This is a genomic window from Paraburkholderia sp. (assembly GCF_050742655.1).
In the GTDB taxonomy this organism is placed as follows: Bacteria; Pseudomonadota; Gammaproteobacteria; order Burkholderiales; family Burkholderiaceae; genus Paraburkholderia.
Genome location: NZ_JBOIGG010000025.1, coordinates 1 through 57671, shown reverse-complemented (window position 1 = coordinate 57671; position 57671 = coordinate 1). Strand labels below are relative to the sequence as shown.

Below are 57671 nucleotides of genomic sequence, written 5' to 3'. Positions count from 1 at the left end.
CCGAGGTTGCGCTTGATGAGGCGACGCTCGTCTTCGGTCAGCCCGTTCGGGTCTTTCCACAGGGCGATGTCGCGGGACATGTTGATTTCCTGCGGCATCCAGTGGTTCGCGCAACCCGACAGATACTTCTCCCATGCCCACTTGTACTTGAACGGCACGAGCTGATTGACGTCGGTCTTGCCGTTGATGATGCGCTTGTCGGCAACATTCACGCGCGCTTCGGAGGCGGCAGCCGGTGCGGCAGAGGCGGTGTTCTGAGCGGCGTACGGAGCGACAGCGATGTCGTTCGCGAAAATATCCTGCGCCGAGGGAGCCTGATGAGCGGGACGCGCAACAGCTTGCGTACCGACGGCCGTCGCCGCGGAGTGACGCAACGCATTCTGTTGCGCACCGCTCGCGGGAGTTACGGCAGTGATCTCGTCATCCCAGTTGAGCATAAATGTCACCATCAATTTAGAACGGTTTGTACCATCTTTTCACGAGCGTTAAAAGAGTTCGCTCACGAAAGTTCCTGTTTTCGATTCGCGTTGCGACCTTCATACAACACTTTGTTCGATCGACTGTGTCGCGCGCTTCGCGCGATGCAATCGCAAGAGGTGTCGATGACGCGCTTCGCGTGATCGAATTGCGTCGAACGAAGACCGCTCGACGCGTTGAAAATTTCTGCTGCCGGATCGTTCACATCGCCTGCATCGCAGACGATGCTACGGGTTGTCCCTTGCTCGTTCACACTCATCTGCGAGTCAGCTGCAACGTGCGATTCGAATCGAAACAAGCGCGGAACAAGCGCAAAGCAAGCGCGAAACAAGCGGATCGAAGTGAGGATCGAACGCGATGCGCTCTTCGATCCGTCGGGCGGCGCAAACGCTGTGCCGCCCGATCCGCGCGAGAGCATGGCCGACTCATCGCCGGCGCTGCTCTCTATATATAGAGCGTTACTGGCAGGCCTCGCACTCGTCGAAGCCCGGATCGCCCGGACGCATCACGCACACGGGACCATCCGCTTCGAGTGCGGCGACCGGCGCTGCAGCTACGGCTGCAACCGCTGCCGCATTCAGCGTGCCCGACGACGCAGCGCCGCCCTTCACACCGAATCCACCCGCGTTGCCGAGTCCACCGCCTGCCGCGCCACCACCGGAAGAACCGCCGGACGAATCGCCGCCGTCGCCCGACGACACCGCATTCAGCGCGCCGTGCGCGACCGTCGACTTCTCGACGTGCGTCGCCGCCATCGTGCGCAGGTAGTAGGTCGTCTTCAGACCGCGCAGCCACGCGAGCTTGTAGACCTCGTCGAGCTTCTTGCCCGACACGCCGCCCATGTAGATGTTCAGCGACTGCGCCTGGTCGATCCACTTCTGCCGGCGCGACGCCGCTTCGACGAGCCACGTCGGGTCGACTTCGAACGCGGTCGCGTAGATCGCGCGGAGGTCGGCCGGGATACGGTCGATGCGCGACAGCGTGCCGTCGAAGTACTTCAGGTCGGCGATCATCACCTCGTCCCACAGGCCGCGCACCTTCAGGTCGCGCACCAGGTAGTCGTTCACCACCGTGAATTCGCCCGACAGGTTCGACTTCACGTACAGGTTCTGGAAGGTCGGTTCGATGCAGGCCGACACGCCGATGATGTTCGAGATCGTCGCCGTCGGCGCAATCGCGATGCAGTTCGAGTTGCGCATCCCGTACGTCGCGATGCGGGAGCGCAGTTCGGTCCAGTCCATCGACTCGCTCGAGTCGACCTCGACGTAGCCGCCGCGCGCGTCGGCGAGCAGCTTCAGCGTGTCCTGCGGGAGGATGCCGCGATCCCACAGCGAGCCGCGGTAGCTCGAGTAGCGGCCACGTTCCTGGGCCAGCTCGGTCGACGCGTAGTACGCGTAGTAGCAGACCGCTTCCATCGACGTGTCGGCGAACGCCACCGCTTCCTGCGACGCGTACGGCGTGCGCAGCACGTGCAGGCAGTCCTGGAAGCCCATGATGCCCATGCCGACCGGACGGTGCTTCAGGTTCGAGTTACGCGCCTTGGCGACCGCGTAGTAGTTGATGTCGATCACGTTGTCGAGCATCCGCATCGCGACGCTGATCGTGCGCTTCAGCTTGTCGTGGTCGAGCACGTACGAGCCGTCCGCCTGCTTCGCCAGGTGGGCGACCAGGTTCACCGAGCCGAGGTTGCAGACGGCGATTTCGGTGTCGCTGGTGTTCAGCGTGATTTCCGTGCAGAGGTTCGACGAGTGGACCACACCGACGTGCTGCTGCGGGCTGCGGATGTTGCACGGATCCTTGAACGTGATCCACGGGTGGCCGGTTTCGAACAGCATCCCGAGCATCTTGCGCCACAGTTGCGCCGCCGGAATCTTCTTGAACAGCTTCAGCTCGCCGCGGGCGGCCTTGGCTTCGTAAGCGGTGTAAGCCGTTTCGAACTCGGCGCCGAACTTGTCGTGCAGGTCCGGGCAGTTGGACGGCGAGAACAGCGTCCAGTCGCCGCCTTCCATTACACGCTTCATGAACAGGTCGGGAATCCAGTTCGCCGTGTTCATGTCGTGGGTACGGCGGCGATCGTCGCCGGTGTTCTTGCGCAGCTCGAGGAATTCCTCGATGTCGAGGTGCCACGATTCGAGGTACGCGCAGACCGCGCCCTTGCGCTTGCCGCCCTGGTTCACCGCGACCGCGGTGTCGTTGACGACCTTCAGGAAGGGAACGACGCCCTGCGACTTGCCGTTGGTCCCCTTGATGTGCGAGCCGAGCGCGCGCACGCGGGTCCAGTCATTGCCGAGGCCGCCGGCGAACTTCGACAGCAGCGCGTTTTCCTTCAGTGCTTCGTAAATGCCGTCGAGGTCGTCGTCGACGGTAGTCAGGTAGCACGACGACAGCTGCGAGCGGCGCGTGCCCGAATTGAACAGCGTCGGGGTCGAGCTCATGAAGTCGAAGCTGGACAGCACGTTGTAGAACTCGATTGCCCGTGCTTCGCGGTCGACTTCGTTCAGCGCGAGGCCCATCGCGACACGCATGAAGAATGCCTGCGGCATTTCGATCCGCACGCCGTCGTTATGCAGGAAGTAGCGGTCGTACAGCGTCTGCAGGCCCAGGTAGCCGAACTGCAGGTCGCGGGTCGCGTCGAGCGCGGCGCCGAGACGCTTCATGTCGTACTGCAGCAGTTTGTCGTCGAGCAGTTCGGCCTGCACGCCGCGCTTGATGAACTGCGGGAAGTATTCGATGTAACGCTCGTCCATTTCGGCCTGCGTCACTTCGCCGCCGAGAATCTCGCGGCGGATCGTGTGCAGCAGGATGCGGGCGGTGGCCTGGCTGTACGCCGGGTCCTTCTCGATCATCGTGCGCGCTGCGAGGATCGCCGAGTCGTAGACCTGACTCATCGGCACGCCGTCGTACAGGTTCTTCACCGTTTCCGCGACGATCGGCGCCGCGCTGACGGCGTCGCCCAGGTTCTCGCACGCCGACTCGATCAGTGCCTGCAGCGCCTGCAGGTCGAGCGGACGCGTGATGCCGTTGTCGGTCACGTTCAGGCCGGACGCAGCCGGCGCATCGGCCGCTTCGTTCGCGACGCCGCGCTCCTGATTACGCTTCTCGCGGTACAGCACGTACGCGCGCGCGACGTTGTGTTCGCCCTCGCGCATCAGCGCGAGTTCGACCTGATCCTGGATGTCTTCGATATGGAACGTGCCGCCGTTCGGGCGGCTGCGCAGCAGCGCGCGCACGACGCTCTGCGTCAACTGCTCCACCAGCTCGCGCACGCGCGCCGACGCCGCGCCCTGGCCGCCGTTCACGGCGAGGAAAGCCTTGGTCACCGCAATCGCGATCTTCGACGGTTCGAACGACACCACGCTGCCGTTGCGGCGGATCACCTTGTAGTCGGCGAAAGTCGCCTGCGGCGCGAGCGCCTGTGCGCCCGCCTGCCCACCGAAGGGACGGCCCGCAGGGGCGTCCTCATACCGGGTCGTCACGTTGTCGGTCGTTTGCATGTGCAAAGCTCCTGATTCTGGAATGTGCGGAGAAACCGCGGATTAAGACGGACGCTGCGCCGCCGCGAGCGCAAGCGATGAAGCGGAAGAGGAGGACCAGCGAGGCCAGGTGGCCGGATGCGACAGTGCTGAATAGACCGGGGTCTGCATCATGAATGTCGCGATCACTTGCTGCTCTCCCCTCTTCGATGTGTCGGATGCCGCGGGACCCTGAACCCGCTGCGCCGCACGAATTTTCTGGACGCTGGAAGTGCTCGCGGCGCCATGCTCGAGGAGCGGGGCGCCGCCAATCTACTTGCTCACCACCTACTCACATACACAAGATGTAGTGGAAAACCGAGCGTCTGGCACCAAGTATAGTGAACTTTCCTACCATCTCAAATTATTTTATTTGCCTTCCCGTGCTTGACTTTTGAAGCCCCGCGCAACGACGGGGGGCTGCCCGGAAAGCAAGCGCCCATCACGTTTCGCGCGCGTCGCGCGAGGTGGCTACGACGGCTGTTATTGAGCGGTTACGAAGCCGCGGAGAGATTCAGGTAGGGGAAATACCGAGCGGCGAGCGAGGTGTCGCGCTGCAGTCGGGCCCACTCGAAATGAGGCCCTGGATCGGTCTTGCGATCGGGTGCGATGTCGGCGTGGCCGGCGAGCGCTTCGATCGGATAGTGCGCGACGAGCGCGGTAACGAGCGCGGCGAGCGTCCGGTATTGCGCCGCTTCGAACGCGGTCGCGTCGCTGCCTTCGAGTTCGATGCCGATCGAGAAATCGTTGCAACGTTCCCGGCCGAAGAAGTTCGATGCGCCCGCGTGCCACGCGCGCTCGTCGCACGACACGTACTGTTCGAGCGCGCCGTCGCGGTGGATCACAAAGTGCGCGGAGACCTGCACGCCACGCAGATGCGTGTCGTAGTACGGATGCGCGTCGCAGTCGAGCCGGTTCAGGAACAGATCGGCGATCGCGCTGCCGCCGAACTCGCCGGGCGGCAGGCTGATGTTATGCACGACGATCAACGTCGGAGGCGCACTACCGTCGGGACGCGCCGCGAAATTCGGCGAAGGCAGCCGCGTCGCGCCGGCTACCCAGCCGTCGGCGGCGACGGCGAAGCGCGCGGTCATCGCGCGTCGGGACCCGTCCGCGCGGCGTGACGGCGCGCGTGATCGGCGCAGCAGAAAGCCTGCTCCGCGACGACGACGGAGTCGCTCTTCGGCGCGTGAACGCCGCACTCGACGCAGCGGATCATCGGCTCGGCGAGCTGCGCGGGGGCGTGCGGTGCGCCCGCACCGGAACCTGCACCGGCCGTCTGGCCACTACCCGGATTACCGGCGCTGCCGGAGCCACCCGAACGTTGCGCCGTGCGCGCGTCCGCGCGGCGCAGCGCCTTGACCAGCCATTGGCCGACGAAGAACAGTACGATCAGCAGAAAAAGTTGTCGCATGGAAGACTCAGACCACAGGACGGTGCAGCAGCACCTCGAAGACGAAACGGCTGCCGACGTACGCGAGCAGCAGCGCCACGAACGACGCCAGCACCCAGCGCAACGCCGCGCGGCCGCGCCAGCCGGAAACCTTGCGGGCGATCAGCAGCGCGCCGAACATCAGCCACGAAAGAATCGCGAACACGGTTTTGTGATCGAGCCGCAGCGCGCGGTCGATCAGCTGTTCGCTGAAGAGAATGCCGGAGAGCAGCGTGAGCGTCAGCAGCACGAAGCCGGCGGCGATCAGACGGAACAGCAGCTTTTCGAGCGTGAGGAGCGGCGGCAGCGTATCGAGCCAGCCCGACAGCCAGTCGCCGTCCGCCGCGGCGGAACGCTGCTGCGCGGTGCCACGCATCTTGTGCAGACGGCGCTCGACGAGCAGCATCAGCACCGCGTGCAGCGCCGCGATCGCGAACAGCCCGTAGGCAATGTTGGCGATCAGAAAATGCAGTTTGAAGAGCGGATCCGCCGCATACGACAGCACGCGCACGCCGCCGAACGCGAGCGGCAGCAGCGACGCGACGCAGGCGAGCGGCAGCACCAGCAGCCGCAGACCGTCGAGCGGGAAAAACAGGCTCTCGATCCAGTAGATGCCGACGCCGAGCCAGAACATCGCGGACAGCGCGAACGCGAAACCGAACACCATCGCGTTCTGCGGGAAGATCGTGGTGTGCAGCAGCGCGCCGTGCGCGAGCAGCGCCACCACCATCAGCGCGCGGCCCGGCGTGCTCAACCCCACCGACGCCACCGCGCGCGCGCCGGCCGGTACGGCGGGAACGCTCTCGAGCAGCGGACGCGTCGCCGTCTGCCGGTGCGTGCGCCAGCCCGCGACGGCGAGGCCGCCGTAGAGGAGCGCAGTGAGGGCATACAGTACAATATCCATGTTCGAAGTTTACACTAGGGTCCCGGTCCGCGACGGCTTAGTCGCCGCGCGCCGCACCGACCGCACTGCTCATCGTTCCCCATGCTCGACAATCTGACTCAACGGATGGCGCGCGTCGTCAAGACGCTGCGCGGCGAGGCCCGGCTTACCGAGGCCAACACCCAGGAAATGCTGCGCGAAGTGCGCCTCGCACTGCTCGAGGCGGACGTCGCGCTGCCCGTCGTGCGCGAGTTCATCGCGCGGGTGAAGGAAAAGGCGCTCGGCGAAGAAGTGATTTCGAGCCTGTCGCCTGGCCAGGCGCTCGTCGGTGTCGTGCAGCGCGAACTGACCGCGGTGATCGGCGGTGACTACGAAGGCAAGGCCGCCGAACTGAACCTCGCGGTGACGCCGCCGGCCGTCGTGCTGATGGCGGGCCTGCAGGGCGCCGGCAAGACCACGACCGTCGGCAAGCTCGCGAAGCTGCTGCGCGAGAAGTACAAGAAGAAGGTACTGACCGTCTCGTGCGACGTCTACCGCCCCGCCGCGATCGCGCAGCTGAAGACGGTGACCGAGCAGGTGGGCGCCGATTTCTTCCCGTCCGAGCCGGACCAGAAGCCGGTCGACATCGCGCGCGCCGCCGTCGACTGGGCGAAGCGCCACTATCACGACGTGCTGCTCGTCGATACCGCCGGGCGTCTCGGCATCGACGAAGCGATGATGCAGGAAATCACCGCGCTGCACACCGAGCTGAAGCCAGCGGAAACGCTGTTCGTCGTCGACGCGATGCTGGGCCAGGACGCGGTCAACACGGCGAAAGCGTTCAACGACGCGCTGCCGCTCACCGGTGTCGTACTGACGAAGCTCGACGGCGACTCGCGCGGCGGCGCGGCGCTTTCGGTGCGCCACATCACCGGCAAGCCGATCAAGTTCGTCGGCGTCGCCGAAAAGCTCGACGGCCTCGAGATCTTCTATCCGGACCGGATGGCCAACCGGATTCTCGGCATGGGCGACATTCTCGCCCTCGTCGAGGAAGCGCAGCGCGGCGTCGACGTCGAGGCCGCGCAGAAGCTCGCCAACAAGGTCAAGAAAGGCGGCGACTTCGATCTGAACGATTTCCGCGCGCAGCTCTCGCAGATGAAGAACATGGGCGGCCTGTCGTCGCTGATGGACAAGTTGCCGGCGCAGTTCCAGCAGGCCGCGTCGGGCGCCAACATGGGCCAGGCGGAAAAGCAGATGCGTCGCATGGAGGGCATCATCAATTCGATGACCCCGCTCGAACGCGCGAAGCCCGATCTGATCAAGGCCACGCGCAAGCGCCGCATCGCGGCCGGGGCCGGCGTGCAGGTGCAGGAAGTCAACCGCATGCTGAACCAGTACGACCAGATGCGCACGATGATGAAGAAGCTGAAAGGCGGCAACATGCAGAAGATGATGCGCGGCATGAAGGGTATGCTACCGGGCATGCGCTGATTTCCGGCCGCGCTTCAGGCCATGCTTCCGGTCACACCCTGGAGCATGGCCGCCGGGTTTATGCGGTAGCGCACCGCCCCGCTTTCTCTCACACTATGTCTATCGTTATCGCCCGTCAGACGTCATGAACCGCGAAGAAGCCCTCCATATATTCCGTCACTCCGAAGAAATCGTTTCGGCCAGCGACGTCAATGCGTCGATCAGCGGCATGGCCGCCGCCATCAGTGCCGAAATGAGCGAGGACTTCCCGCTCGTGCTGTCGGTGATGGGCGGCGCGGCGGTGTTCACCGGCATGCTGCTGCCGCACCTCGATTTCCCGCTCGAGTTCGACTACATCCACCTCACGCGCTACCGCAACACGACCAAGGGTGGCGCCGAGATGCAATGGCGCGTCGCGCCGGCCGAATCGGTGAAGGATCGCGTCGTGCTCGTGCTCGACGACATCCTCGACGAAGGCGAAACGATGGCCGCGATCCGCGACCGCATCGTCGACATGGGCGCGAAGCGTTTCCTGAGCGCGGTGCTGTGCGAGAAGACCATCCCGAAAGCGAAGCCGCTGCGGCCGGACTTCTGCGGGTTCGATGTGCCGGACCGCTACGTGTTCGGCTGCGGGATGGACGCCAAAGGCTACTGGCGCAATCTGCCGACGATCCGCGCGCTGACCGACGGCGCCTGAACACCCGTCGGGCTCTCTCTTTTCCGAGACGACAAAAAAGCGGCCCGCGGGCCGCTTTTGTTTTGCTGTTTTGCCGCTTCCCTGCTTCCCCGCTCACAGCTGGTGAACGAAACTCCGGATCCCGCCGAGAATCATCTCGACCGAAATCGCGACGAGCACGAGCCCCATCAGACGCTCGAACGCCGTGACCGTGCGCTCGCCGAGCCATACCTGAATCCGTTCGGCCAGCACGAGCACGATCGCGCACACGATCATCGTGACGGTCAGAGCGCCGACCCATTCGAGCATCTTGCCGGGCGCCTGCGACGTCAGCAGCATCACCGTCGCGAGCGCCGACGGACCTGCAAGCGCAGGGATCGCGAGCGGCACGATCAACGGCTCGCCGCCGCGCGTGTCGCCACCGAATGGACCGTCCGGATGCGGAAAAATCATCCGCAGCGCGATCAGAAACAGCACGATGCCGCCGCCGATGCGCAGCGACTGGTCGGTGAGGCTCATCATCCGCAGGAAGCGGTCGCCGAACACCATGAACAGCAGCAGGATGACGAACGCGATCCCCACTTCGCGCAGGATCACGACGACGCGCCGGTGAGGCGCGACGCCGCGCAGGCAGTTGATGAAAATCGGAATGTTGCCGAGCGGATCGGTGATCAGCAGCAGCAGGATCGTCGCGGACAGGAAGGTGTATTCCACGTCCGCCCCGGTCAGCCAGCCAGCGCCGCGCGGATTTTCTCCGCGACGGTCTGTGCCGCGCTGTCCACCGGCAGCAGCGTCGCCTCGGCGTCGCGCCGGCCCTGGTACTCGATCTTGCCGTCCTTCAGCCCGCGCTCGCCGATCACCAGACGATGCGGCACGCCGATCAGTTCCCAGTCGGCGAACATCACGCCCGGACGCTCGCCGCGATCGTCGAGGATCGCATCGATGCCGGCTTCGACGAGCGCCGCGTACAGCGTGTCCGCATGCTCGCGCACCGCGTCGCTGCGGTCATAGCCCATCGGACACAGCACGACCTGGAACGGCGCGATCGACTCGGGCCAGATGATGCCCTTGTCGTCGAAATTCTGTTCGATTGCCGCACCCAGAATGCGCGTGATGCCGATGCCGTAGCAACCCATCTGCATCGACTGCGGCTTGCCGGATTCGTCGAGGTAGGTCGCGTTCATTGCGTCCGAGTACTTGCTGCCGAGCTGGAACACGTGGCCGACCTCGATGCCGCGGCAGATGTCGAGTACGCCCTTGCCGTCCGGCGACGGATCACCCTTGCGGACGTTGCGGATGTCGGCGACGACCGGCTCCGGCAGGTCGCGGCCCCAGTTCACGCCGGCGATGTGGAAGTCCACCTCGTTCGCGCCGACGACGAAGTCGCTCATGTTCGCGACCGTGCGGTCAGCGATCACCTTGATCGGCTTCTTCGTGCCAATCGGGCCGAGATAGCCCGGCGGCGTGCCGAACGTCGCGACGATTTCTTCTTCGGTCGCGAAGCGGAGGTCGGCGAGGCCGGGCAGCTTGCTCGCCTTGATTTCGTTCAGGTCGTGATCGCCGCGCAGCATCAGCAGCCAGATGGTCGGCTCGGCGCCTTCGTTTTCGGTGGCGAGGATGATCGACTTGATCGTGCGCTCGAGCGGGATATTCAGCAGTTCCGCGACCGCCTCGCACTTCGCCTTGCCGGGCGTCGCGACCTTCTGCATCGGTTCAGCCGGCGCCGCGCGCGATGCGATCAGCGGCAGTGCTTCGGCCGCCTCGACGTTGGCCGCGAAATCGGAGGTCGGGCAGTAGGCGATCGCGTCTTCGCCGGTGTCGGCGATCACGTGGAATTCGTGCGAGCCGCTGCCGCCGATCGAACCGTTGTCCGCCGCGACCGCGCGGAATTCGAGACCGAGGCGCGTGAAGATCCGCACGTACGCGTCGTACATCTTGCGATACGACTCGCGCAGACCGTCCATGTCCTTATCGAACGAATACGCGTCCTTCATGATGAACTCACGGCCACGCATCACACCGAAACGCGGACGGATTTCGTCGCGGAACTTCGCCTGCACCTGGTAGAAGTTCACCGGCATCTGCCGGTAGCTCTTGATCTGGTTGCGCGCGATGTCGGTGACCACTTCCTCGTGGGTCGGCCCGAGCACGAAATCGCTCTGCCTGCGGTCCTTGAAGCGCAGCAGTTCAGGACCGTATTTTTCCCAGCGACCCGACTCCTGCCAGAGCTCGGCCGGCTGAACAACCGGCATCAGCAACTCGATCGCGCCCGCCCGATTCATTTCCTCGCGCACGATGGCTTCCACCTTGCGGATCGAACGCAAACCGACAGGTAGATAGTTATAAATGCCGCCGGCGACGCGGCGGATCATACCGGCGCGCACCATGAGCTTGTGACTGACGATCTCGGCGTCGGCAGGTGCTTCCTTCAGGGTGCCGATAAAGAAACGGGAGGCTTTCATTCAGAGTTTTCCAAAAGCGGCGGCCCGGACAGGCTGCCCAAAAAGATCAAACGGTATGAATCGGTTGAATCGCGAACCCGGCGCCGACCCGGTTGAAGTGCGTGAACGCAGACCGGGCGGGCCGCGACGGCACATCGATCACGCCCTCTTTACAGGGGTAAGGCGGAGAATCGGTCCATTCGTTCCGATTCGGTGCGTCGGGTCCGTTATCTGTTTATAATCAAAGCAATTTTAAAGGATTCGAAGGTGGTTGTATGCTGGATCGTGAAGGCTTTCGCCCGAACGTCGGCATCATCCTCTTGAACGCGCACAACGAGGTGTTTTGGGGCAAGCGGCTCCGTGAACATTCCTGGCAGTTTCCGCAAGGGGGCATCAAGTACGGTGAGACCCCAGTGCAAGCGATGTATCGGGAGTTACACGAAGAAACCGGCTTGCATCCGGAGCATGTCAAGATCATCGGTCGCACGCGCGACTGGTTGCGCTATGAGGTGCCGGACAAGTTCATCAAGCGTGAGGTCCGCGGTCATTACCGCGGCCAGAAGCAGATCTGGTTCCTGCTTCGGATGGTGGGGCGCGACTGCGATATTTGCCTGCGCGCCTGCGATCATCCGGAGTTCGATGCCTGGCGCTGGAACGAGTACTGGGTGCCCCTCGACTGTGTGATCGAGTTCAAGCGGGATGTATACCAGATGGCGTTGACGGAGTTGTCCCGTTTTTTGCGCCGCGCTGCGCCGCGGACGGAAAAACCGGGCTCGCACCACGGGCCGCGCTACCCGCGCATCGTATCGTCGGCGGACGGAACGATGGTCGAATCGGTCACGGTCGAAGCGACCGTCCGTATGACGATCGAGTCCGACTGCGGGTCTGTCGAAAGCGCGATCGGCCGCGGACCCGGGCTGCACGATTAAAATCCAGGCGGCCGGCTCAACGCTACGCCGCCTTTCTTTTGCCGGTGCGGCACGCACGCTGCCGCGCCGGTGTTTCGAGGAAATCACATTGAAAGCACTTGCTCTCGTCGTGGCGTGCGCCGCCACCGGCGTCTTGCTGGCTGGCTGTTCGAGTTCGCGTCAGCCGACCAACAAGGACGACAGCGCGTTCCATTACCTGCTCGACGAGCCTTCCAACTGGGTGGAAAACAAGGTCGACACGTTGCCGCCACTGCCGCAGTCCGCTGACTTGCTGCCGTTCGAAGTGTCGGGTAATACGCCGCTGCACTTTGCGCTGGACGCGAAATCGGTCACTGTCGGCACCGACGGCGTCGTGCGCTACACGGTCGTGATCACGAGCCCGGCGGGCGCGCGCAACGTGAACTACGAGGGTATCCGCTGCGATACGTACGAGTGGCGCTTGTACGCGGGCCTCGATGCCGACCACAACGGCTGGGACCGCACCGTGGCGAACGACTGGACGCGGATCGAGAACGGCGAACTGAACGCTTACCACGCGGTGCTCTATCAGGATTATTTCTGCGCGAACAAGATGCCGACCGCATCCGCATCGCGGATCGTCGAGAACGTGAAGTACAAGCGCACGGCCACGTCGCTGATTCGCTGATTCATCTGGCCGGCGGCGCGGGTTTTCGCCCGTGCCGCCTGGGCAGCTTCACTCTTGTTAGACGATCACCAGATTGTCGCGGTGAATCAGCTCCGGCTCGAGCATGTAACCGAGCACCGATTCGATCTCGCCGCTCGGGCGACGCTGGATCAGCTTTGCTTCCGCGCTGCTGTAGTTCGTGAGCCCGCGCGCAATCTCGCGCCCGGCCGCGCTGAGACACGCGATGACCTCACCGCGCGCGAACGCACCCTGCACGCCGACCACACCGATCGGCAGCAGACTCTTGCCGCCGGCGGTCAGCTTTTCGACCGCACCGTCGTCGATCACCACGTGGCCGCGCACCTGCAGGTGATCCGCCATCCACTGCTTGCGGGCCGCCATACGGGCGGTACGCGCAATCAACTGCGTACCGATCGCTTCGCCCGACGCGAGCCGCGCGAGCACGTCCGCCTCCCGGCCGCTCGCGATCACGGTATTCGCCCCGCTGTGCGCCGCTCGCTTGGCCGCGAGAATCTTGGTCAGCATGCCGCCGCGGCCGATGTTCGAGCCGGCACCGCCGGCCATCGCCTCGAGTTCCAGTGCACCGGCATCCGCCTGCTCGACCAGCTGTGCAGCGGGGTCCTTGCGCGGATCGGCGGTGTAGAGGCCGCTCTGGTCGGTGAGAATGATCAGCGCGTCGCCTTCGATCAGGTTCGCCACCAGCGCGCCGAGCGTGTCGTTGTCGCCGAACTTGATTTCGTCTGTGACGACCGTGTCGTTCTCGTTGATGATCGGCACGACGCCGAGACGCAGCAGCGTCAGCAGCGTAGACCGCGCGTTCAGATAGCGCTCGCGGTCGGCGAGGTCAGCGTGCGTGAGCAGGATCTGCGCGGTGCGGATGCCGTGCTCGGCAAAGCGGCTTTCGTAGACCTGCGCGAGGCCCATCTGCCCGACCGCCGCGGCGGCCTGCAATTCGTCGATTTCACGCGGACGCTTCGTCCAGCCGAGCCGCTGCATGCCCTCCGCGATCGCGCCCGAGCTGACGAGCACGACTTCCTTGCCCTGCGCGCGTAGCGTGGCAATCTGCGCGGCCCAACGTCCGATCGCCGCATGATCGAGTCCGCGCCCGTCGTTCGTGACGAGGCTGGATCCGACTTTCACTACCAATCGCCTGGAATCTGCGATGACGGAACGCATGATGCGCGGTCTCCCAAGATGACGCGTGATGCCGCGAGCGCGCGATCGCACCGCGGCTCAACCGGATGTTGTTATTCCTGCACCGGCGCTGCACCGCCGTTCGGGCCTTCCCGGAAGCGAACGTCGGCGGCCAGATCTTCCGCCTCGGCGGCACGCTGCGCATCCGAATGCGCGGCGATATGGTCGTACACCGCGTAGCAAAGGCTTTCGCAACCTTGCCCGGTCAGCGCGGAGATTTCGAACACCGGACCGTGCCAGCCGAAGCCCTCGATAAACGCGGCGACACGCGCTGCGCGCTCGTCGTCGGGCACCATATCGAGCTTGTTCAGCACCAGCCAGCGGGTTTTGTCGTATAGCTGCTCGTCGTACTTGCGCAGCTCGTTGACGATCGCCTTCGCCTCGGCGACCGGGTCCACGGTTTCGTCGAACGGCGCGAGGTCGACGATATGCAGCAGCAACCCCGTGCGCTGCAGATGGCGCAGGAACTGATGGCCCAGCCCGGCGCCTTCCGCCGCGCCTTCGATCAGCCCGGGGATGTCCGCAATCACGAAGCTGCGGCTCGGCCCCACGCGCACGACGCCGAGATTCGGTGCAAGCGTCGTGAACGGATAGTCGGCGATCTTCGGCCGCGCATTCGAAACCGACGAAATGAACGTCGACTTCCCGGCATTCGGCATGCCGAGCAGACCGACGTCGGCCAGCACTTTCAGTTCGAGCCGGACCATCCGGCGCTCGCCGGGTTTGCCCTCGGTTTTTTGCCGCGGCGCGCGGTTCGTACTGGATTTGAAATGCAGGTTGCCGAGGCCACCGGCCCCACCCGTCGCGACCTGGATGGTCTGATTGTGGTCGGTCAGATCCGCGATCAGCTCGCCAGTGTCCATGTCCGTGATGATCGTGCCGACCGGCATGCGCAGTGTGATGTCGTCGCCGCCCTTGCCGTAGCAATCCGCGCCGCGGCCGTTCTCGCCGTTGCGCGCCTGGTGCTTTTTCGCGTAGCGGTAGTCGATCAGCGTGTTGATGTTGCGGTCCGCGACCGCGTAGACGCTACCGCCGCGGCCGCCGTCGCCGCCATCCGGACCGCCGAACGGAACGAACTTCTCGCGGCGCATCGACGCGCTGCCATCCCCTCCGTCACCGGCGATGACTTCAATTCTCGCTTCGTCAATGAACTTCATGCGTTGCTCCGTCCCGTGGCTGTTGCCACCGTGGTTGATGCTATTTTGCCGCGCCCGGCGCGCGATGAACATTCGGCCGAACAGCCAGCGGCAATGAAAAAGAAAAAGGCCCCGCTAACTTCGCGGGGCCTTTTTTCCGGTCCTGAAGCCCGTGTCTGATTAAACTCAGACTGCTGCCGGGACGACGTTGACCAGTTGCTTCTTGGCGGCGCCTTTCGTCGTGAACTTGACGTGGCCGTCCGTCAGTGCGAACAGGGTGTGATCCTTGCCGATACCGACGTTGTCGCCCGGGTGCATACGCGTGCCGCGTTGACGCACGATGATGCCGCCAGCGTTGATTGCCTGACCGCCGTACACCTTCACGCCGAGGCGCTTCGACTCGGAATCGCGGCCGTTCCGGGACGATCCGCCTGCCTTTTTGTGTGCCATTTGATTGCTCCTTGACCGGTGCGCTTACGCGTTGATCGCGTCGATGCGCAGTTCGGTGTAGTTCTGGCGATGGCCGCCATGCTTCTGGTAGTGCTTCCGGCGACGCATCTTGAAGATGGTCACTTTGGCGTGACGACCGTGCGACACGACGGTAGCCTTGACGGAAGCCCCACTGACCAGCGGCGTACCGAATTGAATCGATTCGCCTTCGCCTACTGCAAGAACCTGGTCGAGCGTGATTTCAGCGTCAATGTCTGCCGGTATCTGTTCTACTTTCAATTTTTCGCCGACAGCAACCTTATACTGCTTGCCGCCGGTTTTTATGACCGCGTACATTGAGAACCTCACTCTGTATTCATTTTCCCGACGCACCACGCGCGGAAACCCGTGATTATACATAGAGTTAGCTTCGTGGTCAAAACCCGCTGACAACCGGCCAGGGACGGCGGCTCGCCGGGCATTGCGCGGCAGGCGGAAACCCGGAGGAACCGCGATTCGCCTTATAATTCGCGGCACTACCCCTTTTCGCCATCATGTCGTCGACCGCCACCCCCGCCCCCAACGCCGCCACCCTGCTCGCCCCGATCGCCGAAGACATGGACCAGGTGAATCGTGTCATCCGGCATCGGCTGGCGTCCGAGGTGATGCTGATCAACCAGATCTCCGAGTACATCATCAGCGCCGGCGGCAAGAGGCTGCGCCCCGCGCTGCTGCTGCTCGTCGCGGGCGCACTCGGCGAAACCACCGGGTACCGGCATGAACTGGCCGCGGTCGTCGAGTTCATTCATACGGCGACGCTGCTGCATGACGATGTCGTCGACGAATCCGATCTGCGGCGCGGCCGGCAAACGGCGAATGCGCTGTTCGGCAACGCGGCAAGCGTGCTGGTCGGCGACTTCCTGTATTCGCGCTCGTTCCAGATGATGGTCGGGGTCGGCAAGATGCGCGTGATGGAAATTCTCGCCGAGGCGACGAACATCATCTCCGAAGGCGAAGTCCTGCAGTTGCTGAACATGCACGACGCCGATGTCGACGAAGCGCGCTACATGCAGGTGATCCGCTACAAGACCGCCAAGCTCTTCGAAGCCGCCGCGCAACTCGGCGCCGTGCTGGCCGCCACCGACGCAGCAACTGAACAAGCCGCCGCTGAATTCGGCCGCCGCATCGGCACCGCGTTCCAGATCATGGACGACTGGCTGGACTACACCGGCACGCCCGAATCGATGGGCAAGAACGCCGGCGACGACCTGCGCGAAGGCAAGCCCACGCTCCCACTGATCTGGCTGATCGAACATGGGACGCAGGCCGAAGCGTCACTCGCGCGCGAGGCGATCGAACAGGGCGGCACCGACCGCTTCGACGAAATTTTCGCGGCCATTACACGCTCCGGCGCACTCGACCACACACTCGACTGCGCGAAGCACGAAGCACGGGCCGCCGCCGAGGCGATTTCTTCGTTCCCCGATTCCATTTACAAAGAAAGCCTGCTAGAATTATGCTCTTACTCGACGGCAAGACAGTCTTGATTGAGACTAAAACGCCGTTAAAGTCCAGATTCGGGGTGTAGCTTAGCCTGGTAGAGCGCTACGTTCGGGACGTAGAGGCCGGAGGTTCGAATCCTCTCACCCCGACCAGATTCTGAAAAACCGCGTACGAGCTACGCGGTTTTTTTTCGCCTGTTTGTTTTTCACCCTTCGGGCCGGCATCGCTCCACCCGGCCAGGGGTGAGCGCCGCAAGCCCTCTGCTATATTCTCCCCATCCTTTTCTGACTCTTCACTTCACGACGCGTGGAACAACTTCCCTTATGGGCGCAGATCGGCGCCGTCCTTCTGATGCTGGTCTGCTCAAGCTTCTTTTCCATTTCCGAGACGGCAATGATGGCGCTGAACCGCCATCGCCTGAAGCACCTCGCCAATCAGGGCACGCTCGGCGCAAAAACCACCCAGGGCCTGCTGGTACACACCGATCGCCTGCTCAGCGTGATCCTGATCGGCAACAACCTGTTCAACACGATCATCCCGGTACTGACCACGTCGATCGCGCTGCATACGTTTGGCCGGAACAATCTCGTGCTGTCGATCGCGACGGGTATCGTCGCGTTCCTCATCATCGTCTTCGCGGAGATCACGCCGAAGATCGTCGGCGCAACGTATCCGGAAAAGATCGCGCTGCCGGCCAGCCTGCTGATCGCACCGATGATGCGAGTCGCCAGGCCGCTCATCTGGTTCGTGAACCTGTTCGCGAACGGCATCCTGCGGGTCCTGCACATCAACACCAAGGGCAATCGCGAGCAGCGGCTGTCCACTGAAGAACTCCGCACCATCGTGCTCGAATCCGGCAGCTTCATGCCGACGAAGCACCGCAGCATTCTGCTTAATCTGTTCGATCTCGAAAACATCACGGTCGACGACGTGATGATTCCGCGCCGCCGGATCGAGGCGCTCGATTTCGACGCGCCGTTCGAGCAGATCCTGCATCAACTGGAGACCTGCTATCACAACAAGCTGATCGTCTACCAGGGCGACATCGACCGCGTGCTGGGCGTGCTCCATGTGCGCAAGACGCTGGCCGCGCTGCACAACCAGGAACTGGAGCGCGAGACGCTGCGCGAACTGCTTGCCGAGCCGTACTTCGTGCCAACCGGCACCGCCGTGTTCCAGCAGCTTCAGTATTTCCAGGAGAGCCGTCAGCGCACGGCGCTCGTCGTCAACGAATACGGCGAACTGCAGGGGCTGGTCACGCCCGAAGACATTATCGAAGAGCTGATCGGCGAGTTCACCACGTCGATTCCACGTAACGCGGCGTCGCGCGGCGGATGGAACGAGGACGGCGAGTGCATCGTCGCGGGCAGCATGCCGCTGCGCGAACTGAATCGCTGGCTGCATCTCACGCTGCCCACCGACGGTCCGAAGACGCTCAATGGCCTGATCCTCGAGATCCTCGAAGAGATTCCAGAAGGGGACGTGTGCGTGCGCATCGGCGACGTCAAGCTGGAAGTGATGCGCAGCGACGATCAGGCCATCCGTACCGTCAAGCTGTTCCGCCCAGGTCCGGTGCCGAAGAAGATCAAGAAGGCGTCACGCAGCGCCTGACTCGCTAGCGATTAGCCGCTAGCCATCCGGCCGAATGGAGCAGCAACACCCGTTCGCGGAAGATGAAGCCGTCTTGTTCTACAGGCGGCTTCCTGCCGGTCTTCGATGTCCTCGCTTTCTCGCGGCACGCCGCAATCCGCTGCCGGCTCGTCCGACAGCGGCACGCCGACCTCACCAAATCGCCTCCCGTTCCCAGGCGCGACAGCTACCGCCGACGACACCGATAGCGCGCCCGCCGTCCGCCTGCTGACCGACACGCTGCATGAAGCGACGCAACGCGACGCATCCGACATCCACGTCGAACCAGCGGAACGCGGCTGGCGAATCAGGCTGCGAATCGACGGCGTGCTGCACGAAATCGCGCGGCCGCCCGCGCATCTGCGCGATGCGTTCGTGAGCCGCGTGAAGGTGCTCGCGAGGATGGACATCGCCGAGCGGCGCGTGCCGCAGGACGGCCGGCTCCGGCTCGCCGTCGCGAAAGGCGTCTTCGAGGATTACCGCGTCAACTCGCTACCAACGTTGTTCGGCGAAAAGCTCGTGCTACGCCGGCTCGAGGCGTTGCCTGCCCAACTCACACTCGACGCGCTCGGGCTCGACGCGCAACAGCGCGACACGGTCGACGCCGCGATCCGCGCACCGCATGGCCTCGTGCTCGTCACGGGTCCGACCGGCAGCGGTAAGACGCTATCGCTGTACTGCTTCCTGCAGATGCTGAACGCCGAGTCGCGCAACCTGTGCTCGGTCGAAGATCCGGCTGAAATCCAGCTGGCCGGCATCAATCAGGTCGGCGTGCGCGAGAAAGCCGGCTTGACGTTCGCGGTCGCGCTGCGTGCGTTCCTGCGTCAGGACCCGGACGTCATCATGGTCGGCGAGATTCGCGACGAAGAAACCGCCGACGTCGCCGTCAAGGCGGCGCAAACCGGCCATCTCGTGCTCTCCACGTTGCACACCAATGATGCCCCTGCGGCCGTCGCGCGGCTGATCGACATCGGCGTCGAGCCCTACAATCTCGCCGCCGCATTGCGGCTCGTTACGGCGCAACGTCTCGTGCGGCGGCTCTGTCCATCGTGCCGCATGCCCGCACCGGAATCGCCCGCGGCATTGCGCGCCGCCGGCTTCGACGCGACCGATCTCGACGGCTGGCATCCGTATGCCGCAGTCGGCTGCGCGGGGTGTCACGGCATCGGCTACCGCGGACGCGTCGGCATCCATCAGGTCATGCCCGTGACGGAATCGATGCGCGCACTGATCGTCACGCGCGCGGACAGCACGGCAATCTCGGCGCACGCGCAACGCGAACGGGTCGGTACGTTGCGCGATGCGGCACTCGCTCGCGTGCGCGACGGCACCACCAGCCTCGCCGAAGCACTGAGCGCGACGGAGACCCGATGAACCACGCCGCAATCGAAGCAGATCGCGCGGAGACACACGGATCGCACGAATGGCGCTTCGTCTGGCACGCGTTCGCCCCCGATGGCGCGCCACGACGTGGTGCGATCGTCGCGCCCGACGCCGCAGCAGCCCGGACCGCGCTACGACGTGACGGCCTCTTCGCAGTCGAGTTCACCGGGCGCCGCCAGGCACGGAAACCACGGACGCGTGCCGCAGACGTCACGCTGTTCACACGCCAGCTCGCGAACCTGCTGCGAGCCGGTCTGCCGCTTGCACCCGCACTCGACCTGCTCGGCCAGGCCCCAGGCCCGCGCGGGATGCCGCGCATCGTCGCCGCACTCGCACGCGACATCACGGCCGGCCGCGATTTCTCGTCGGCATTGCAACGGCATCCGGCGCAATTCGGCGCGTTGTACTGTCAGTTGGTCGCCGTCGGCGAAACGGCGGGCGCGTTGCCGTCGATTCTCGCGCGCATCGCCGACGACCGCGAACGCGCCGCCGCGCAGCGCGCGAAAGTACGTGCCGCGCTCACCTATCCGGCGGCGATCCTGTTGCTCGCCATGGCGATCACCGCGGCTCTTCTGATCTGGGTCGTCCCGACGTTCGCGCAAATCTTCGACAGCTTCGGCGCGAAGCTGCCCGTGCCCACGCAGATCGTGCTCGCGCTGTCCTCTGCGGCCGCGCGCTGGAGCGGGCCGGTCGCTGCTGCGATCTGCGCGGGCAGCGTCGTCGTCGGCCGGTTGTTGCGGCGCTCGGCGACTGCACGCATCCGGGTCGCGCGGCTGTCGCTGCGCATGCCGCTGTTCGGTCCGTTGCTGCGTACGTTGTGCGCCGCTCGCTGGGCGCGTGCGCTCGGCACACTGTTGTCGGCCGGCACGCCACTCGCCGATGCATTCGATTCGCTCACCCACGCCACCGGCAACGCATACTTCGACCACGCGAGCGCCGGTATCGCGTCCCGGCTGCGACGCGGCGAGCGGCTCGCCGCTGCAATGCGCGCGGCGGGCTGCTTCCCGCAGGAGGTGGTCCAACCGGTCGCGGTAGCGGAGGAATCGGGTGCGCTCGACACAATGCTACTCGACGTCGCCGCGCTCGGCGACCGGCAGGTCGACGAGAAGATCGGCGTGCTCGCGAGCCTGTGCGAACCGCTCGTGATCGCCATCCTCGGAGCGCTGGTCGGCGGCCTCGTAGTCGCGATGTATCTTCCCATCATCCAACTCGGCAACGTGGTGTAGCATCGCAGCCGAATCCACCGTTTCCCCTATGCCGGCGCACTCTCCGTTCGTGACCGAATCCCCGTTCAGCGGCCCGCCCGGCCGCTTCCCCGCCGACGTCGGCATGACGTTCAGCCTGCTGCCGCCCGGCGTCCAGATCGCATTCGCGATCGTGCTCGGGCTCGTCATCGGGAGCTTTCTGAGCGTGGTCGTCCATCGCCTGCCGATCATGCTGGAACGCGCGTGGCGCGACGAGGTTGGCGACGCCACCGGCGAGCAGCCCACCGACGACGGCCTCCCGCCCCGCTACAACCTGTGGCTGCCGCGCAGCGCATGCACGCAGTGCGGCCACACGCTGCGCGCGTGGGAAAACATCCCGGTACTGAGTTACGTCCTGCTGCGCGGGCGCTGCTCCGCGTGCGGCATGCGCGTGAGCTTCCGCTATCCGCTGCTCGAGCTTGCGAGCGCGGCCTGCGCGGTTGGGGCGCTGGTATCGTTCGGTCCTACACTGATGGCGATCGCGGCCTTCGGGCTGTGCGCGACGCTGCTCGCCACCAGTGCGATCGACATCGACACGCATCTGCTGCCCGACTCGATCACGCTGCCGCTGTTGTGGGCCGGGCTGATCGTCAATTTCAACGGACTTTTCACGAACCTGCACGACGCGGTGCTCGGCGCGATCGCCGGCTATCTCACTCTATGGTGCGTGCACTGGATCTTCCGGCTGGTGCGGGGCATCGAAGGCATGGGCTACGGCGACTTCAAGCTGCTCGCTGCGCTGGGTGCGTGGCTCGGCTGGGCCGCGTTGCCGCAGATCGTGCTGATCGCGGCGGTGGCCGGCGCAGTTATCGGGCTCGCGGCAACATGGCGCGGCCGCATGCGCTTCGAGGAGCCACTGCCGTTCGGCCCGTTTCTCGCAGCCGGCGGCGCGGTGACGCTGTTCGTCGGCACGCCGCTCTATCTCGCACTCGGAGGTTGACCATGTTCTCGGTGGGACTGACGGGCGGCATCGGTAGCGGCAAATCGACGGTCGCGAATCTGTTCGGCGCGCTCGGCGTCACGATCGTCGATACGGACGTGATCGCACATCGGATCACCGCGCCGCTCGGCGCCGCGATGCCGCTCATCGCGCAGACGTTCGGACCGTCGTACGTCGCGGCCGACGGCTCGCTCGACCGGGTGCGGATGCGCACGCTGATTTTCAGCGACGACGCCGCGCGTCTGCGGCTCGAAGCGATCACGCACCCGCTGATCCGCTCGGAAACCGACCGCGAGCGGCGCGACGCGAGCGGCCCGTATGTGATCGTCGTCGTGCCGCTGCTCGTCGAATCGGGTAGCTGGAAGACGCGGGTGGACCGCGTGCTGGTCGTCGATTGCAGCGTCGACACGCAGATCGGGCGCGTCATGCGCCGCAACGGATTCACACGCGACCAGGTGCTGGCCATCGTCGCCCGCCAGGCGACGCGCGAACAGCGCCTCGCGGCAGCGGACGACACAATCGTCAACGACGAAGACGCGTCGCTCGACACGCTGCGTGCCGACGTCGACGCGCTGCATCACCGCTATCTGTCTCGCGCCACGCAAAACTAGGCGATACCGCACGTCTTGCGACGCTTTTGCGGGAACTCGGATGGTGCAATCGCAGACAGAACACACAGTGTGAAGACACGCAAAAAGTGTGTGATTGCGGGGGTAGTCTCACGGCATTAGAATGTCCCGCACGATCCTGTCACCGACCACGCCCGAGGCGAGCCCGCTTGATTCTTTACGAGTATCCGTTCAACGAGCGAATCCGGACGCTGCTGCGCCTCGAAGACCTGTTCGAGCGCTTCACGTTCTTCCTGACCCAGGAAGACGCCAGGGAACACCACGTCGCGCTGATCACGCTGTTCGAAATCGCCGAAGTCGCGGGTCGCGCCGACCTCAAATCGGATCTCATGAAAGAACTGGAACGGCAGCGCCAGACGCTCGCGCCGTTCCGCGGCAATCCGGGCATCGAGCAGAATGCGCTCGAGGCCGTGCTGGGAGAAATCGAGCAGACGCTGACGGGCCTGTCGCAGATGCAGGGCAAGACTGGCCAGCATCTTGCAGACAACGAATGGCTCGCGAGCATCCGCAGCCGCGCGATCATCCCGGGCGGCACCTGCAAGTTCGATCTGCCGTCGTACTACGCGTGGCAACAGACCCAGCCCGACCAGCGGCGCCATGACATCGCAAAATGGGTGATGCCGTTGCTGCCGTTACGCGATGCCGCGACGATCGTGCTGCGCCTCGCGCGCGAATCGGGTCAGGCGTCGAAAGTGATGGCGATGCAAGGCAGCTACCAGCAGATGCTGTCGGGCCGCTCGTATCAATTGATGCAGGTGCGCGTCGCGCCGGAGCTGCGGGTGATCCCGGAAGCGAGCGCGAACAAGTACATGCTGTGGGTGCGCTTCACCGTGCAGGACGGCGACCTGCGGCCGCGCGCGGTGGATGTCGACGTGCCGTTCCAGCTGACGCTGTGCAGTCTGTAGCGCGGCGCGAGTCATTGCACCTTTAAAGTCGGGCAGAACGCCCGCACCTACGTTATCCGTTCAGTTTCAATCTGCGTTGTCCGACCGTATGCCTACCATCGTCAAATGCCCCACTTGCGCAAAGGACGTCCGCTGGACCCCTGAGAACCGCTTCCGCCCGTTCTGTTCCGAGCGCTGCAAGCAGATCGACCTCGGCGCCTGGGCCGCCGAAAAATTCCGGATCGGCGGCGCCGACGAGGAGCTGCCGTCGGACGATACGCCGGGCGGCGACCGCCCGCACTAACCGCACCAGGCGCCGACCCGCCAGTTCATTCCGCCGCGAGCCACTCCAGTACCGGAATCGTCGCGGGCAGCAGCGGCTCGACATCTGCGGGCAGCGTCTGCCAGACGAACGCCTGGCCCTCGCGCCCGTGCGGCTCCCCATCCCACTCGGTGACCTTGCAGAAGTACAGCCGCACGTACGCGTGCGGGTAGTCATGCTCGAGCGTGTGCCAGCGATGGCTCGCCTTCACGTCGATGCCAAGCTCCTCGTGCAACTCGCGCGCGAGCGCCGCTTCGACCGTTTCGCCCGGTTCGAGCTTGCCGCCCGGAAACTCCCAGTAGCCCTCGTACGGCTTGCCGGCCGGCCGCTGGGCGAGCAGGTAGCGGCCATCGGGCTTCACCAGTACGCCAACCGCCACTTCGGTAACGGGCCGCGCGACGGATTGCTCAGTACCGGCCGTCATACGGCGGCCCGGCGGCCGGACCAGTCGCGTGCGAACTGCCACGCGACGCGCCCCGACCGCGATCCGCGTTCGAGCGCCCACACCAGTGCGTCGCCGCGCGCCGCCTCGACGCCCACGTCGTCGCAGCCGAAATGGCGCAGCCAGTGCCCGACGATCGACAGGTAGTCGTCCTGCTTGAACGGATAGAAGCTCACCCACAACCCGAAGCGCTCGGACAGCGAGATCTTTTCCTCGATCACCTCGCCGGGATGGATCTCGCCGTCCGACGTGTGCTTGTACGTCTCGTTGTCCCTCATGTACTCGGGCAACAGATGACGGCGGTTCGACGTCGCGTAGATCAGCACGTTGTCCGATTGCGCGGCAATCGAGCCGTCGAGCGCGACCTTCAAGGCCTTGTAGCCCGACTCGCCGTCCTCGAACGACAGATCGTCGCAGAACACGACGAAGCGCTCGGGACGCGCGGAGATCAGGTCGACGATATCGCCGAGGTCATGCAGATCGTCCTTGTCGACTTCGATCAGACGCAGGCCTTCGCTCGCATACGCGTTCAGGCACGCCTTGATCAGCGACGACTTGCCGGTGCCGCGCGCGCCTGTCAGCAGCACGTTGTTCGCGGGCAGATTGCGGACGAACTGGCGCGTGTTCTGTTCGATCAGCGCTTTTTGCCGGTCGATGTTCCGCAGGTCATCGAGCGTGATCGCCGAAATGGTCGGCACGGGCTGCAGATAGCCGCGCCCCTGGCGCGTGCGCCAGCGAAACGCGACGGCCGCGTTCCAGTCGATATCGGGTGCCGCGGGCGGAAGCACCGCCTCCAGACGACCGAGCAACGCCTCGGCGCGGGTCAAAAATTGTTCGAGCTTATCCATGGGAGAAGAAATGCGGATCAGGAGCGGTAGTCGGCATTGATGCTCACGTATTCGTGCGACAGATCGCAAGTCCAGATCGTGGCTTGCGCATCGCCTCGTCCGAGCAGCACGCGAATCGCGATCTCGCTTTTCTTCATCACGCGCTGCCCGTCTTCTTCGCGGTAGTCCGGATTACGGCCGCCCGCTTTTGCAACCAGTACGTCGTCGAGGTATAGATCGATCTTGCCGACGTCGAGATCGGTCACCCCCGCATAGCCGATCGCGGCCAGGATACGGCCGAGATTCGGATCGGACGCATAAAACGCTGTTTTCACGAGCGGCGAATGGCCGATCGCGTAGGCAATCTGCCGGCATTCGGCGACGCTGCTGCCGCCTTCCACCTGCACGGTCATGAATTTCGTCGCGCCTTCGCCGTCGCGCACGATCAGTTGCGCGAGCGTCTGCGCAACCTCGGTCACCGCGTCGCGCAGTGCGGCGTACGCGGGCGCGTCCGTCGACGTGATCGCCGGCAGCGTCGATTTCCCCGACGCGATCAGGATGAACGAGTCGTTCGTCGACGTATCGCCGTCGATCGTGATGCAGTTGAACGAGCGATCCGCCACGTGCTTGACGAGCGCGTCGAGCACCGGCTGCGCGACCGCGGCGTCGAACGCGAGGAAGCCGAGCATCGTCGCCATGTTCGGCTTGATCATCCCGGCGCCCTTGCTGATGCCGGTGAACGTGACCGTGTGGCCGTCGATCGTCACCTGACGCGACACCGCTTTCGGCAGCGTGTCGGTGGTCATGATCGCCTGCGCGGCGTCGTACCAGTGCGCGGCCCGGCGGTTCTCGAGTGCGGCGGGCAAGCCGGCCTTCAGGCGATCCACCGGCAGCGGTTCGAGAATCACGCCGGTCGAGAACGGCAGCACCTGTTGCGGTGCGACGCCCAGGAGTTCCGCGAGCGCATCGCAGGTTTCGCGCGCGAGGGCAAGACCCGGCTCGCCGGTACCCGCATTCGCGTTCCCCGTGTTCACGACCAGCGCACGAATCGCGGGACCGCCCGCTCGCACGCGCTCGAGATGCTCGCGGCACACGATGACCGGCGCCGCACAGAAGCGGTTCGACGTGAACACGCCCGCGACCGTCGCGCCTTCGTCGACGGAAATGACGAGCACGTCCTTGCGGTTCGGCTTGCGGATGTTCGCCTCTGCCCAGCCGAGCGTGACGCCAGCGACGGGATGCAGTTGAGCGGGATCGATCGAGGGGAAATTGACAGCCATGGTCGCGACCTGTCGTAGCGGAAAATGCCGGCAGGAAGCCGGCATGAGGGAATGGAACGATGCGCCGGCGTGACGGCCGGTTCATCGCGAAATCAACGCGCCGTCAACGACGGCCTGTGCAATACCAAAGCGGCGCGCTCATTGCGCGCCGCTTTCGAGATTGATTATGCAATCCTGCCGTGACACTGCTTGTACTTCTTGCCGCTGCCGCACGGGCATGGATCGTTGCGCCCGACCTTCGGCACACTGCCCGCCGGCAGCGGTTCGGCCGCGCCACCGTGGCTCATCGCGTCGCCGATCATCGTCGCGGCCGCATCCATCGCGATCGGCGCGGCAACGGCTGCGCCTGCTTCCGCGAAATCGGCGTGGCGGAACTCCACGTGATCGAGATGGCCGCCTTCTTCTTCGATCTGCTCGGTGGCCTGCTCGAGTTGCTCCGGCGATCCGATCTGCACGTTCATCACGAAACGCGTGACTTCGAGCTTCACCGAATCGAGCATCGCGGCAAACAGTTCGAACGCTTCGCGCTTGTATTCCTGCTTCGGGTTCTTCTGCGCATAGCCGCGCAGGTGGATGCCCTGGCGCAGGTGATCGAGCGCGGCGAGGTGTTCGCGCCAGCTACGGTCGAGCGTCTGCAGCATGATCGAGCGCTCGAACGTGCTGAACGATTCGCGGCCTACCTGCTCGACCTTCGATTCGTACGCTTCGTCGGCGGCGCTGGTCACCGCTTCGAGAATGTCTTCCGCGCTGATCGACTGCGACTCGTTGATCATCTCCTGGATCGCGAGATCGAGCTGCCATTCGTTGCGCAGCACTTCTTCGAGCTCCGGCACGTCCCATTGCTCTTCGATGCTGCCGACCGGCACGAACTGATGAACGATGTCGTTGATCACGCCGTGGCGCATCGCGCCGATCGTTTCGGCGATGTCGTGCGCTTCGAGCAATTCGTTGCGCTGCTGGTAGATCACCTTGCGCTGATCGTTCGACACGTCGTCGTATTCGAGCAGCTGCTTGCGGACGTCGAAATTGCGGGCTTCCACCTTGCGCTGCGCCGATTCGATCGAGCGCGTGACGATGCCCGCTTCGATCGCCTCGCCTTCGGGCATCCGCAGACGGTCCATGATCGAGCGCACGCGGTCGCCGGCGAAAATGCGCAGCAGCGGATCTTCCAGCGACAGGTAGAAGCGCGACGAACCCGGGTCGCCCTGACGGCCTGCGCGACCGCGTAACTGGTTGTCGATCCGGCGCGACTCGTGACGCTCGGTGCCGATGATGTGCAGACCGCCCGCGGTCTTCACCCGGTCGTGCAGCGCCTGCCATTCGTCGTGCAATTGCTGGATGCGGCGCTGCTTTTCATCGGCGGAAAGCGACTCGTCGGCTTCGAGGAACGTGGCCTGCTTCTCGGCGTTGCCGCCGAGCACGATGTCGGTACCGCGACCGGCCATGTTGGTCGCAATCGTCACGCGCTGCGGACGGCCCGCTTCCGCGACAATCTCCGCTTCCCGCGCGTGCTGCTTCGCGTTCAGCACTTCGTGCGGCAAGCCAGCCTTGTTCAGCAGGTTCGACAGCAGCTCGGAGTTCTCGATCGACGTCGTACCGACCAGCACCGGCTGGCCGCGTTCGAAGCACTCGTGGATGTCGCGGATCACCGCGTCGTAGCGTTCCTTCGCGGTCTTGTAGATCTGATCCTGCTTGTCGTTCCGCTTCGGCGGACGGTTGGTCGGGATCACGACCGTTTCAAGACCGTAGATCTCGTTGAATTCGTACGCTTCGGTATCGGCCGTGCCGGTCATGCCGGACAGCTTCGCGTACATGCGGAAGTAGTTCTGGAACGTGATCGATGCGAGCGTCTGGTTCTCGCTCTGGATCTTCACATGCTCCTTCGCCTCGACCGCCTGATGCAGACCGTCCGACCAGCGGCGGCCGGACATCAGCCGGCCGGTGAATTCGTCGACGATCACGACTTCGCTGTTCTGCACGACGTAGTGCTGATCGATGTAGAACAGCGTGTGTGCGCGCAGTGCGGCGTACACGTGGTGCATCAGCGTGATGTTCTGCGGCGCGTAGAGGCTTTCGCCGTCACCGATCAGCCCCCACTCGGCGAGCAGCCGCTCGGCTTTCTCGTGACCCGATTCGGTGAGGAACACCTGACGCGCTTTCTCGTCGAGCGTGTAGTCGCCCGGCTTCTCGACGCCGGTACCGTCGGCTTTTTCTTCACCGATCTGCCGTTCGAGCAGCGGCGGCAGTGCGTTCATCCGGACGTACAGTTCCGTGTGATCTTCGGCCTGGCCGGAGATGATCAGCGGCGTGCGCGCTTCGTCGATCAGGATCGAATCCACTTCGTCGACGATCGCGAAATTCAGTGCGCGCTGTACCCGTGCGTCGGTCTCGTAGACCATGTTGTCGCGCAGGTAGTCGAAGCCGAATTCGTTGTTGGTCCCGTAGGTGATGTCCGCGGCGTAGGCTTCCTGCTTCATGCCGTGGTCCATCTGCGACAGGTTGATGCCGACCGACAGCCCGAGGAAGTTGTACAGCCGACCCATCCATTCGGCGTCGCGCTGCGCGAGGTAGTCGTTGACCGTCACGACGTGCACGCCGCGGCCCGACAGTGCGTTCAGATAGGCGGCGAGCGTGGCGACGAGCGTCTTGCCTTCGCCTGTGCGCATTTCTGCGATCTTGCCGTAGTGCAGCACCATCCCGCCGATCAGCTGGACGTCGAAGTGGCGCATTTTCAGCACGCGTTTGCTCGCTTCGCGGCAGACCGCGAATGCTTCGGGCATCAGCTTGTCGAGCGATTCGCCGCTCGCGACGCGCTGGCGGAATTCACCCGTTTTGGCGCGCAACTGATCGTCCGTCAACTGCTCGATCTGCGGCTCGAGCGCATTGATCGCCAAGACGGTCTTTTGATACTGCTTGACGAGCCGCTGGTTGCGGCTGCCAAAAATCTTCTGGAGAAAACCGGTGGTCATCGGATCGGTGTCTGCGTCGCGGCTTCGGCGAGGCGTCAGGCGCGGTGTTCGCGCGCTGCGCGCCCGGTGTCGGTGGGGCCCCGGCGACTTAGTCCAAGAGTGAATTCGAATCGGGGATTTTAGCACGCGCCCCCGCCAGCGCCTGTGTCATGGAAAAGACCGCGCAACGCCGCCCGCTGGGCACGCCGGCGGGCTCCGCCGGCGCAAAAAAGGCGGTCGTCGTGGTCAACGTCCAACCGGACACAAGGTACAATTTACGGACCGCCGCGCTCGACGCGCAAGCGTGCCCTCACCTTCGCACATGAGCCGTTTCACATCTTTTTCAAGACCATTCAATCCCCGCCGGCCGCAGCCGGTGTCGGAGTTGCTCGGCCGCACCGATGAGTTCGCAGCGCTGCGCGCGGGCGTCGAGCAGATTGCCGCGCTCGAGCGCGATCTGAAAACGATGCTGCCCGATTACCTCGCGACGAGCGTCGAACCGGGGTTCATCAAGGACGGCGTGCTTGCGCTCTTCGCCGCGCATAACGCGCTCGCCGCGCGGCTGCGGCATCTCGAGCCGCGGCTGCTTGCCGATCTGCAACAGCGCGGCTGGGCGGTGAACGCATTGAAGATCCGGGTGCGTCCGCAATCGGTCAAGGAGCCCACGCCACTAAAGCAGGCACGGATGACGGAGGTCGGTGCGGCTGCGCTGCAGGCGCTCAGCGAATCGCTGGAGGCGTCGCCATTGCAGGAGGCGCTTGCCAGAATGGCGAAGCGGCATCTGAGAAAGCAGGGTTAAATGAAAAAGGGCCGGAAATTTTTCCGGCCCTTTTTCATTCGTTCAGCAAAAACTCACGCAAACGCAGTTTGCGCGTCGTATCCAAAGCCGCGGGGCGCTTGCTGCAGGTCGTCGAACGTGACGACTTCGTACGCATCTTCGTGTGCGAGCAGTTCGCGCAGCAGCGCGTTGTTCAGCCCGTGGCCCGACTTGTACGCCTCGTACGACGCCAGCAGCGGATGGCCGACGACATACAGATCACCGATCGCGTCGAGCATCTTGTGCTTCACGAACTCGTCGTCGTAGCGCAGCCCGTCGTTGTTCAGGATGCGGTATTCGTCGAGTGCGATGGCGTTGTCCATACTGGCGCCACGAGCAAGACCCAGTTCGCGCAGCGTTTCCACTTCATGCGCATATCCGAACGTGCGGGCCCGGGCGATCTCACGCACGTAGGAGGTATGCGCAAAGTCCACTTCCAGCGCCTGCCCGGTTTTATCGACCGCCGGGTGACGGAAATCGATCGTGAACTTCAACTTGAAACCGAAAAACGGCTCCAGGCGGGCGAACTTGTCGCCTTCGCGGATTTCGACTGGTTTCTTGACCTTGATGAACTTCTTCGCCGCGTTCTGTTCCTCGACGCCAACCGACTGAATCAGGAACACAAACGTTGCGGCGCTGCCGTCCATGATCGGAATTTCTTCCGCGGTCACATCGACATAGAGGTTATCGATGCCGAGACCCGCGCAGGCCGACATCAAATGCTCGATGGTCGAAACACGCACGCCATCCTTCTGAAGCACGGAGGCGAGACGTGTGTCACCGATCGCCGTCGTGGCCGCAGGAATTTCTACAGGAGTCGGCAAGTCCACTCGCGTGAACACGATACCGGTGTCAGGACCGGCCGGGCGGAGCGTCAACTCGACCTTGCGGCCCGAGTGCACGCCAATGCCGACCGTCTTCACGATCGATTTGATAGTCCGCTGCTTCAACATGATGATCTTTTACTCGATTGAAAATCCCAATCGGGACTTTTTATTCAATAGCCGAGATTATACTCCATTCGTTCAAATCCCGTTTTACACGGAACGTATCAATCTGTTTCGCGGAGTTACCCCATGGCCTCCGGGAAGAAAGCGTGGCGGGCCGATGTCCGGAACGGAGGCGTTTCCGGTCATCGGCCCGCGTAACGGCCTGTCACAACGACGTCATTTTCGCCGTTGCCCTCGAGCAACGCAGGGCTGGCGGACGCCGCTGCGTCTAGCTCAACGTCGCAAGAATACTCTGCGCATCGCTGACTTCGAACTTGCCGGGTGCCTCGACGCGCAGCGTCTTGACCACGCCGTCGTCGACCACCATCGCGTAGCGCAGGGAACGGATCCCCATGCCGCGCGCCGACAAGTCCTGCTCCAGACCAAGCGCCCGCGTGAAAACCGCACTGCCGTCCGCCATCATGCGCACCTTGCCCGAGGTGTGCTGATCGCGTCCCCACGCGCCCATGACGAAAGCGTCGTTAACGGACACGCACCAGATCTCGTCGATGCCGGCAGCGCGCAACTGCCCGGCGTGTTCGACGTAACCTGGCACGTGCTTCGCCGAACAGGTCGGCGTGAACGCGCCCGGCAATCCGAAGATCACCACGCGTTTTCCCGCCGTCTGCCCGTGTACGTCGAAGCTGTTCGGTCCGATCGTGCAGCCCGCGCGGTCGTCTTCGACAAACTCGAAGAGCGTCGCGTCGGGCAGCTTGTCGCCAGTCTGAATCATGCTCAGTCCTTCACATCGATGCACAGCCAGTCCGCACGCAGTCGTGACGCAAATGATGCGATGGTTCGCTTTCCAGCGACACGTGCCCGATCCGCTTCGAAAAACCGAAGAGGGCACCTGTCCTTACCGCGCTCCAGAGAAACGCGGTCTGTCAGCGGCTCCATCCGTCACGCCCGTGCATTCGCGAACGGCGCTGCAATCATGCAGCCGCGCCGCGGCGAAAGCCTGGCCCGTGCGCGTCAGTCCGCCTGCTTGCGCAGGAACGCCGGGATATCGTATGTGTCGACGCCCTTTTCCTGCAACGCCTGCACATGCGATGCCGCTGTATCGCGCGACGTGCGCCACACAGCCGGCGTATCCAGCGCGCCGTAGTCCGCCGTACCCGCGTGCTGCGGCGTGTACGCGTGCTGCATCGCACCGATCGGCTGGTTGTCCGTGCCGGTGCGCAGCAGCGTCATCGGTGCGGACTGCTGCTTCTTCGCTGCGCGGCCGAGGCCGGTTGCAACGACCGTCACGCGCAGCGCGTCGCCCATCGCGTCGTCGTACACCGCACCGAAGATCACCGTCGCATCTTCCGCAGCATAGCTCTTGATGGTGTTCATCACTTCGCGCGTTTCCGACAGACGCAGCGAACGGCTCGACGTGATGTTCACCAGCACGCCGCGCGCGCCCGACAGATCGACACCTTCCAGCAGCGGGCTCGCCACGGCCTGTTCCGCCGCGAGGCGTGCGCGATCGACGCCGGCGACCGTCGCCGTGCCCATCATCGCCTTGCCCTGCTCGCCCATCACCGTCTTCACGTCCTCGAAGTCGACGTTCACCAGACCGTCGACGTTGATGATTTCGGCGATGCCAGCAACTGCGTTGTTCAGAACGTCGTCTGCGCACTGGAAGCACTTGTCCATCTCGGCGTCGTCGCCCATCACCTCGAACAGCTTGTCGTTCAGAACGACGATCAGCGAGTCGACGTGATCCTCCAGTTGCTGCGAGCCTGCTTCGGCGACGCGCATCCGCTTGCCGCCTTCGAATTCGAACGGCTTGCTAACTACGCCGACCGTCAGAATCCCCATCTCCTTCGCGATCTGCGCGACCACCGGTGCCGCGCCCGTACCCGTGCCGCCACCCATGCCTGCGGTGATGAACACCATATGCGCGCCGAGGAGTGCGTCCGCGATGCGCTCGCGCGCTTCTTCCGCGGCCGAACGGCCCATTTCCGGCTTCGCACCCGCGCCCAGACCCGTGTTGCCGAGCTGGATCACCGCGGTCGCGCGCGAACGCGACAGCGCCTGCGCGTCCGTGTTCATCACGATGAAGTCGACGCCCTGTACACCCTTGTTGATCATGTGCTGAACGGCATTGCCGCCAGCGCCACCAACGCCCACCACCTTGATGATGGTGCCGTTGGTTTCCGTTTCCAGCATCTGGAATTCCATGTTGCCTCCGTCAAGAAAAAAAGTACCCACACTCGGCCGTTATCCGGCAGGAGATCGGGCAACCTCCTGTCGCGCGCCGGCCGCCGGCACCAGCGCGTATTGATGAATCTGTCCGTGCCTAGAAGTTGCCGAGGAACCAGTCCTTCATCCGCGTGAAGACCTGTCCCATCGACCCCGACTGCACCGCTACCTTGCGACCGCGCATCCGTTGCGCGCGCCCTTCGACGAGCAATCCCATCGCCGTCGAATAACGCGGATTGCGCACGACGTCCGCGAGACCGCCCGCGTATTCCGGCACGCCGATGCGCACCGGCTTCAGGAAAATGTCCTCGCCCAGCTCGACCATGCCCGGCATCATCGCCGCGCCGCCCGTCAGCACGACACCCGAGCTCAGCAGTTCTTCGTAACCCGACTCGCGCACGACCTGCTGCACGAGCGAAAACAGTTCTTCGACGCGCGGCTCGACGACCGCCGCGAGCGCCTGGCGCGACAGCGTGCGCGGACCGCGCTCGCCGAGCCCCGGCACTTCGATCATTTCATCCGGATCGGCGAGCGCCTGCTTCGCGATGCCGTAGCTCACCTTGATGTCTTCCGCGTCCGGCGTCGGCGTGCGCAGCGCCATCGCGATATCGCTCGTGATCTGGTCGCCGGCGATCGGAATCACCGCCGTGTGACGGATCGCGCCTTCGCTGAAAATCGCGATGTCGGTCGTGCCACCACCGATGTCGACCAGCACCACGCCCAGTTCCTTCTCGTCTTCCGTCAGCACCGCCAGCGACGACGCGAGCGGCTGCAGGATCAGGTCATTCACTTCGAGCCCGCAGCGGCGCACGCACTTCACGATGTTCTGCGCCGCGCTGACCGCGCCCGTCACGATGTGCACCTTCACTTCGAGCCGGATGCCGCTCATCCCGATCGGTTCGCGCACGTCTTCCTGGCCGTCGATGATGAATTCCTGCGTCAGGATGTGCAGCACCTGCTGGTCGGTCGGGATGTTGATCGCCTTCGCCGTTTCGATCACGCGCGCGACGTCCGTCTGCGTGACTTCCTTTTCCTTGATCGCGACCATCCCGCTCGAATTGAAGCTGCGGATGTGGCTGCCCGCGATCCCGGTGAAGACGTTCGTGATCTTGCAGTCGGCCATCAGTTCGGCTTCTTCGAGCGCACGCTGAATGGACTGCACCGTGGCCTCGATGTTCACCACGACGCCTTTCTTGAGCCCCTTCGATTCGCTCTGGCCGAGTCCGATCACCTCGTAGTGACCTTCGCCTTTCAGCTCGGCAACGATGGCCACGACCTTCGCGGTCCCGATGTCGAGGGCAACCAGCAGATCTTTGTAGTCTTTACTCATAGGGTGCTCATTGCGTGTGATGTTTCATGAGAAAACGCCGGGCCGCCCCAAGTTTTCCGCCCCGCAGGAAGTCCCCTTGGGGGATCGCCCCCCTCGGGGGGCTGACGCGAAGCGTCAGATTGGGGGCGCCCATTACTTCTTGCCTTTGTCGGGTTCGCTGAGAAAGCGCATGCCTGCCGCACGAATCGCGAAACCGTTCGGATAGCGCAAGTCCGCATACTCGATATCCTTCCCCCACCGTTGCGTCACCGCCGACCACGCCGCCGTCAGCCGGCGCGAGCGATCGAAAAGCGTGTCCTGATTGCGTTCGCGCCCGAGTTCCACCTGCGTGCCGTTCGACAGCTTGACCGTCCATGCATAGCGCGGCGACAGCGTCACTTCGTCGGGCGTCGCGCCGAGCGGCGCGAACCACTTCGTGAAGTCGCGATAGCGAGCCACCACTTCCTTCGCCGTGCCGTCCGGGCCATCGAACGCGGGCAGATCCTCGTCGAGTTCGCCCTGGTTCGCGGTGAACAGGTCGCCGTCCACGCTGACCAGTTGATCGCTGCCCCACGTTCCCAGCGGTTTGTACTCTTCGAGCGTGACAGCCAGCGCGTTCGGCCAGACGCGCCGCACGCTCGCGTGGCGCACCCACGGCATCTGCTCGAACGCCTGCCGCGCGACGTCCAGATCGACGGTGAAGAAATTGCCCTTCAGCCGCCCGACCACACCCGCGCGCACTGTCGGCGCGTTGATGTGCTCGACGTCGCCGTCGATGAGGATCTCGCGCAGCGCGAAATTCGGCCGCTGGATCGCCCAGTACCCGCCGGCCGCCAGCAGCACGAGCGCCAGCAACGCGTGCAGCGCGTTGGCGGCGAAATTCAGCTGGCGAGCGTTGTTCCACATGGCGGTTCGTTCAATCCTTCAGCGTCAGAGACAACACGTTCACGACGAGATCCTGGTAGCTGATGCCGACCGCGCGCGCCGCTTTCGGCGGCAGCGAGTGATCGGTCATGCCCGGGGCCGTGTTCACTTCGAGGAAATACGGATTGCCGTCCGCGTCCAGCATGAAGTCGGCGCGACCCCAGTCGGTGCAGCCGAGCACGTCGAACGCGCGACGGGCCAGGATCTTCAGGCGCGCTTCGGCGTCCGGCGTCACGCCGCACGGAATCAGGTACTGCGTCGTGTCGACGATGTACTTCGCGTCGTAGTCGTAGAACTCACCGGCCGGCACGATGCGGATCAGCGGCAGATCGAGATCGCCCGCGACGCACGCGGTGTACTCGCCGCCGCCTTCGATGCTCTTCTCCGCCAGCACGATGCGGTCGTACTTCGCCGCTTCAGCGAGCGCCGCCGGCAGCGCGTCCGCGCTCTTCACCTTGATCACCGCGACGCTCGAGCCTTCGCTCGCCGGCTTCACGAACAACGGCAGCCCGAGCTTCGCGACGATCGCCGTCGCGCGCGCCGCATAGTCGTCACCGCGCAGCACCGTTTCGAACGGCGGCGTCGGAATGCCGAGCTGCTGCCACACCAGCTTCGTGCGGAACTTGTCGAGCCCAAGCGCCGAACCGAGCACGCCGCTGCCCGTATAGCGGATGCCGTAGAAATCGAGCGCCCCCTGGATCTGACCGTTTTCGCCGTAGCCGCCATGCAGCGCATTGAACGCGCGCACGAAGCCTTCGTCCTTCAGCGCCGCGAGCGGACGCTCGGCAGGATCGAACGGATGCGCGTCGATGCCCGCGCCGCGCAGCCCCTGCAGCACGAGACGGCCCGAGTTGAGCGACACTTCGCGCTCGGCGGACACGCCGCCGAGCAGCACCGCGACCTTGCCGAATTGCTTCGGATCGATACTGCTCATTTCACACCTTCCGTTTGCGCGAGCCGACCCGGCACGCCGCCGATCGATCCCGCTCCCATCGTGATCACCACATCGCCGTCGCGCACCACCGCGGCGAGCGCATCCTGTACTTCATCGACCGTTTCGACGAACACTGGTTCGACCTTGCCGGCGACGCGGAGCGCCCGTGCGAGCGCGCGGCCATCGGCGGCGATGATCGGCGCTTCGCCCGCGGCATAGACCTCGGTCAGCACCAGCGCATCGACCGTCGACAGCACCTTGACGAAATCCTCGAAGCAGTCGCGCGTGCGCGTAAAGCGGTGCGGCTGGAACGCGAGCACGAGGCGCCGGTCGGGAAACGCACCGCGCGCCGCCGCGACTGTCGCAGCCATCTCGACCGGGTGATGACCGTAGTCGTCGACCAGCGTGTACGTGCCACGGGACGTGTCGTCTGCCGCGACCGGCACCTCGCCGTAGCGCTGGAACCGGCGGCCCACGCCGTTGAAATCCGCGAGCGCCCGCTGGATGTCCGCATCCTTCACTTCGAGTTCAGTCGCGATCGCGATCGCCGCGAGCGCGTTCTGCACGTTGTGCGTACCCGGCAGGTTCAGCACGATGTCGATCGCGGCCGCGTCCTCGCGCATCGCGGTGAAATGCATCTTGCCGTCGCGCGCGACGACGTTCACCGCGCGTACCTGCGCATCCGGTGCAAAGCCGTAGCGGATGATCGGCTTCGACACGAACGGCAGGATTTCCTTCACATTCGGATCGTCGACGCACAGCACCGCGATGCCGTAGAACGGCAGCCGGTGCGTGAACTCGATGAACGCCTGCTTGAGCCGCGCGAAGTCATGGCCGTAGGTGTCCATGTGATCGGCGTCGATGTTGGTAATGACCTCGATCACCGGAAAAAGATTCAGGAACGACGCGTCCGATTCGTCCGCTTCCGCGACGATGAAGTCGCCGGTGCCGAGCCGCGCGTTCGCGCCCGCGCTGATCAGCCGGCCGCCGATCACGAAGGTCGGATCGAGCCCGCCCGCGGCAAGCACGCTCGCGACGAGCGACGTCGTCGTGGTCTTGCCGTGCGTGCCGGCGATCGCGATGCCCTGCTTGAGGCGCATCAGTTCCGCGAGCATCACTGCGCGCGGCACGATCGGAATCCGGCGGTGGCGCGCGGCGAGCACTTCGGGGTTGTCACCGCGCACGGCCGTCGACACGACGACCGCGTTCGCGCCTTCGATGTTCGCGGCGTCGTGGCCGATCGCGATCTTCGCGCCGAGCGCGGCGAGGCGGTCGGTCACCGCGTTGCTGGTGAGATCGGAGCCGCTCACGTGATAGCCGAGGTTCACGAGCACCTCGGCGATGCCGCTCATCCCGGCGCCGCCGATCCCGACGAAGTGAATGTGTTTAACGATGTGTTTCATTGCTGTCCTTCCAGGCTCGTGCTCGGAATCGCGCCGGCGACGGTCGCACAGATCGTCGCGACCTGTTCGGTGGCATCCGGTTTCGCGAGCGAGCGCGAACGCTCCGCCATTGCCGCGAGACTGTCGCGGGTCTGGCTGCGCAACCAGGCGGCGAGACTGTCCGCCGTCAGATCGCGCTGCTGTACGACGAGCGCCGCGCCGGGACCGGCGAGGAACGCTGCGTTAGTGGTTTGATGGTCGTCGACTGCGTACGGGAACGGCACGAAGAACGCCGCCACGCCGACCGCCGCGATCTCCGCAACGGTCATTGCGCCCGAGCGGCAGATCACCAGATCGGCGTTCGCGTATGCAGCCGTCATGTCGTCGATGAACGGGACGAGCTGCACGTCGTCGCCGGGCGCAAGGCCCGCGTCCGCGTAGTTCGCCCGCAGCGCATCGATGTGTTTCGCGCCAGCCTGATGCACGACGCGCGGCCGCTCATCAGGCGCAAGCTGCGCGAGCGCGCGCGGCACGACCTCGTTGAGCGCGGCCGCGCCGAGACTGCCGCCGACCACCAGCACGTTCAGCGGACCGCTGCGTGCCGCGTAGCGCGTCTGCGGCGCCGGCGTGTGCGCGAGTTCGTCGCGGATCGGATTGCCGGTCCATTCGGCATGCGGCAGCGCGCCCGGGAACGCGACGAGCACGCGCTTCGCAAGCTTCGCGAGCACTTTGTTCGCGAGTCCGGCGATCGAATTCTGTTCATGCAGCACGAGCGGTCGGCCGGTCAGCGCCGTCATCAGCCCCGCTGGGAACGTGATGTAGCCGCCCATCCCGAGCACGACGTCCGGCTTCACGCGACGCAGCACCGACAGACTCTGCACGCACGCGCGCAGCAGATTGACCGGCAGCATCAGCCGCGTCGTCAGTCCCTTGCCGCGCAGCCCGTCGAAGCGCACGTATTCCATCGCGATGCCGTGCTTCGGCACGAGCGTCGCTTCCATGCCGGCCGGGTTGCCAAGCCATACGACGCGCCAGCCCCACGCCTGCATCCGGTGCGCGACCGCGAGCCCCGGGAAGACGTGTCCCCCAGTGCCGCCGGCCATCACCATCAGCGTGCGCGCGCTTGCGGTCATACCTTGCCTCCGCGCATCAATACCCGGTTTTCGTAATCGACACGCATCAGCACGGCGAGCGCGACGCAGTTCAGCAGAATGCCGGAGCCGCCGTAGCTGACCAGCGGCAGCGTCAGGCCCTTGGTGGGCAGCAGACCGAGATTCACGCCCATGTTGATGAACGTCTGCGCGCCGAACCACAGGCCGATGCCTTTCGCGACGAGACCGGCGAACGTACGGTCGAGCGCAAGCGCCTGACGACCGATCTCGAACGAGCGCCGCACGATCCAGTAGAACAGCAGGATCACGACGAGCACGCCGACGAAACCCAGTTCCTCGCCGATCACCGCGAGGATGAAGTCGGTGTGCGCTTCCGGCAGATAGTTGAGCTTCTCGACGCTGCCGCCGAGCCCGACGCCGAACCATTCGCCGCGACCGAACGCGATCAGCGAGTGAGTCAGCTGATACGCCTTGCCCTGCGCGTAGCGGTCGTCCCACGGATCGAGGTACGCGAAGATCCGCTCGCGCCGCCACGGCGACGCCCAGACCAGCAGACTGAACGTGCCGACCGCGGTCGCGACGAGTCCGCCGAACAGCTTGCCGTTCACGCCGCCCAGAAACAGCACGCCCATCGCGATCGCCGCGATCACCATGAACGCGCCCATGTCCGGCTCGAGCAGCAGCAGCGCACCGACCACACCGACCGCGACCGCCATCGGCATGAAGCCCTTCGCGAAGCTGTGCATGTATTCCTGCTTGCGGACCGTGTAGTTCGCGGCGTAGATCGTCACCGCGAGCTTCATGATCTCCGACGGCTGCATGTTCGTGATGCCAAGCGGAATCCAGCGCCGCGCGCCGTTCACGCCCTTGCCGATGTGCGGGATCAGCACGACCACCAGCACGAGCAGTGCGAGCAGAAAGAGCTTCGGTGCGTACTTGTCCCACGTCGAGATCGGGATCCGGAACACGACGACCGCCGCGACCGCGCCGATCGTCACCGACACGATGTGGCGCACGAGGAACGCGTAGTCGCGGTAGGCCGCGTACTTCGGCGAATCGGGCATCGCGATCGACGCCGAGTACACCATCACCACGCCGAGCCCGAGCAGCGCGATCACCACCCACAGCAGCGAGTGGTCGTAGTCGAGCATCCGCGACCGGAGCGGCCGCACGCCGTTCACAGCACTCGCGAGACCGCCGGTGCGTGCGCGGCCCGCGGCCATTTCACCGCCGGCGGAACCGCGTTGCTTCGCGAGTCGCGAGCCGAAACGTTCGGACCAGTTCATAGCATCGTCCCCCGTTCTGCGGCGATGTATTCCACCGTGCCGCGGAATACCGCTGCACGATGCGCATAGCCCTTGAACATGTCGAAACTCGCGCACGCCGGTGACAGCAGCACGGCGTCGCCTGGTTGTGCGAGCGCGCTCGCGGCCTGCGTCGCGGCCTCGAGCGTCGGGTGATCGGCGAGCGGAATGCCGGTGTCCGCGAGCGCCGTGCGAATCAGCGGTGCGTCGCGGCCGATTAGCATCACCGCGCGGCACCAGCGCGTGACCGGTGCGGCGAGCGGTTCGAAATCCTGACCCTTGCCGTCGCCGCCCGCGATCAGCACTGTGCGCTGCGCGAGCCCGTCGAGCGCGGCGACCGTCGCACCGACATTGGTGCCCTTGCTGTCGTCGACGTAGTCGACCCCTTCGATCGACGCGATCAGCTCCACACGATGCGGCTCGCCGTGATACTCGCGCAGGCCGTGCAGCAGCGGAGCGCCGGGCAAGCCGATCGCGCGTGCAAGCGCGAGCGCGGCGAGCGCGTTCGCCGCGTTGTGCAGGCCGCGGATGCGCAGCGCGTCGGCGGGCATCAGGCGCTTCAGGCCGATATCCGCAGGCACGGTCGCTTCGCTCTTGCGGCGGCGGGTCGATTGGGCTTCGTCGGTCGCATCGCGGTCGTGCGCCTCGACGAGCCACAACATCCCGTTGTCGCGCAGCATGCCGTAGTCGCCGGCGCGCACCGGTTCGTTCAGGCCGAACGTCACGGTCCGCGCGGTCCTGTCAGCGGCGGGCGCGAGTGCCATCACGCGTGTGTCGTCGCGGTTCAGCACGCGCACTGTTTGCGGCCCGAAGATGCGGCCCTTCGCGGCCGCGTACGCATCGAGGCCGCCGTGCCAGTCGAGATGATCCTGCGTGATGTTCAGTACCGCGGCCGCGTCCGGCGCGAACGTGTGCGCGGTTTCCAGCTGGAAGCTCGACACTTCGAGCACCCAGATGTCGGGCAGCGCGGTCGCGTCGATCGCTTCGGTGAGCTTGTCGAGCGCAGCCGGACTGATGTTGCCCGCGACCGCGACCTTCTTGCCCGCGCGTTCGCACAACAGGCCGGTGAGGCTCGTCGTCGTGGTCTTGCCGTTGGTGCCGGTGATCGCGATCACCTTCGGCGCGTAGCCGCTTTCGCCGAGCGTCTTCAACGCCTGCGCGAAGAATTCGAGTTCGCCCCACACGGGGATGTCGCGTTCGCTTGCGGCGGCGATCAGCGGCACGAGGTCGGCAGCGAGCGGCGACAGGCCCGGGCTGATCGCGACGAGCTCGACGCCTTCGAGCAGCACCGGCGAAAACGCGCCGCCGACGAAATCGGCATCGATGCCGTGCGCTGCGAGCCCGGACAGGTTCGGCGGCATTTCGCGCGTATCGGCAACGCGCAGCCGGCACCCGTGCCGCGCGCACCAGCGCGCCATCGCGAGACCCGATTCCCCGAGTCCCAGCACGAGCACCATCGGCTTTTGCCGATCCCGAAACTTCTCGCCAAACATCGCTTTCCCTTTGTTCCGTTGCCTGCTTAACGCAGCTTGAGCGTGGACAGACCGAACAGACACAGCATCAACGTGATGATCCAGAAGCGGACCACCACCTGCGTTTCCTTCCATCCCGACAGTTCGAAATGGTGATGCAGCGGCGCCATCTTGAAGATGCGCCGCCCTTCGCCGTAACGCCGCTTCGTGTATTTGAACCACGTGACCTGCAGCATCACGGACAGCGTTTCGGCGACGAAGATCCCGCCCATGATGAACAGCACGATTTCCTGCCGCACGATCACCGCGACCGTGCCGAGCGCGCCGCCGAGCGCAAGTGCGCCGACGTCGCCCATGAACACCTGCGCGGGGTGCGTGTTGAACCAGAGGAACGCGAGCCCGGCTCCCCCCATCGCGGAGCAGAAGATCAGCAGTTCGCCCGCGCCCGGGATGTGCGGAAACAGCAGGTACTTCGAATACACCGAGCTACCCATCACGTACGCGAACACGCCGAGCGACGCGCCGACCAGCACGACCGGCATGATCACGAGGCCGTCGAGGCCATCGGTCAGGTTCACCGCGTTGCTCGCGCCGACGATCACCAGATACGTCAGCACGATGAAGCCCCACACGCCGAGCGGATAGCTGATCGACTTGACGAACGGCAGCATCAGGTCGGCGCGCGCAGGCAGGCCCATCGACAGCCCACTTCTCACCCACGCCATGAACAGGTCGAACACGCGGACGTTATTCGCCTCGGACACGCTGAACGCGAGATACACGGCGGCAAACAGTCCGATCACCGATTGCCAGAAATACTTTTCGCGCGACGACATGCCGCGCGGATCCTTGTAGACGACCTTGCGGTAGTCGTCGACCCAGCCGATCACGCCGAAGCCGAACGTGACGAGCATCACGATCCAGATGAAGCGGTTGGTCAGGTCGCCCCACAGCAGCGTCGAGACCGCGATACCGATCAGGATCAGCACGCCGCCCATCGTCGGCGTGCCGGATTTCACGAGGTGCGTCTGCGGGCCGTCCTTGCGCACCGCCTGGCCGACCTTCATCGCGGCCAGCGTGCGAATAACCCACGGGCCGCAGACGAGCCCGATCAGCAGCGCGGTGATGGTGGCCATCACCGCGCGAAACGTCAGATAACTGAACACGCGCAGGAAGCTTGCGTCATTCTGCAGCCATTGCGCTAGCGCCAGGAGCATGCTTTCGGTCCTTCTCTATCAGTGCGCGCCGGGCGCGTGGCCCGGTGCGTCGGGTTGTGGACTCGTTACGGCGTCCACCACGCGCTCCATCTTCATGAAGCGCGAGCCTTTTACGAGAATCGTCGCGTCGGCGCCAAAGCCGGCTTGCTGCAATTGCACGAGCAGCGCGGCGACGTCGACGGCGTGATGCGCGCCGGTGCCGTACGCGGTGCAGGCGTCGCGCGTCGCGTCGCCGGTCGCGAACAATGCGTCGATGCCGCGTTCGCGCGCGTACGCGCCGATTTCGCGGTGGAACGCCGGACCGTTGTCGCCGACTTCGCCCATATCGCCCATCACGAGCACGCGCGGCCACGGCCGTGCGGCAAGTACGTCGATTGCCGCGCGCATCGAATCCGGATTCGCGTTGTACGTGTCGTCGATCACCATCGCGCCGTCGAGCGCGCCGCCGCTCGCGCGCTTCACCTGCAGACGGCCTTTCACCGCGCCGAACGCTTCGAGCCCGCGACGCACCGCGTCGAGTTCGACGCCTGCCGCGAGCGCTGCCGCGGTTGCGGCGAGCGCGTTGCGCGCGTTGTGGTCGCCGAGCACCTGCAGCGTCACGTCGACGTGACCCGCGGGCGTATCGATCGCGAGACGGCTGCCATCGAACGTACCGATGACCGCAGCCGGCGTCGTACGGGTCGCGTCGTTCAGTGCGAAATCGACGATGCGGTTGCCGGTCGCGGCGACGCGCCAGATGCTCGCGTACGCGTCGTCGGCGGGAAACACGGCGGTGCCCTCCGGCGACAGCGCGTGAATCACGCTCGCGTGTTCAAGAGCGACCGCTTCGACTGTCGCCATGAATTCCTGATGCTCGCGCTGCGCGTTGTTGACGACCGCGACGGTCGGTTCGGCAAGCTTCGCGAGCAACTCGGTTTCGCCCGGATGGTTCATGCCGACTTCGATGACCGCGAGCTTGTGCGCGCCGGTCAGACGGAACAGCGTCAGCGGCAGGCCAACGTCGTTGTTGAAATTGCCGGCAGTGGCGAGCCGTTCATCCGCGCCGACGGCGGCCGCGAAGATCGACGCGATCATTTCCTTCACCGTCGTCTTGCCGTTGCTGCCCGTGACCGCGACGAGCGGGATCGCGAAGCGACGGCGCCAGCCGCGCGCAAGCTGGCCGAGCGCAACGCGCGTATCCGCGACGCGGATCGCAGGCGTCTGCCAGTCGGCTGGGCTGCGTGCGACGAGCGCCGCCGTGACGTTGTTCGCAGCGACGTCAGCGAGGAAATCGTGCGCGTCGAAGCGCTCGCCCTTCAGCGCGACGAACAGGTCGCCGGGGCCGGCGGTGCGGCTATCCGTCGACACACGTTCGAACGTGATGTCGCCGTCGCCGGTCACGGTGGCGCCGGGAACGAGCGCGGCGGCTTCGCGTAGCGAGAAGAGCGTCATTCGCCGCCTCCGCGCGCCTGAGTCGCCCGCGCAGCCAGCGCGAGGCGTGCATGGTCCTGATCGGAGAACGCGCGTTTGCGGCCCATGATTTCCTGAGTCGATTCGTGACCCTTGCCAGCCAGCACGATCACGTCTTCCCGCGCGGCACTGCGGATCGCCTGCAGGATCGCGCTCGCGCGGTCCTCGATGCGGCGCACTTTCGACGGATCGCTCATCCCGGCGACGATCTGGTCGATGATCGCCTGAGGGTCTTCGCTGCGCGGGTTGTCGCTGGTCACGACGACGCCGTCGGCGAGCCGTTCGGCGATCGCGCCCATCAGCGGACGCTTGGTCGCGTCGCGGTCGCCGCCGCAGCCGAACATGCAGATGAGTTCGCCGCCGCGCGCCTGCGCGATCGGGCGCAGCGCGTCGAGCGTTTTTTCAAGCGCGTCGGGCGTGTGTGCGTAGTCGATTACGACGAGCGGTTCGTCGTTCTGCAACCGGCCGCCAAGCCGCTGCATGCGGCCGTTCACCGGTTCGAGCTTCGCGACTTCGGCGAGCGCGGCGTCGAACGGCATGTCGGCGGCGAGCAACGCTCCCAGCACGCCGAGCAGATTGCTCACGTTGAATGCGCCGAGCGTCGCGACTTCGACGTCCGCGTCGCCCCAGTCGGACGACAGATGGAATGCGGTGCCGGTCGCGGTCGCGCGAACGTTCGACGCGATCAGCGAGGCGTCGGCATCTACGGTATGCGAACCTGCCGTGTCGAGCCCGTAGGCTATGACCCGCGCGTGGCCATGTACGGCGGCGATCAGACGGCGGCCGGCTTCATCGTCGCGGTTGAGCACCGCGCAACGCAGTCCCGGCCACGCGAACAGATGCGCCTTCGCGGCTTCATACGCTTCGAACGTGTGGTGATAGTCGAGATGGTCCTGCGTGAGATTCGTGAACACCGCGATGTCGAACGACGTGCCGTTCACGCGACCCTGATGCAGCGCATGCGACGACACTTCCATCGCGACCGCCTGCGCGCCGGCGGCGAGCAGCTGCGCGAGACTGCGCTGCAGCTGCGGCGCGTCGGGCGTCGTGAAACCGGTGTACACCAGTTGACCCGGCAGCCCGCTGCCGAGCGTGCCGATGATCGCGCAGCGCGTGCCGAGCGCGGTCAGCGCCGTGGAAATCCACTGGCTGCACGACGTCTTGCCGTTCGTGCCGGTCACACCGACGACGAGCATCGCGTCGCTCGGATCCCCGTACCAGCCGCTCGCGATCGGGCCGGCCAGTTCGTTCAGCGCCGGTACCGCGTGGGCAATCGCCGGATCGGGCTGGCCCGCGAAATTTTCCGGCTGATACAGCACGGCGGCCGCACCGCGTTCGAGCGCGTTGTCGATGAACGGCCGGTTGTCCGCGCCGTCCACGGCGTACGCGCAGAACACGTCGCCCGCGGCGAGCGCGCGGGTGTCGGCGTGCAGATGCGCGGCCGGCTGCGCATGCGCATGCAGCCAGGCGAGCGCATCGGCGATCTGCCCATGAGCCGGATGCGACGACCGCAGCGCGCTCATCGCACGACTCCGGGCCGGTTTTTCGCGTTATCCGCAATCGTCATGTGTTTCGCCGTCGTGCCGGTCGCGAGCTTCTTCGCTCCGGCAGCGGGGGCCGCAGGTGTCGCGGTCCCGGTCGGCGCGGCCGTATCGTCAGACACGACCAGTTGCTTCACCGGCATGTCGGGCGGCACGTTCAGCGAACGCAGCGTGTCGCCGACGATCGACGAGAACACCGGCCCCGACACCTGGCCGCCGAAGTGGCTGCCGGCAGTCGGTTCGTCGACCGATACGGCTACGACGATGCGCGGGTTCGGCATCGGCGCCATGCCGACGAACGACGCGCGGTACTTCGATTTATCGTAGCCGCGGCCGAAGTGCTTGTACGCGGTGCCGCTCTTGCCGCCGACGCGATAACCGGGCACGGCCGCATCCGGCGACGTGCCGCCCGGCGCCGTCACGGCTTCGAGCATCGTGCGGACTTCGCGCGCGGTGGTCGGCGAAAAGACCTGCGGGCCGGTCACCGGCGCATCGCCCGGCGTGCGGAAGATCGACACTGGCAGCACCTGACCGTCATGCGCGATTGCGGTGTACGCACGCGCCAGCTGGAACAGCGAGGCCGACAGACCATAGCCGTACGACATCGTCGCCTGTTCGATCCGGCGCCAGCTCTTCCACGGACGCAGCCGGCCAGCGGCTGCACCCGGGAAGCCGACCTTCGGCGCCTGGCCGAGACCGATGCTGGTATACATATTCCACATCTCTTCAGGCTTGAGCTGCATCGCGATCTTCGTCGCACCGATGTTGCTCGACTTCTGGATCACGCCGCCCACGGTGAGCACGCCGAACGCGCTGTCGTCGGTGATCTGCGCACCGTCGAGCATGAAGCGGCCGGGTCCCGTATCCACCAGTGTAGTCGGCGAAACACGGTGTAGATCGAGCGCGAGCGAGATCGTGAACGGCTTCATGATCGAGCCGGGCTCGAAGACGTCGGTGAGGATGCGGTTGCGCAGCTGGTCGCCGGTCAGATGTGAGCGGTCGTTCGGGTTGTAGGTCGGGTAATTGACGAGCGCGAGCACCTCGCCCGTCCGCACGTCGATCACCATCGCCGCGCCGGCCTTCGCCTTGAACTTCTGCACCGCGGCTTTCAGGTTCGTGTACGCGATGTACTGGATCTTGCTGTCGATCGACAGGTCCACGTCCTGACCGTTGTGCGGAATCACCTGCTCGTCGACGTCCTCGACGATGTGTCCCATCCGGTCCTTGATCACGTGACGGATACCCGGCATGCCGGCGAGCAGCTTCTGGTCGCTGAGTTCGACGCCTTCCTGGCCTTCGTCCTCGACGTTCGTGAAACCGATCAGGTGAGCGGTAATCTCGCCTTCGGGATAGAAGCGCTTGTATTCGTTGCGCTGGTAGATACCGGGGATGTCGAGATCGGCGACCTGCTGCGCGACGTCGACCGGCACCTGACGCTTCACGTAGACGAACGTCTTGTCTTCCGACAGCTTCACGCGCAGTTCCTTCTGCGTCATGCCGAGCAGCTTGCCGAGCGCGGTGAGCTTGTCGGCGCCGAGATCGTCTGGCACGGCTTCAGGAATTGCCCAGATCGCGCGGACCGGCAGGCTGGTGGCGAGCACGAGGCCGTTACGGTCGAGAATCTTGCCGCGCGTGGCCGGCAGTTCGAGCGTGCGCTGATAGCGGCTCTCGCCCTGCTTCTGATAGAACGCGTTGCCCGGCCCCTGAATCCAGAACGCGCGCGCGGTCAGCGCGACGAACGCCATGAACAGCATGAACACGACAAGCTTCGAACGCCACATCGGCAGACGCACCGACAGAATCGGGTTGGCCGAAAACGCGACGCTCTTGCGGCTCGACGACTGCTTCGACGGCTTCATCGAGCGCCTCCGCGACGGGTCGTGGCGGGCGCGGCGGCCGGCGCCGAAGTCGGAAGCGGCGCGTCCTCGGCCTTCACGGCGCCGGGGTCGAGCGTCAGGTATTGCGTGCGACCGGTCGTGACAGACTGCATCTTCAGAGAAGTCGTGGCGAGCTGTTCGATGCGCGACGTCTTGGATAGCGCGCTCTGCTGATATTGAAGCTGCGAGTAGTCCTGCTGCAACTGGCGCTCCTGTGACTGCGCGCGCTGCAGCTGAATGAAGATCTGCCGCTGCTGGTTGGTGGCGTTGACGACCGAAAGCGCACACCCCATCACGACGATCAGCAGGAAGATGTTGAGACGGTTCATGGCGCGATCCGCTCCGCGACACGCATCACGGCGGAACGGGCGCGCGGGTTGGCGGCGACTTCGGCGTCGCTCGCGAACACGCGGCCGCGCAGCTTCAGCGGCGGACTGGGCAGATCGGCGGCACGGATCGGCAGGCGGCGGTCGAGCGCAGGCGCACTCGCGTGCGCCTGCATGAATCGTTTGACGATCCGGTCTTCGAGCGAATGAAAGCTGATCACCACCAGCCGCCCCCCTTGCTCCAGCAACGACAATGCAGCTTCTAGAACGACTTGCAGCTCCGCAAGCTCTTGATTGACGTGAATCCGTATAGCCTGAAAGGTGCGGGTTGCCGGGTCCTTGCCCTTCTCACGGGTCTTGACGACGTTAGCCACGATTTCGGCAAGCTCGCCCGTGCTGACGAGAGGCCCAAGACGGTCGGACTCTGCCCGGCGAGCAACAAGCGCCTTTGCAATCTGAAAAGCAAACCGTTCTTCCCCATAATCTCGTATTACCTCCGTCAGTTCCTGCACTGTGGCCCGCGCGAGCCAGTCGGCTGCAGACTCGCCGCGCGTCGGGTCCATTCGCATGTCGAGCGGGCCGTCCGCGCGGAAACTGAAACCCCGCTCCGGGTCGTCGATTTGCGGCGACGACACGCCCAGATCCAGCAACACTCCCGACACACGCCCTACGCCGCGCGACCCGACTGCGTCGCGCAGTGATGCAAAACTCTCGTGCACGATCTCGAAACGCGGATCGGCGATCTGCTGCGCGGTGGCAATGGCGAGCGGATCCTTGTCGAAGGCGATCAGCCGCCCACCTTCCGCCAGCTTTGCCAGTACCGCGCGGCTATGGCCGCCGCGGCCGAACGTACCGTCCACGTAGACGCCGTCCGCGCGCGTCAGCAGCGCATCGACCGCTTCGTCCAGCAGCACCGTGCGATGCTGCAATTCGTTTCCCATCGCAGGCGCCATGTCAGTCAGCCGCGATCAGAACGTGAAATTCTTCAGCGCATCGGGCATGCCCTGCGCCATTGCCGCCTGCTCCTTGGCGGCGTAGGTCTGCGCATCCCACAGCTCGAAGTGACTGCCCATACCGAGCAGCATCACTTCCTTTTCCAGCGCAGCGGCCAGCCGCAGTTCCGGCGACACGAGTACACGGCCTGCGCCGTCGAGATCGACATCGGATGCATTGCCGAGAAAAATCCGGCGCCACCAGTGGGCGTCCATCGGCAACGCGGCGATCTTGGTACGGAAGACTTCCCATTCGGGGCGCGGAAACAGCAACAGGCAGCCGTCCGGGTGCTTGGTAATCGTCACCCGTCCTTCTGCCTGTCCTTGCAGCGCATCCCGATAACGAGAGGGAACCGACAACCGCCCTTTCGCATCGAGCGTCAGCGCCGACGCCCCTTGGAACACTTCGTTCTCCCCTCGCCCGGCGATCGCCGCCGTCTGCCTGATCTCAAAAATCTACCTGGAAAAGCCCGGTAAATTCACACAAAAATGCACTTTCTCACACTGTCTCCCACTTTAGAGGAACGCTAAACAGGGGTCAAGGGAGAAGCGCGCTTTTTTGACGAAATTTGTTTGTTAGAACAAGGACTTAGCACCGCTCCCTCATGTCGTCGCTAAAAATGGAAAATCGTTATAAATGAACGAACTAGTGCAGCTTGTGAAGGTGATACGTGAAAAGAAGGAGGGAAGCGGCGGACAGGAAGGAGGTTCTGCGGAGGGAAATCAGGCAGGCGGGAAGCAGATAGACGACGCGGGCACAGCCAATCGACAGATATTTTCGAGACAGCGCAGAGGTCGTGCAAATCCGCGCTGTCCCACTTCAACCAGCTTGATCGATCACACGTAGTACGCAGTGCGAGTCATGACCTTCGACGCCGCGCGCATCAGCGCACGAGCAGGAAACGGCAACTCGACGCCGCCTGCATCGAGCGCCGCCTTGCCGTGCGCTGCTTCGTCCGCGCGCATCTGCTCGACGACCGCACGCGAATCGCGATCGGCTTCGGGCAGCGCATCCAGATGGCTGTTCAGATGCTGCTCGACCTGACGTTCGGTTTCCGCCATGAAGCCAAGACTCACTCGATCTCCGAAGCGGCCGGCGACCAGACCGATCGTCAAGGCGCCCGCGTACCACAGCGGATTCAGCAGACTCGGACGCGAATCGAGCGCCTCGAGTCGTCGTGAGGTCCACGCGAGATGATCTTCTTCTTCGCGCGCGGCGTGATCGAATGCGTCCTTCAACGTCGGCGAACGCGTGGCCAGTTTCTGCGCCTGATACAGCGCCTGCGCGCACACCTCGCCGACGTGATTGACACGCATCAGCGCAGCAGCATGCGCGCGCTCCTCGGGCGACAGTTCCACCACGGGCTCGGACGATTCCGGCGCAACCGGCATCGGACGGGTCATTCGGGACACCCCAGTGATTGAGCGTAAACCCCGATCCAACTCGCTAATCCATTCGTCCAGCAACATCGGCCTCTCCTGCTTCTCGAATCCGCCGACGATCGCTGAGAGGGCCTGTGCAGCAAGGGTTTGCGGCAAAAATTCAGGCGCTTTTCGACAGCGATTTTCAGCGATTTAAACGGTCAGTTTTTGATTTTAGACCATGTTGCGTAAACGAAACAGGGACCGACCGGGCGGTCTGCTTTTTCTTTGTGCAGGTAGACCCTTTTGTTACATTACGTGGCAACTTCTCGCGAAGTTGAAGGCAAGGCCGCAACACACAACTAATCGCCTTGTAACAAGAATTTCGTAGCAATCCTTGGAGATCATTCGATGAAAAAGTCGCTTCTCGCGCTAACAGCGCTGGGCGCGTTTGCTGGCGTCGCTCACGCACAAAGCAGCGTCACCCTGTACGGCATTATTGATGAAGGTTTCAACATCAACACGAACGCAGGTGGCAAGCACCTGTACAACCTGTCGAGCGGCGTGCTTCAAGGTAGCCGCTGGGGTCTGCGCGGCACCGAAGATCTGGGCGGCGGCCTGAAGGCAATCTTCGTGCTCGAGAACGGTTTTGACGTGAACACCGGCAAGCTCGGTCAAGGCGGCCTGATGTTCGGTCGTCAAGCTTATGTCGGTCTGTCGAGCCCGTTCGGCACGGTCACCGCGGGTCGTCAGTATGACTCCGTGGTCGACTACGTCGGTCCGCTCGAAGTCGGCGATCAATGGGGCGGCTACATCGCCGCTCACCCGGGCGATCTCGATAACTTCAACAACGCGTACCGCGTGAACAACGCAGTCAAGTTCACGAGCGCGAACTACGGCGGCCTGACGTTCGGCGGTCTGTACAGCTTCGGCGGCACCGCTGGCGACTTCAGCCGCAACCAGACGTTCTCGGTCGGCGCAGGCTACAGCAACGGTCCGCTGGTGCTGGGTGTTGGCTACCTGAACGCACGCACCCCGTCGTCGGCAAGTGGTCTGTTCGGCAACAACACGACGTCGACCACGCCGGCGGCCGTTACGTCGCCGGTCTACGCAGGCTACGCTTCGGCGCACACGTACCAGGTCATCGGTGCGGGCGGCGCATACACGTTCGGTGCAGCGACGATCGGTGCGACGTACTCGAACATCAAGTTCATGAACTTCACGAGCGGCGCGTTCGCGAACCAGACCGCCACGTTCAACAACGGTGAACTGAACTTCAAGTATCAGCTGACCCCGGCACTGGTGCTCGGCGCTGCCTACGACTACACGAAGGGCAGCTCGATCTCCGGCGGCTCTGCTGCGAAGTATCACCAGGGTTCGCTGGGCGCCGACTACTTCCTGTCGAAGCGCACGGACGTCTACGTGATCGGTGTCTTTCAACACGCTTCGGGTGACACGCTCACCTCGAGCGGCCAGGTCATCCAGGCCGACGCCGCGATCAACGGTTTGACCGCTTCGTCGAACAAGAACCAGCTGGCAGCTCGTGTCGGTATCCGCCACAAGTTCTAATAAGTCGTAAAAAAAGTAGTTCACCTCAAAGGCGCCTTCGGGCGCCTTTTTTCTTGGCTTGCGCTGCAAGGTGGGGGCAGCTGAGCAACGGCGATACGCAATAAAACGGCCCGACAGGTTTTCCTGTCGGGCCGTTTTATTGGCGTCGTCGAAATCGACGTGACGATCGACGTGACTTGCGGATCAACCCGATTATCGCGCGCAGCTCATGCGCGCCCGTCGCGCAACTCGCGCCGGAGAATCTTGCCTACGTTGCTCTTCGGCAGTTCGGTGCGAAATTCGATATGCCTCGGCCGCTTGTAGCCGGTGAGCTGCTCCTTGCAGTACGCGAAGAGCGCTGCATCGGTGAGCGTCGGGTCTTTCTTCACGACAAACAGCTTCACCGCCTCGCCCGAGCGCTCGTCGGGCACCCCGACCGCCGCTACTTCGAACACGCCCGGATGCCGCGCGACGACATCCTCGATCTCGTTCGGATACACGTTGAAGCCCGACACGAGGATCATGTCCTTCTTCCGGTCGACGATCTTCACGTAGCCGCGTTCGTCCATGAAACCGATATCGCCTGATTTGAAGAAACCGTCGTCGGTCATGACCTTGGCCGTCTCATCCGGGCGATTCCAGTAGCCGGCCATCACCTGCGGCCCGCGGATGCAGATCTCGCCCGGCTGACCTAGCGGCACTTCGTTGCCTTCGTCGTCGCGGATCGATACTTCGGTCGACGGCAACGGCAAACCGATCGTGCCGTTGTATTCGGTGGCTGTCGATGGATTGCACGTGACCGACGGCGACGTTTCCGACAGACCGTAGCCCTCGACGATCGGCGCGTGCGTCCGCTCGTACCAGCGTTTCGCGACGGCTTCCTGCACCGCCATGCCGCCGCCGTTCGCCACCAGCAGATTCGAGAAATCGAGCTTGTCGAAATCAGGGTGATTGAGCATCGCGTTATAGAGCGTGTTGACCGCCGGTATCGTCGTGATCGCGTAGCCCTGCAATGCCTTGATCATGCCCGCGATATCGCGAGGATTCGGAATCAGCACCCCAAGACCACCCGTGCGGATGGTCAGCAAACCGCAGACCGTCAACGCGAACACGTGATAGAGCGGCAGCGCCACGACCGTGATGAACTGCTGGATATCGGGTCGCTTCGAGCGCGCCGCGTCCAGCCACGCTTCCGACTGCAACACGTTGGCGATCAGATTGCGATGCAGTAGCGTCGCGCCTTTCGACACCCCCGTCGTGCCACCGGTGTACTGCAGAAATGCGACGTCCTGCGGACCCTGCTTCGCTCTCTGGAACGTGTGGCGCGCGCCTTCGGCGAGCGCCTGGTTGAATTTGACGTGACCCGGCAGGCTCCATGTGGGAACCATCTTCTTCACCCGCCGCACGACGAAATTGACGATCAACCCTTTCGCGCCGAGCATATCGCCGATCGATGCGACGACCACGTGCTTGATCTGCGTGTTGCCAACAACAGCTTGTAGCGTCGCGGCGAAGTTCTCGAGCAGGATGATCGCCTCGGCGCCGCTGTCCTTCAATTGATGTTCGAGTTCGCGGGGCGTATAGAGCGGGTTGACGTTCACGACCACGTACCCTGCGCGAAGGATCGCCGCGAGTGCTACCGGATACTGCAGCACGTTCGGCATCATGATCGCGACGCGTGCGCCACGCGCGAGGCCCTTCGACTGCAGCCATCCCCCAAGCTTCACCGAGTACGCGTCGAGTTCTCCATAGGTGATCTGCTTGCCCATGCAGGTGAATGCCGGCTTCGCGCGATGTTTCCGGAAGCTGTCTTCGAGCAGGTCCGCGATCGACTCGTACTGTCCGGGATCGACCTCCGCCGGGACGCCGGGCGGATAGGACTTCAGCCAGATTTTTTCCACGCGACGTCTCCCTGTATATTTTCGAATGGTCGTGCTAAAAGGCGCATCGTAGCATGCGGCTGGCGCAGAGCAACGCGAAGGGCCCCTGGGTTAGACGGGGCCCTCGAACCGTTGGCCGGGTTCCGGCGGCCGCCCGTTTTGACTGCGGCATCCCGTGGCTTTCGCACCGAACTCACGCGCGCTCCACCTCGACGAGGCAGTCGTAAAAAGTCGCAGAGCCACCGAGATCGGTCAGCCGCTGACTGGTGACCTGGTTCGCATTGCGGCCGTCCGGGGACAGTTTTTTCCACCAGATCGACAGGCCAACGACGAGCCCTTCCCTCGCCTTATCGGTAACGCGCGCGCGAGCCCGCATCGAACCGCGGTCGTTGAAGATACGCACTTCGTCGCCGTCGGCGATACCGCGCGGCTGCGCGTCGGCGGGATGAATGTCGAGATGCGGATGGCCTTCGGTCGACCGAAGGCTTTCGACATTGACGAACGTACTGTTGAGAAAATTGCGCGCCGGCGGCGAGATCATCGCGAGCGGATAACGCGCGGCAAGTTCGGGCGAACCGTCGGCGGATTCATAGGGAGGCAAATAGTCCGGCAACGGGTCCAGCCCCTGCTGCGCGAGGCGTTCGCTGAAAAACTCGCACTTGCCCGACGGGGTCCGAAAACCGCCGTTCGCCAGCGGCGCATCCGGCAGTTGAAGGCGAACCCAACCTGTTTGCTTTAACGTCTGCCAGTCGGTCCCTGCCAGCGCGGGATCGCTCCAGCGAAAAGCACTCGCTGCGATTGCGTCATCGCTCTCGTACAGCGCCGGCTCCTGCAGCCCCATCGCACGGGCGATGCCGCGAAAAATCTCGGTGTTCGCCCGCGCATCGCCGACGGGTGCGATCGCGGGGAGGTTCGCCATCACGTACGTATGGCCGTAGGACTTATGGACGTCGAGGTGTTCGAGCTGCGTCGTCGCCGGCAACAGCAGGTCAGCGAAATCGGCGGTATCGGTACGGAAATGCTCGAGCACGATCGTAAACAGGTCTTCGCGTGCAAAGCCGGCAGCCACGCGCTCAGAGTCCGGTGCCACCGCGACGGGATTCGAGTTGTAGACCACGATCGCTTCGATCTTCGGGCCGAAGGTCGGATCGCCGTGATGCAACAGCGCATCGCCGATTGCGTTCATGTTGATCGCGCGCGGCTGCTTCGTCGGCCAGCCCGGCATCAGATCGGGACGTTGGAGCGCGTGGGAATCGACCGGCGCCCATCCCGACGACGCCAGCAGCAAGCCGCCCGCCCGCTCGCGCCACGCACCGGTCAGCGACGGCAGACACGCGATCGCCCGCACCGCGTTGCCGCCGCCCCGCACTCGTTGCATGCCGTAGTTCAACCGGATCGCGGCTTTCTTCGTGCTGCCATACAGGCGCGCAAGATCGACGACGATCTGTGCATCGATCCCGCAGATTTGCGCGACACGCGCAGGTGTATAAGTCAGCGCACGGGCCTTCAACGCATCGAAGCCGAGCGTGTGATCGGCGATGTAAGCCGGATCGAGTCGATCTTCGGCGATCAGCACGTTCATCATGCCGAGCGCGAGCGCGCCGTCGGTGCCAGGTTTCAGCGCAATGTGCTGGTGGCATTTTTCCGCGGTGAGCGAGCGATACGGGTCGATCGCGATCAAGCGCGCGCCGCGCCGCTTGGCTTCCTGAGCGCGGGTCCAGAAATGCAGGCTCGACGCGATTGGATTGGCACCCCAGATCAGGATGACCTCGCTCTCTTCGTAGAACTCGGTCAGCATGCCGAGACTTGCACCATACGTGTACTTAAGCCCGGCCGCGCCCGCAGCACTACAGATCGTTCGGTCCAGTCTCGACGCGCCGAGCGAATGGAAGAAACGTTGCGCGATGCTTTCGCCCTGCACGAGACCCATCGTCCCGGCATAGCTGTACGGCAGGATCGCTTCGGGCGCACGCGCCGCGATATCGGAAAGACGGTTGGCCGCGAGTTTCAGGGCTTCGTTCCAGCCGATCGGTTCGAACCGTCCCTCTCCCTTCCTGCCGACCCGCTTCATCGGCGTCGTAAGACGATTCGGATGATGCACGCGCTCGGCGTAACGGCTCACCTTTGTGCAAAGCACACCTTGCGTAGGCGGATGATCTGGATCGCCGGTGACTTTGATCGCTCGCCCGCCTTCGACCGTGACGCGCATCGCGCAGGTGTCCGGGCAATCGTGAGGACAGACGGCACGGGCGAAATCGACAGGGGCGTTCATGGCGCGATAAGGTCGGCAAACGGGACGATGAGCGATTTTATTACGTCCGTAGTCGGGAGACCCGCACGGTGGCGTCAAAAATTTCGTTGGGCGTAGAATGGATCGCCTCCGTGCCCGAGTCGCGCAGGTGGCTTCGGGCAACATCACGCACCACGAAGCTAGATCACATCATGAAACTGATCCCGGAAATTCAGGCCGCCTGCGGCGAAATCCAGACTCTTCGACGAACGATCCACGCTCACCCCGAATTGCGTTATGAAGAAACCCAGACGGCCGATCTGGTTGCGAAGACCCTGGCCGACTGGGGGATAGAAGTCCATCGCGGGATGGGAAAAACCGGTGTAGTAGGTGTCCTGAAACGCGGCAGCAGCCCACGGTCGATCGGATTACGAGCTGACATGGACGCACTTCCGATACAGGAACTGAACACTTTCGAGCATCATTCGCGCAACGACGGAAAGATGCACGCCTGCGGGCACGACGGCCATACGGCGATGCTCCTCGGCGCAGCCCAGCATCTCGTGAAGCATGGCGATTTCGATGGAACCATCGTCTTCATTTTTCAGCCCGCAGAAGAAGGGGGCGCCGGCGCTCAAGCAATGATCGACGATGGCCTCTTCAAACAGTTTCCTGTCGACGCGGTGTTCGGCATTCATAACTGGCCCGGCATGCCCACCGGAAAGTTCGGTGTGACAGAGGGGCCGATCATGGCCTCGAGCAATGAATTCCGGATCGACATCGTCGGCATTGGATCCCACGCGGCGCTGCCGCATAGTGGGCGCGATCCGGTATTCACCGCTGTGCAGATTGCGAATGGGCTGCAAGGCATTATCACGCGCAACAAGAAACCGCTCGATACGGCGGTTCTATCGATCACACAGATCCATGCGGGCGATGCGGTGAATGTCGTGCCGGACGAGGCATGGATTGCGGGAACGGTCCGCACTTTTACTACGGCGACGCTCGATCTGATCGAAAGCCGGATGCGCAAGATCGCGGAATCGACCGCGGAAGCCTACGATTGCTCGGTGAAGATCCGCTTCCACCGAAACTATCCGCCGACAGTAAATAGCAGTGAGGAAACGCGCTTTGCCGCGACGGTGATGAAAGAGATTGTGGGCGCAGAAAATGTCGACGATTCAGTCGAACCGACGATGGGCGCCGAGGATTTCTCATTCATGCTTCTGGCCAAGCCCGGATGTTACGCGTTTTTGGGCAATGGAGAAGGCGGCCACCGCGATGCTGGTCATGGGGCTGGTCCCTGCATGCTGCACAACGCCAGCTACGACTTCAACGACGAACTGCTGCCGATTGGCTCGACATACTGGGTTCGGCTGGCGCAGCGGTTTCTGTCGCGGCAATGATGGAATGGGGGCGAGCGACTATTTGAATCGCCCTCTGTTAAATCTCGGCGCGCATAAAGCACGACGCCCCCGCGAGCCTGAGGGCGGGCGGGGGCGGGTGTTGCTGCTGGGGAGCCTGACGATTACCTACTTTCACACGGGCAATCCGCACTATCATCGGCGTGGAGTCGTTTCACGG

The 57671-nt window shown here is 64.3% G+C and carries 51 protein-coding genes and 1 tRNA gene (1 of these 52 running past the window's edge); 16 read left to right on the top strand and 36 right to left on the bottom strand.

Annotated features, from left to right (window positions below):
- The 6 genes from ACREXZ_RS27370 to ACREXZ_RS27345 all read right to left on the bottom strand — a co-directional run.
- Positions 1-437 carry the beginning of a ribonucleotide-diphosphate reductase subunit beta gene (locus tag ACREXZ_RS27370; protein WP_431767270.1) on the bottom strand. 799 nt of this gene lie to the left of the window's left edge, so only the first 437 of its 1236 coding nucleotides appear in the window; the start codon lies at positions 435-437; its stop codon lies off the left edge, out of view.
- Between the two features lie 62 nt (positions 438-499).
- On the bottom strand, positions 500-895 hold the full coding sequence (locus tag ACREXZ_RS27365; protein ID WP_431767269.1) for a hypothetical protein: 396 nt from the start codon (positions 893-895) through the stop codon (positions 500-502).
- Between the two features lie 40 nt (positions 896-935).
- Positions 936-3971: a ribonucleoside-diphosphate reductase subunit alpha gene (locus tag ACREXZ_RS27360; RefSeq protein WP_431767268.1), complete on the bottom strand. Its 3036-nt coding sequence runs from the start codon at positions 3969-3971 to the stop codon at positions 936-938.
- A 512-nt stretch (positions 3972-4483) separates the two neighbouring features.
- Positions 4484-5083, bottom strand: coding sequence for a 1,6-anhydro-N-acetylmuramyl-L-alanine amidase AmpD (gene ampD / locus ACREXZ_RS27355; protein ID WP_431767267.1), 600 nt, complete (start codon positions 5081-5083; stop codon positions 4484-4486).
- Positions 5080-5403 carry a PP0621 family protein gene (locus tag ACREXZ_RS27350; protein ID WP_431767266.1) on the bottom strand — a complete coding sequence of 108 codons (324 nt, stop codon included), beginning with the start codon at positions 5401-5403 and terminating at the stop codon, positions 5080-5082. Before ACREXZ_RS27350 ends, ampD begins: the two co-directional genes overlap by 4 nt.
- A gap of 7 nt (positions 5404-5410) precedes the next feature.
- The gene (locus ACREXZ_RS27345) at positions 5411-6325 is read right to left on the bottom strand and encodes a cytochrome C assembly family protein (protein ID WP_431767265.1); all 915 of its coding nucleotides are present in this window, start codon (positions 6323-6325) and stop codon (positions 5411-5413) included.
- Positions 6326-6406: 81 nt separating this feature from the next.
- Here ACREXZ_RS27345 and ffh point away from each other — a divergent pair, with 81 nt between their 5' ends.
- Entirely contained in the window at positions 6407-7774 is a 1368-nt protein-coding gene (gene ffh, locus ACREXZ_RS27340) for a signal recognition particle protein (protein WP_431767264.1), read from the top strand.
- Between the two features lie 124 nt (positions 7775-7898).
- Positions 7899-8450: a hypoxanthine-guanine phosphoribosyltransferase gene (locus ACREXZ_RS27335; protein WP_431767263.1), complete on the top strand. Its 552-nt coding sequence runs from the start codon at positions 7899-7901 to the stop codon at positions 8448-8450.
- A 93-nt stretch (positions 8451-8543) separates the two neighbouring features.
- On the opposite strand, the gene ACREXZ_RS27330 is transcribed toward ACREXZ_RS27335, so the two are convergent.
- Together ACREXZ_RS27330 and ACREXZ_RS27325 are read right to left on the bottom strand one after the other, a co-directional pair.
- Positions 8544-9143, bottom strand: coding sequence for a MarC family protein (locus ACREXZ_RS27330; protein ID WP_431767262.1), 600 nt, complete (start codon positions 9141-9143; stop codon positions 8544-8546).
- Between the two features lie 11 nt (positions 9144-9154).
- Positions 9155-10891 (bottom strand): proline--tRNA ligase, encoded by a 1737-nt coding sequence (locus ACREXZ_RS27325; RefSeq protein WP_431767261.1) that lies wholly within the window; start codon positions 10889-10891, stop codon positions 9155-9157.
- A 254-nt stretch (positions 10892-11145) separates the two neighbouring features.
- Here ACREXZ_RS27325 and ACREXZ_RS27320 point away from each other — a divergent pair, with 254 nt between their 5' ends.
- On the top strand, positions 11146-11799 hold the full coding sequence (locus ACREXZ_RS27320; RefSeq protein WP_431767260.1) for an RNA pyrophosphohydrolase: 654 nt from the start codon (positions 11146-11148) through the stop codon (positions 11797-11799).
- 88 nt (positions 11800-11887) lie between these two features.
- Complete coding sequence (locus ACREXZ_RS27315) at positions 11888-12445, top strand: CNP1-like family protein (RefSeq protein ID WP_431767259.1); 558 nt, start codon at positions 11888-11890, stop codon at positions 12443-12445.
- A 57-nt stretch (positions 12446-12502) separates the two neighbouring features.
- Here ACREXZ_RS27315 and proB read toward each other — a convergent pair whose 3' ends face one another.
- The 4 genes from proB to rplU form a co-directional block, all read right to left on the bottom strand.
- Positions 12503-13621, bottom strand: coding sequence for a glutamate 5-kinase (proB, locus tag ACREXZ_RS27310; protein WP_431767258.1), 1119 nt, complete (start codon positions 13619-13621; stop codon positions 12503-12505).
- 71 nt (positions 13622-13692) lie between these two features.
- The gene (gene cgtA / locus ACREXZ_RS27305) at positions 13693-14796 is read right to left on the bottom strand and encodes an Obg family GTPase CgtA (RefSeq protein ID WP_431767257.1); all 1104 of its coding nucleotides are present in this window, start codon (positions 14794-14796) and stop codon (positions 13693-13695) included.
- Between the two features lie 165 nt (positions 14797-14961).
- Positions 14962-15225 (bottom strand): 50S ribosomal protein L27, encoded by a 264-nt coding sequence (rpmA, locus tag ACREXZ_RS27300; protein WP_431767256.1) that lies wholly within the window; start codon positions 15223-15225, stop codon positions 14962-14964.
- A gap of 24 nt (positions 15226-15249) precedes the next feature.
- Positions 15250-15561 (bottom strand): 50S ribosomal protein L21, encoded by a 312-nt coding sequence (gene rplU, locus ACREXZ_RS27295; RefSeq protein WP_004194344.1) that lies wholly within the window; start codon positions 15559-15561, stop codon positions 15250-15252.
- A 197-nt stretch (positions 15562-15758) separates the two neighbouring features.
- Between rplU and ACREXZ_RS27290 the strand changes: the two genes are divergently transcribed.
- The 9 genes from ACREXZ_RS27290 to yacG all read left to right on the top strand — a co-directional run bounded on the left by ACREXZ_RS27290 (position 15759) and on the right by yacG (position 23720).
- Complete coding sequence (locus ACREXZ_RS27290) at positions 15759-16751, top strand: polyprenyl synthetase family protein (protein ID WP_431767255.1); 993 nt, start codon at positions 15759-15761, stop codon at positions 16749-16751.
- A 31-nt stretch (positions 16752-16782) separates the two neighbouring features.
- Positions 16783-16859: transfer RNA gene (locus ACREXZ_RS27285), tRNA-Pro, on the top strand.
- Between the two features lie 154 nt (positions 16860-17013).
- A complete protein-coding gene (locus ACREXZ_RS27280; protein WP_431767254.1) occupies positions 17014-18318 on the top strand; it encodes an HlyC/CorC family transporter in 1305 nt (434 codons plus the stop codon).
- A gap of 105 nt (positions 18319-18423) precedes the next feature.
- Complete coding sequence (locus tag ACREXZ_RS27275; RefSeq protein ID WP_431767253.1) at positions 18424-19710, top strand: GspE/PulE family protein; 1287 nt, start codon at positions 18424-18426, stop codon at positions 19708-19710.
- Complete coding sequence (locus tag ACREXZ_RS27270; RefSeq protein WP_431767252.1) at positions 19707-20945, top strand: type II secretion system F family protein; 1239 nt, start codon at positions 19707-19709, stop codon at positions 20943-20945. Before ACREXZ_RS27275 ends, ACREXZ_RS27270 begins: the two co-directional genes overlap by 4 nt.
- A gap of 28 nt (positions 20946-20973) precedes the next feature.
- The gene (locus tag ACREXZ_RS27265) at positions 20974-21903 is read left to right on the top strand and encodes a prepilin peptidase (protein ID WP_431767251.1); all 930 of its coding nucleotides are present in this window, start codon (positions 20974-20976) and stop codon (positions 21901-21903) included.
- Positions 21904-21905: 2 nt separating this feature from the next.
- On the top strand, positions 21906-22514 hold the full coding sequence (gene coaE, locus ACREXZ_RS27260) for a dephospho-CoA kinase (protein WP_431767250.1): 609 nt from the start codon (positions 21906-21908) through the stop codon (positions 22512-22514).
- Between the two features lie 167 nt (positions 22515-22681).
- Positions 22682-23437 (top strand): cell division protein ZapD, encoded by a 756-nt coding sequence (gene zapD, locus ACREXZ_RS27255; RefSeq protein ID WP_431767249.1) that lies wholly within the window; start codon positions 22682-22684, stop codon positions 23435-23437.
- Positions 23438-23525: 88 nt separating this feature from the next.
- Positions 23526-23720, top strand: a complete 195-nt coding sequence (gene yacG, locus ACREXZ_RS27250) for a DNA gyrase inhibitor YacG (RefSeq protein ID WP_431767248.1) — start codon at positions 23526-23528, stop codon at positions 23718-23720.
- 25 nt (positions 23721-23745) lie between these two features.
- Here the strand turns inward: yacG and ACREXZ_RS27245 are convergent, their stop codons facing one another.
- From ACREXZ_RS27245 to secA, 4 genes are all read right to left on the bottom strand, one after another.
- Positions 23746-24162 carry an NUDIX domain-containing protein gene (locus ACREXZ_RS27245; RefSeq protein WP_431767247.1) on the bottom strand — a complete coding sequence of 139 codons (417 nt, stop codon included), beginning with the start codon at positions 24160-24162 and terminating at the stop codon, positions 23746-23748.
- Complete coding sequence (locus ACREXZ_RS27240) at positions 24159-25028, bottom strand: ATP-binding protein (RefSeq protein WP_431767246.1); 870 nt, start codon at positions 25026-25028, stop codon at positions 24159-24161. Before ACREXZ_RS27240 ends, ACREXZ_RS27245 begins: the two co-directional genes overlap by 4 nt.
- A 17-nt stretch (positions 25029-25045) precedes the next feature.
- Positions 25046-26287, bottom strand: coding sequence for a bifunctional glutamate N-acetyltransferase/amino-acid acetyltransferase ArgJ (gene argJ / locus ACREXZ_RS27235; protein ID WP_431767245.1), 1242 nt, complete (start codon positions 26285-26287; stop codon positions 25046-25048).
- Between the two features lie 164 nt (positions 26288-26451).
- The gene (gene secA, locus ACREXZ_RS27230) at positions 26452-29256 is read right to left on the bottom strand and encodes a preprotein translocase subunit SecA (protein WP_431767244.1); all 2805 of its coding nucleotides are present in this window, start codon (positions 29254-29256) and stop codon (positions 26452-26454) included.
- Between the two features lie 301 nt (positions 29257-29557).
- Here secA and ACREXZ_RS27225 point away from each other — a divergent pair, with 301 nt between their 5' ends.
- A complete protein-coding gene (locus ACREXZ_RS27225; protein ID WP_431767243.1) occupies positions 29558-30034 on the top strand; it encodes a DciA family protein in 477 nt (158 codons plus the stop codon).
- Positions 30035-30087: 53 nt separating this feature from the next.
- On the opposite strand, the gene lpxC is transcribed toward ACREXZ_RS27225, so the two are convergent.
- The 18 genes from lpxC to coq7 all read right to left on the bottom strand — a co-directional run bounded on the left by lpxC (position 30088) and on the right by coq7 (position 50537).
- The gene (lpxC, locus tag ACREXZ_RS27220; protein WP_431767242.1) at positions 30088-31005 is read right to left on the bottom strand and encodes a UDP-3-O-acyl-N-acetylglucosamine deacetylase; all 918 of its coding nucleotides are present in this window, start codon (positions 31003-31005) and stop codon (positions 30088-30090) included.
- Positions 31006-31270: 265 nt separating this feature from the next.
- Positions 31271-31774 (bottom strand): peroxiredoxin, encoded by a 504-nt coding sequence (locus ACREXZ_RS27215; protein ID WP_431767241.1) that lies wholly within the window; start codon positions 31772-31774, stop codon positions 31271-31273.
- 239 nt (positions 31775-32013) lie between these two features.
- Positions 32014-33207, bottom strand: coding sequence for a cell division protein FtsZ (ftsZ, locus tag ACREXZ_RS27210; RefSeq protein ID WP_431767240.1), 1194 nt, complete (start codon positions 33205-33207; stop codon positions 32014-32016).
- 118 nt (positions 33208-33325) lie between these two features.
- Positions 33326-34558 (bottom strand): cell division protein FtsA, encoded by a 1233-nt coding sequence (gene ftsA, locus ACREXZ_RS27205; RefSeq protein WP_431767239.1) that lies wholly within the window; start codon positions 34556-34558, stop codon positions 33326-33328.
- 132 nt (positions 34559-34690) lie between these two features.
- On the bottom strand, positions 34691-35443 hold the full coding sequence (locus ACREXZ_RS27200) for a cell division protein FtsQ/DivIB (RefSeq protein WP_431767238.1): 753 nt from the start codon (positions 35441-35443) through the stop codon (positions 34691-34693).
- A 10-nt stretch (positions 35444-35453) separates the two neighbouring features.
- On the bottom strand, positions 35454-36395 hold the full coding sequence (locus ACREXZ_RS27195) for a D-alanine--D-alanine ligase (RefSeq protein ID WP_431767237.1): 942 nt from the start codon (positions 36393-36395) through the stop codon (positions 35454-35456).
- Positions 36392-37798, bottom strand: coding sequence for a UDP-N-acetylmuramate--L-alanine ligase (gene murC / locus ACREXZ_RS27190; RefSeq protein ID WP_431767236.1), 1407 nt, complete (start codon positions 37796-37798; stop codon positions 36392-36394). Before murC ends, ACREXZ_RS27195 begins: the two co-directional genes overlap by 4 nt.
- Positions 37795-38910 (bottom strand): undecaprenyldiphospho-muramoylpentapeptide beta-N-acetylglucosaminyltransferase, encoded by a 1116-nt coding sequence (murG, locus tag ACREXZ_RS27185; RefSeq protein WP_431767235.1) that lies wholly within the window; start codon positions 38908-38910, stop codon positions 37795-37797. Before murG ends, murC begins: the two co-directional genes overlap by 4 nt.
- On the bottom strand, positions 38907-40175 hold the full coding sequence (gene ftsW / locus ACREXZ_RS27180; RefSeq protein ID WP_431767234.1) for a putative lipid II flippase FtsW: 1269 nt from the start codon (positions 40173-40175) through the stop codon (positions 38907-38909). The genes murG and ftsW overlap by 4 nt, the downstream gene beginning before the upstream one ends.
- The gene (gene murD / locus ACREXZ_RS27175) at positions 40172-41686 is read right to left on the bottom strand and encodes a UDP-N-acetylmuramoyl-L-alanine--D-glutamate ligase (RefSeq protein ID WP_431767233.1); all 1515 of its coding nucleotides are present in this window, start codon (positions 41684-41686) and stop codon (positions 40172-40174) included. The genes ftsW and murD overlap by 4 nt, the downstream gene beginning before the upstream one ends.
- Positions 41687-41712: 26 nt before the next feature.
- Complete coding sequence (mraY, locus tag ACREXZ_RS27170) at positions 41713-42882, bottom strand: phospho-N-acetylmuramoyl-pentapeptide-transferase (protein WP_431767232.1); 1170 nt, start codon at positions 42880-42882, stop codon at positions 41713-41715.
- A gap of 18 nt (positions 42883-42900) precedes the next feature.
- The gene (locus tag ACREXZ_RS27165; protein ID WP_431767231.1) at positions 42901-44313 is read right to left on the bottom strand and encodes a UDP-N-acetylmuramoyl-tripeptide--D-alanyl-D-alanine ligase; all 1413 of its coding nucleotides are present in this window, start codon (positions 44311-44313) and stop codon (positions 42901-42903) included.
- Complete coding sequence (locus ACREXZ_RS27160; protein ID WP_431767230.1) at positions 44310-45854, bottom strand: UDP-N-acetylmuramoyl-L-alanyl-D-glutamate--2,6-diaminopimelate ligase; 1545 nt, start codon at positions 45852-45854, stop codon at positions 44310-44312. The genes ACREXZ_RS27165 and ACREXZ_RS27160 overlap by 4 nt, the downstream gene beginning before the upstream one ends.
- Positions 45851-47731: a peptidoglycan D,D-transpeptidase FtsI family protein gene (locus ACREXZ_RS27155; protein WP_431767229.1), complete on the bottom strand. Its 1881-nt coding sequence runs from the start codon at positions 47729-47731 to the stop codon at positions 45851-45853. The genes ACREXZ_RS27160 and ACREXZ_RS27155 overlap by 4 nt, the downstream gene beginning before the upstream one ends.
- Entirely contained in the window at positions 47728-48078 is a 351-nt protein-coding gene (ftsL, locus tag ACREXZ_RS27150; RefSeq protein WP_431767228.1) for a cell division protein FtsL, read from the bottom strand. Before ftsL ends, ACREXZ_RS27155 begins: the two co-directional genes overlap by 4 nt.
- Positions 48075-49016 (bottom strand): 16S rRNA (cytosine(1402)-N(4))-methyltransferase RsmH, encoded by a 942-nt coding sequence (gene rsmH / locus ACREXZ_RS27145; protein WP_431767289.1) that lies wholly within the window; start codon positions 49014-49016, stop codon positions 48075-48077. The genes ftsL and rsmH overlap by 4 nt, the downstream gene beginning before the upstream one ends.
- 27 nt (positions 49017-49043) lie before the next feature.
- Positions 49044-49472: a division/cell wall cluster transcriptional repressor MraZ gene (gene mraZ, locus ACREXZ_RS27140; RefSeq protein ID WP_431767227.1), complete on the bottom strand. Its 429-nt coding sequence runs from the start codon at positions 49470-49472 to the stop codon at positions 49044-49046.
- Between the two features lie 432 nt (positions 49473-49904).
- Positions 49905-50537 carry a 2-polyprenyl-3-methyl-6-methoxy-1,4-benzoquinone monooxygenase gene (gene coq7 / locus ACREXZ_RS27135; RefSeq protein ID WP_431767226.1) on the bottom strand — a complete coding sequence of 211 codons (633 nt, stop codon included), beginning with the start codon at positions 50535-50537 and terminating at the stop codon, positions 49905-49907.
- 303 nt (positions 50538-50840) lie between these two features.
- Between coq7 and ACREXZ_RS27130 the strand changes: the two genes are divergently transcribed.
- On the top strand, positions 50841-51998 hold the full coding sequence (locus ACREXZ_RS27130) for a porin (protein WP_431767225.1): 1158 nt from the start codon (positions 50841-50843) through the stop codon (positions 51996-51998).
- A gap of 206 nt (positions 51999-52204) precedes the next feature.
- Here ACREXZ_RS27130 and ACREXZ_RS27125 read toward each other — a convergent pair whose 3' ends face one another.
- A complete protein-coding gene (locus tag ACREXZ_RS27125) occupies positions 52205-53878 on the bottom strand; it encodes a long-chain fatty acid--CoA ligase (protein WP_431767224.1) in 1674 nt (557 codons plus the stop codon).
- Between the two features lie 172 nt (positions 53879-54050).
- The gene (locus ACREXZ_RS27120) at positions 54051-56129 is read right to left on the bottom strand and encodes a molybdopterin-containing oxidoreductase family protein (RefSeq protein WP_431767223.1); all 2079 of its coding nucleotides are present in this window, start codon (positions 56127-56129) and stop codon (positions 54051-54053) included.
- Positions 56130-56299: 170 nt separating this feature from the next.
- Here ACREXZ_RS27120 and ACREXZ_RS27115 point away from each other — a divergent pair, with 170 nt between their 5' ends.
- On the top strand, positions 56300-57493 hold the full coding sequence (locus tag ACREXZ_RS27115) for a M20 aminoacylase family protein (protein WP_431767222.1): 1194 nt from the start codon (positions 56300-56302) through the stop codon (positions 57491-57493).
- The last annotated feature ends 178 nt before the right edge of the window (positions 57494-57671 follow it).

Bases quoted from the DNA above. Each gene is read 5' to 3' on its own strand.
- ACREXZ_RS27365 (WP_431767269.1), bottom strand. From the start codon at position 895: ATGCTCTCGCGCGGATCGGGCGGCACAGCGTTTGCGCCGCCCGACGGA.
- ACREXZ_RS27360 (WP_431767268.1), bottom strand. From the start codon at position 3,971: ATGCAAACGACCGACAACGTGACGACCCGGTATGAGGACGCCCCTGCG.
- ampD (WP_431767267.1), bottom strand. From the start codon at position 5,083: ATGACCGCGCGCTTCGCCGTCGCCGCCGACGGCTGGGTAGCCGGCGCG.
- ACREXZ_RS27350 (WP_431767266.1), bottom strand. From the start codon at position 5,403: ATGCGACAACTTTTTCTGCTGATCGTACTGTTCTTCGTCGGCCAATGG.
- ACREXZ_RS27345 (WP_431767265.1), bottom strand. From the start codon at position 6,325: ATGGATATTGTACTGTATGCCCTCACTGCGCTCCTCTACGGCGGCCTC.
- ffh (WP_431767264.1), top strand. From the start codon at position 6,407: ATGCTCGACAATCTGACTCAACGGATGGCGCGCGTCGTCAAGACGCTG.
- ACREXZ_RS27335 (WP_431767263.1), top strand. From the start codon at position 7,899: ATGAACCGCGAAGAAGCCCTCCATATATTCCGTCACTCCGAAGAAATC.
- ACREXZ_RS27325 (WP_431767261.1), bottom strand. From the start codon at position 10,891: ATGAAAGCCTCCCGTTTCTTTATCGGCACCCTGAAGGAAGCACCTGCC.
- ACREXZ_RS27320 (WP_431767260.1), top strand. From the start codon at position 11,146: ATGCTGGATCGTGAAGGCTTTCGCCCGAACGTCGGCATCATCCTCTTG.
- proB (WP_431767258.1), bottom strand. From the start codon at position 13,621: ATGCGTTCCGTCATCGCAGATTCCAGGCGATTGGTAGTGAAAGTCGGA.
- cgtA (WP_431767257.1), bottom strand. From the start codon at position 14,796: ATGAAGTTCATTGACGAAGCGAGAATTGAAGTCATCGCCGGTGACGGA.
- rpmA (WP_431767256.1), bottom strand. From the start codon at position 15,225: ATGGCACACAAAAAGGCAGGCGGATCGTCCCGGAACGGCCGCGATTCC.
- rplU (WP_004194344.1), bottom strand. From the start codon at position 15,561: ATGTACGCGGTCATAAAAACCGGCGGCAAGCAGTATAAGGTTGCTGTC.
- ACREXZ_RS27290 (WP_431767255.1), top strand. From the start codon at position 15,759: ATGTCGTCGACCGCCACCCCCGCCCCCAACGCCGCCACCCTGCTCGCC.
- ACREXZ_RS27275 (WP_431767253.1), top strand. From the start codon at position 18,424: ATGTCCTCGCTTTCTCGCGGCACGCCGCAATCCGCTGCCGGCTCGTCC.
- ACREXZ_RS27270 (WP_431767252.1), top strand. From the start codon at position 19,707: ATGAACCACGCCGCAATCGAAGCAGATCGCGCGGAGACACACGGATCG.
- ACREXZ_RS27265 (WP_431767251.1), top strand. From the start codon at position 20,974: ATGCCGGCGCACTCTCCGTTCGTGACCGAATCCCCGTTCAGCGGCCCG.
- coaE (WP_431767250.1), top strand. From the start codon at position 21,906: ATGTTCTCGGTGGGACTGACGGGCGGCATCGGTAGCGGCAAATCGACG.
- yacG (WP_431767248.1), top strand. From the start codon at position 23,526: ATGCCTACCATCGTCAAATGCCCCACTTGCGCAAAGGACGTCCGCTGG.
- ACREXZ_RS27245 (WP_431767247.1), bottom strand. From the start codon at position 24,162: ATGACGGCCGGTACTGAGCAATCCGTCGCGCGGCCCGTTACCGAAGTG.
- ACREXZ_RS27240 (WP_431767246.1), bottom strand. From the start codon at position 25,028: ATGGATAAGCTCGAACAATTTTTGACCCGCGCCGAGGCGTTGCTCGGT.
- argJ (WP_431767245.1), bottom strand. From the start codon at position 26,287: ATGGCTGTCAATTTCCCCTCGATCGATCCCGCTCAACTGCATCCCGTC.
- secA (WP_431767244.1), bottom strand. From the start codon at position 29,256: ATGACCACCGGTTTTCTCCAGAAGATTTTTGGCAGCCGCAACCAGCGG.
- ACREXZ_RS27225 (WP_431767243.1), top strand. From the start codon at position 29,558: ATGAGCCGTTTCACATCTTTTTCAAGACCATTCAATCCCCGCCGGCCG.
- lpxC (WP_431767242.1), bottom strand. From the start codon at position 31,005: ATGTTGAAGCAGCGGACTATCAAATCGATCGTGAAGACGGTCGGCATT.
- ACREXZ_RS27215 (WP_431767241.1), bottom strand. From the start codon at position 31,774: ATGATTCAGACTGGCGACAAGCTGCCCGACGCGACGCTCTTCGAGTTT.
- ftsZ (WP_431767240.1), bottom strand. From the start codon at position 33,207: ATGGAATTCCAGATGCTGGAAACGGAAACCAACGGCACCATCATCAAG.
- ftsA (WP_431767239.1), bottom strand. From the start codon at position 34,558: ATGAGTAAAGACTACAAAGATCTGCTGGTTGCCCTCGACATCGGGACC.
- ACREXZ_RS27200 (WP_431767238.1), bottom strand. From the start codon at position 35,443: ATGTGGAACAACGCTCGCCAGCTGAATTTCGCCGCCAACGCGCTGCAC.
- ACREXZ_RS27195 (WP_431767237.1), bottom strand. From the start codon at position 36,395: ATGAGCAGTATCGATCCGAAGCAATTCGGCAAGGTCGCGGTGCTGCTC.
- murC (WP_431767236.1), bottom strand. From the start codon at position 37,798: ATGAAACACATCGTTAAACACATTCACTTCGTCGGGATCGGCGGCGCC.
- murG (WP_431767235.1), bottom strand. From the start codon at position 38,910: ATGACCGCAAGCGCGCGCACGCTGATGGTGATGGCCGGCGGCACTGGG.
- ftsW (WP_431767234.1), bottom strand. From the start codon at position 40,175: ATGAACTGGTCCGAACGTTTCGGCTCGCGACTCGCGAAGCAACGCGGT.
- murD (WP_431767233.1), bottom strand. From the start codon at position 41,686: ATGTTTGGCGAGAAGTTTCGGGATCGGCAAAAGCCGATGGTGCTCGTG.
- mraY (WP_431767232.1), bottom strand. From the start codon at position 42,882: ATGCTCCTGGCGCTAGCGCAATGGCTGCAGAATGACGCAAGCTTCCTG.
- ACREXZ_RS27165 (WP_431767231.1), bottom strand. From the start codon at position 44,313: ATGACGCTCTTCTCGCTACGCGAAGCCGCCGCGCTCGTTCCCGGCGCC.
- ACREXZ_RS27160 (WP_431767230.1), bottom strand. From the start codon at position 45,854: ATGAGCGCGCTGCGGTCGTCGCATCCGGCTCATGGGCAGATCGCCGAT.
- ACREXZ_RS27155 (WP_431767229.1), bottom strand. From the start codon at position 47,731: ATGAAGCCGTCGAAGCAGTCGTCGAGCCGCAAGAGCGTCGCGTTTTCG.
- ftsL (WP_431767228.1), bottom strand. From the start codon at position 48,078: ATGAACCGTCTCAACATCTTCCTGCTGATCGTCGTGATGGGGTGTGCG.
- rsmH (WP_431767289.1), bottom strand. From the start codon at position 49,016: ATGGGAAACGAATTGCAGCATCGCACGGTGCTGCTGGACGAAGCGGTC.
- coq7 (WP_431767226.1), bottom strand. From the start codon at position 50,537: ATGTTGCTGGACGAATGGATTAGCGAGTTGGATCGGGGTTTACGCTCA.
- ACREXZ_RS27130 (WP_431767225.1), top strand. From the start codon at position 50,841: ATGAAAAAGTCGCTTCTCGCGCTAACAGCGCTGGGCGCGTTTGCTGGC.
- ACREXZ_RS27120 (WP_431767223.1), bottom strand. From the start codon at position 56,129: ATGAACGCCCCTGTCGATTTCGCCCGTGCCGTCTGTCCTCACGATTGC.
- ACREXZ_RS27115 (WP_431767222.1), top strand. From the start codon at position 56,300: ATGAAACTGATCCCGGAAATTCAGGCCGCCTGCGGCGAAATCCAGACT.